We start from the raw sequence: 57,671 nt of genomic DNA on the forward strand, positions 1-57,671 counted from the left end.
GTTGCGGGCCGGGCTTTTTGCCGTCATCGGGCGATGTGGCCCGATGACGGTGTGACTCAGGACTGCGCGGGCTTGTCGGCGGACGAATCCGTGGACGAATCCGTGGCCGGCGAAGTCGGCTCGGCGGACGGTGCATCAGCCGCCGGGGTCGACGTATCGCTGGATGCATCCGGCGTGGCAGCGGGCGTTGCGGAGGCCGCGCTTTCAGTCGGAGTTGCAGGAGGAGTTGCAGCCGGGGTTGCAGCCGTCTCGGCCGGCGCTTGCGGGGCCGATTGCACCGGTGCGGCAACATCCGCCGTCACGGGCGCCGGCACGGCGGCGTCACCGGTAGCGGCGTCACCGGTACCGGCGGCGGCCGCGGCTTCGGCTTTCTTGGCCTTGTTGCGCGCGGCGGCGTTCTTGGATGCGCTGCGCGAGGCCATGCGCTTGGCATGCTTGGCTTCGTTGGCCGTCACGACGCCCGAGGGTTCGCCGTTCAGGTCCACACGCGGCGCGTCCTCGACCATGCTGGCCCAATAGCGGCGGCCATCGCACCAGGTCTTGACCGCTTCCTTGATCTGCGCTTCGTCCAGTTGCAGCGTCTGGGCATGTTGCACCAGGTCCGCCAGCACGCCCAGCTTCAGCGGAAGCTTCGGCGCGGGATTCTTGGGGAAGGCCTTGGGAAACTGGCGTTGCAAGCGCGAAATTGCGACCACGACCGGGTCCACGGGCGATTCGCGCCGGTCGGCGCGTTGCGGCCGCTGGCCCTTGTCGCCGCCCTGGGAACGGGCGTTCTTGTCACCGCCTTGCGGGCGCGGGCCCTTATCGCCTTGCGGACGCGGGCCTTTGCCGCCGCCGGGTGGGCGGGGGCCTTTGCCTGCGCCTTGCGGACGCGATTCTTTCTTGGGGGTCGGCTCTTCAGGCGCCTGCTTGGTGATCAAGGCCCGGATCGCGGCTAACTGTTCTAGTCCCATGTGCTACACAAAAAAAAGGTTGAGGCCGTGAGCATCAGCGCTCGGGCGGCTATCCCGACAGCACGACAAGCAGTGCCAGGAATAAAAGAATGCCGAACGCGGCCAGGGCAAACGGCAGTAGTAGAACATACACGCTGCGTTCTTGCCCTTGTCCGTGGGCCAAACCCGCCGCAATTGACATCCTGACGGGTGAAAAAAACCCCATCGACGTGCCTGAAACGTGTAACAGCGCTGCCGCTGCCGGCACATTCAGACCCGCGTGCAGGGCTAATGATAGCTGGGACGGCATGAACAGGCTGTTCGGCGCGTTGCCGCTGTTGGCCAGAATGCCGAAGGCGCCGGCAAGCAGCGGCGTGATCAGGATGGTCCAGTCCCGCAAGGCGGCGAACAGGCCGTCGGCATAGGCTTGCGAGATGCCGGCGCCGGCCAGCACCTCGGCCATCATGGCAAACAGAAAGACGGACATGACGGCGTGGCGGCCGGTGCGCCAGGCCGCGCGCGCCTGCACGGCCAGCGCGCCCGGCTGGCGCCGCCACACCGCCATGGCCAGCGCGCCGGCAACGAGCCAACTGCCGGCATGCAGAAACGGCATCCAGGCGGGCAGGTCGGCAAACGGCCGAATATCGGCCCAGGCGCCCAGCGCGCGATTCAGCGTAGGGATCAACCGCGTGGCCACCAGGCACGCAATCACCAGGATGTAGGGCAACGCGCGGCGGGCGGCCGCAAGCGCCTGGGTGCGATCGGGCCTGCGATCCAGCACGAAGCGCAGCACGATCAAGGGGCCGTAGGCGGCCAGCAGCGCCGTCTCGGGGCCCAACAGGGCTGTGGCGGCGCAAAGCGATGCCAGGCTGGTGACGATCCAGCCAGCTTCCCTGACGTGCTCGGCGGTGCCGGCTTTAGCGGTGCCGACTTCAAGGCCCGCAATGCGCGCCGTGCGCCAGAACAGCGCCATCCACACGGCCATCAACAAGGCCACCGCCACCATGCTGTACAACGCCAGCTGCGGGGCTGGAACGCGCGCGTAGGCGGACGCCAGCAAGGTGCCGCTGCCCATCGCGCCCCACGGGATCAGCGTCTGGCTCAACAGCGCGAAGATCATGATGTCGCGGGGCTTTAAGCCGAGCGGGCGGATAAGCAGCACGGTGCCCAGCATGCCCACGCCAAAACCCGTAGCGGATTCCGCAAAAGGGCCGATCAGGAAACAGGCAAAGAACAAGCGCCGCCGACGCGCCAGCGGGTCGTTCAGTTCCGGAGGATGAACGGCAAAGCGATCACCGCCGGCCGGGGCCGGCTGCGTGGGCGAGGCCATCTGCCAGAACAACAAGCCGCCCAGGATGTAGGGCGTGATGATCCACCCGATCCACCCGCCGCGTTCCAGGGTCACCGCCAGCTGCGCGCCGGTGAAAGCGCCGGGCGCGGTACTCAGCGCTACCGCAATGGCGGCGAACAGCCCCAGCACCGCCGCCATCGTTGTGTTGACTCGCCCGCTGGCGATGGCAACGATCACGGTCAGCGCGGGCAGGGACCACAGCAGGTAGGTCATGGGAACGTGGGTGGGCGTAGGCGCCTACGGCGCGGCCACTCGGGCCGGTGCGCGCAGCACGATCTGCGTGATTTCGGAAGGGCGGCCCAGGCGGATCGGAAAGCCCGGCCACAGCCCGGTGCCATTACTCACATATAACTGCATGCCGTTCACCTGATATAGGCCGGACACATAGCCCTCGTTGGCCAGTTGCGTCAGCAGGTGCGGTCCCAGGATCTGGCCACCATGCGTATGGCCGGACAGTTGCAGTCCGGCCCCGGCCTGGGCGTTCAGCGCCGCGCCTGGGGGCCGATGGCTCAGCAAAATGACCGGGTCGGTCTTGGGCACGCCCTGCAATGCCCGCGCCACGTCCGGCACGGGCTGGTCGTAGGCGGCCGCCATCTTGTCGGTAACGCCCGCCAGCACCAGGCGCTGCCCATTGGGCGTCAGCGTGACGTGGTCATTGAGCAGCAGGCGCAGGCCCAGCTTTTCGAAGGCGGGCAGCCAGCGCTGGTACTCGGCGTAGTACTCGTGGTTGCCGGGGATGGCGTACACGCCTTGTGGCGCGCGCAGGGCTTGCAGCGGCAGCACATCGGCCGCGCGCGCATCGGTCGTGCCGTCGACCAGATCCCCCGTGATGACGATCAGGTCCGGGTTCAGCGCATTGGTTTTCTTGACCACCGCGTCCATCCACGGCGCTTCCAGAAGGCGGCTGGCGTGCAGGTCGGTCAGTTGCACCAGCCGAAAGCCGTCCAGTTCGGGCGGCAGCTTGGGCAGGGCGATTTCCAGCGTTTTGACATCGGGCACGCGCACGGCCTGCCACACGCCAATGACTGACAGCAGCGCAGCCGCCACCGCCGCACCCTGCGCCCAACCGCGCGCAGCCAGCAGCCCGCGACCCCGCTTGCGCGAGAACACGTAGACCACCACGCCCACCACATCGCGCAGCAATAGCAGCATGGCGAGCAGCAGCAGGGCGCCAAAGGCCCAGCCCAGCGCCATCAGCAAGGTGGCGGGCACCTCGGGCGAGGCCATGGAGCCAAAGAAATTGCGCGTCACCAGATGGTGCTCGGCCACACCCACCAGCAACAGGGACAACACCCCCTTGGCAGGGCGGGATAGCGACAGGGGCAGGACGAAACGCCAGATGACGTAAAGACTGATCAGTCCGGTAAAGACATGGAACACGAAGGGATTCCTACGGAAAGCGACTGGAATAAGGGCCGAAGCCAGCGACATTATGCCGATGCGCCGGGTGCCGTGTTGGGTATGCCCACGGCGCGTAGGGACAAATTTGCGTCGTGGATTTATGTGGCCATCCCCCGTGGCCATCACCCGTTGCCATCTCCCGTCGTAAATTCACAACAGCAAACGTATATGCGAATCAGTCGCATTACACTCCTTTCCCACAACGCAACCCGAAGTGGGAAAGGAAAGCAGCATGCAAGATCAAAGGCCGCTGGGCGGCAGACCCCGCATTCACTCTTCCGATCGTCTTGCGTGGCGGCTGCGCCGCACGTCGGCGCTGGTGTTGATGGCGCTGGCGTCCAGCGGCGCGGCGGCCCAGGCGCAGGACGGCGCCGTGGCCACCTTGCCCAGCGTGCAGGTGGTGGGCGACGGCGACCCGACCACCACGGAAGGGACGGGATCCTACACGCCCCGCGCCACGGCGGCCGGCACGGGCATGGCCTTGACGCTGCGCGAGACACCGCAGTCGGTCACCGTGGTGACACGTCAGCGCATGGAAGACGAAGACATGCGGTCGCTGGCCGACGTCATGGCCAATACACCCGGTATCGCGGTGCAGAACTACGACAGCGAGCGCTATTCGTTCAGCTCGCGCGGGTTCGCCATCAGCAATTACCTGTACGACGGCGTGCCCACGGGCTTTGATAGCGGCTATGCGGCGGGCGAGTCGTCAATGGACACCATCATCTATGACCGCGTGGAAGTCGTGCGCGGCGCCACCGGCCTGCTGACCGGCGCCGGCAATCCGTCGGCGTCCATCAACCTGGTGCGCAAGCACGCCATCAGCCGCGAATTCAAGGCCGACATCAGCGTCAGCGCGGGCTCGTGGGACACCTATCGCGGCACGCTGGACCTTTCCACGCCGCTGAACAAGGACGGCAGCGTGCGCGGTCGCATCGTGTCCGCCTACCAGGACAACCACTCTTATCTGGACGACTACAAAAGCCAGAAGAAAGTGTTCTACGGCGTGGTCGACGCGGACATTACGTCGCGCACCACCTTCAGCGCCGGCTTCAATTACCAGGACAACAGCCCCAAGGGTAGCAGCTGGGGCGGCTTTCCGCTGTGGTACGCCGACGGCGGGCGCACCGACTGGAAGCGGTCGCTGAACACCGGGGCCGACTGGAGCTCCTGGGCCAGCACCACGACGGGCGGCTTCGCCAGCCTGGAGCATCGCTTTGACAATGATTGGCGGGTGCAGGCGGTGGCCTCGCATTCCAAGCACGAAATGGATGGCAAGCTACTCTATCTGTACGGCTGGCCCGACCGCCAGACCGGCCTGGGCGTGAACGGGTCGCCCTCGTGGTACCTGGGCGACCGCAAGCAGAACAGCCTGGACGTCAAGGCCACTGGCCCGTTCACCGCCTTTGGCCGCCGCCACGAAGCCGTGGTGGGCGCCAGCTTCACCCGCCAGTACGCCGACTTTGATTACCGCGCGGGCTTGAACGCCGCGCCGGTGGGCAACTTCTTTGACTGGGACGGCTCGTATCCGGAACCCGACTGGAGCGACACGGCGGTGACCGCCAGCCGCTACACCACCAAGCAGACGGGCTGGTACGGCGCGCTGCGCCTGAACCTGGCCGACCCGCTAAAGCTGATCGTCGGCGGCCGTTACAGCACCTGGAAAACGGATTCCGTGGGCTTTGGCGGTGGTGACCACACCGCGTTCGACAAGAACGCGTTCACGCCGTACGCGGGGCTGCTGTACGACATCAACGACAACTACACCGCCTACGTCAGCTACACCGGCATCTTCAACCCGCAAAGCTACCAGGACCGCAACGGCGGCTGGCTGGACCCGCTGGAAGGCAAATCCTACGAGGCCGGCGTCAAAGGCGAATTCCTGGAAGGCCGCTTGAACGCCAGCGCGGCGGTGTTCCAGGTGGAACAGGACAACGTGGCGCAGACCGACCCGGGTTACCTGGTGCCGGGTTCGATCAACCAGGCTTATCGGGCCGCACAAGGAACGCGCAGCCGGGGCTTTGACCTGGAAGTGTCCGGAGAAGTGACGCCGGGCTGGAACCTGGCGGCGGGCTGGTCGCACTGGACCGCGCGTGATGGCGACGGCGCGGCCATCCAGACCGACCAGCCGCGCACGCTGGTGCGCGTCTTCACCACCTACCAGTTGCCGGGCGACTGGAGCCGGCTGACGGTGGGCGGCGGCGTGAACTGGCAAAGCGGCGTCTACACCATCGCCAGCGGCCCAAATGGCGACGAACGCGTGGGGCAGGGCAGCTACGCCATCACCAACCTGATGGCCCGCTACCGCTTCAACCGCAACCTGTCGGCGCAGCTGAACGTGAACAACCTGTTCGACCGCAAGTACTACAGCCAGGTCGGTTTCTACAGCCAGGGCGCGTGGGGCGCCGGCCGCAGCGCGATGGTGACGATGCGGTACCAGTACTGAGCGCGACCGGTACTGGACGGGAGCAGCGGTAAACGGCAGCAGAAGTAAACGGAAGCAGAAGTAAACGGAAGCAGAAGTAAACGGAAGCCGTACCAAGCGTGACCGGGCCGGGCGCAGCGCGGCGGCTCCGTGGGGAGTCGCCTCCGCACTTGCCTCCGCACTCGCCGCCGCGCTTGCCTTCCCGCTACTCCGTCCTTCCCGCTACTCCGTCCTTCCCGCTACTCCGTCGCCAACAGCGCCACCGGCCCGTCTCGCAGCAGTTGGTCCAGCGCAAGTTCGCCGGCCCCGTTCACGCTGGGACGGCGGCCGGAAAGCACGTCGCGCAAGGCGTCCATGTCCGCGTCCACGTCTGCCGGCAGCGCCACGCGGGTGCCCTCCCAGTAGGCCGCTGCCTGCGCCGGTTTGCCCTGGGCGTAGCCGGCCAGCGCCATGGCGCACAGCCTGGGCGCCACGACCAGCACACAGCGCCCGTCATGGCGGCGCAGGTACGCAATGACGTTCGCGGCGCGCGGGCCGTGCACCGCAAGCGGCGTGTAGTCGCCCAGGCGGAAAACGTCGGGGTGACGCGCCCGCAGCGCCAGCGCGCGCTGGATCAGTGACTGCTTGATGGCGCCACTGCGCCATGCCTGCGCGTCGGTGGCGATGGGCGTGTCAACGTGCCCTGCCAGCACGTCCGGGCGCGCGTCTTCCTGCAAGGTCGCGGTGGCATCCGTTGCATCGCCTTCCAAGGTGCCAGGCGGATTCGATTCGGCCAGCAGCGCCGCCCGCTCCGCGTAGTCCACCGGGCGGCGGTTGTCGGGGTCGACCAGGCTGAAGTCCCACAGGTCCGCGCCCTGGTAAAGATCGGGCACGCCGGGCACCGTGTTGCGCAGCACCGTCTGGGTCAGGCTGTTCACGAGGCCCGCCGGTGCGATTTTCAGCGCCCAGGTGCCGATGTCTCGCAGCAAGGCCTGCCCGTCGCCGGGCTGTTGCAAGGCCTCGATGCATCGTCGGGCGGCGCCCTCGTAGTCGGCGTTCGGGTCCGTCCAACTGGTGTGCAGCTTGGCTTCGCGCAGGGCTTTTTCCTGCCACTGCGCGATGCGGCCAAGAAAGTCCGCAATGGCCTCGGGCTGTTCGCTTAGCCGCTCGGGTGACAACGACAGCGGCCACGCGCCCACCAGGCTTTGCAAAAGCAGGTAGCGGTCGGCGGGGGTGGGCGGCCCGGGTGGCGCCAGCCGGGCAATCCAGCCGTCCGCGGTGCGGCGCCACTCGTCGGGGATTTCAGACAGCACGGCCAGCCGGGCGCGCGTGTCTTCGCCGCGCTTGTGGTCGTGCGTGGCGGTGGCCAGCATGGCATGCGGGTGCGTCCCAGCACGCGCGGCGCACAGTGCATGGAACTCTTCAAGCGGCAGCGTGAACCGGGTGGGGCTGGAGCCCACTTCGTTGCGGGACAACAGCGGGCCGCGTCGGTAGAACAGCGTATCTTCCAAGGCTTTGGCGGCCAGGGGCGGCGTCAGCTGCTGGAACCGGCGCAAGGCCAGCGTGCGCGCCTCGGCCTGCTGGGAATCGGGGGCGTCCGCCGAGTCGGGGCCGGGGGTTGGAGCAGCGGCCGCAGTCGCTGCGGGCGTTGCGGGCGTTACGGACGTTACGGACGTTGCGGGCGTTGCGGACGTTGCAGACGCTGCGGGCGTTGCGGACGCGGACGGCGGCGTGCCACCGCCCAGCCAGTGGTCCAACTGGTCCAGCAAGCGCAGGTCGGCCGACGCGTCGCCCAGCGCCGCGCGCGCCTGGTCCAGCGCGATGCGGCACCAATGCGTATCGGCGGGGCTGCGGCCGCCGTCCTCTGCATAGGTGCGGTACACCGGGAATGCCGCCAGCAGCGCCGTCAGCACTCGGTCGATGGCGGGCTGGGTCCAATCGCGCGTTCGCGCATCCATGTGCGCGATGCGCGCCAGCGCCGTCACCAGCGCGAGCCTTTCGCTGGGGAAGTGGCGTGCCAGCATGCGGCGGCGGGCGTCGCGCAGTTGGGCCGGGGCATCGCGCGCGTCGCGGCTCAGGCTGGCCCAGAACTGTTCCAGCGGCGCCTGTGCCTGGGGGGCATGCAGCAGCGCGCCCACCTGGTCCATGAAGTCGTAGCCCGTGGTGCCGTGGGTAGGCCAATGCGGTTCCAGCGCTTCGTCGTCCGCCAGGATCTTCTCAATGACCAGATAGCCTTCGCCGGGCAGGCCGGCCTGGCTGCGGGCGTCGTCCGCCTCGCGCATGGCGCGGCGCAAGCGGCGCAGATAGGCACCGGGGCTGGCCAGGCCATCGATATGGTCGATGCGCAGGCCGTCCAGCACGCCTTCGCGGTACAAGCGCAAGACCAGCGCATGCACGGCGTTGAACACGGCCTCGTCTTCCACGCGCACGCCCACCAGTTCGCTGATTTCAAAGAAGCGGCGCCAGTTGATGAGGTCGGGTGCGGTGCGCCACCAGGCCAGGCGGTAGTGTTGGCGTTCCAGCAGGGCGTGCAGGCGCGCCTGGCCGGCCGCGCTGCCGGGGTCGCAGGCGGCGCACAAGGTGGCCGGGTCCCCGGTGGCCGAGCCGGGCGTTAGCGGCAACTGCTGGCCGCCGGCTTCGATATAGCTGGTGCCCGATTGCGCATCGTGCACCAGTCGGATGCCACCCGCTGCCAGGGTTTCGCTGTACGGGTCGGGCAGCACGGGCAGCAGCACCTTGCCGCGCAGCAAGGGGTCGGGCGCGTCCCAGTTGATGTCGAAGGTGCCGGCTTGCGCGCTTTGCCGGCCCAGCCGCAATACGTCGGCCCACCAGGCGTTGGACGCATGCGCGGCCATGTGATTGGGCACGATGTCGGCAATCAGGCCCATGCCGTGGGCGCGTGCCGCGTCTGCCAGCTTGCGCAGCGCGCTTTCGCCGCCCAGATCGTCACTGACGCGCTGGTGGTCGATAACGTCATAACCGTGCGTGGAGCCCGCCTTGGCCTGGGTGATGGGCGACAGGTATAGGTGGCTGACCCCCAACGCGGCGTAGTAGGGAAGCTGCCGGCGTGCGTCGTCCAGCGTGAAGTCGGCATGCAATTGCAGGCGCGCCGTGGCGCGGGGAATGCTGGGGGCGATGGGCGGGGCGACGGGCTTCATGAGCGGCCCCGCATGGCGCGCACCGGACGCAGGCGCGCCTGGCTGGCGGGCGCGGTCAGGCAGTCGTCCACCGACAACGGCGCCCGCTGGCGCCAGTTGGGGTGTTCGTCGATGGTGCCGGGCAGGTTGGGCTGATCCAGCTGACCCGTCAGGTCTTCCAGCGTGACCAGCATCAGCGGGCAGGGCGTGGCGGCCACAAAGCCCAGCAGTTCCGCGCTGGGCGTCTGGCGGGGCAAGGGCCGGGTCGAGGCCGTGGGCGAGGACGCCTGCACCGAACGCCACAGCGTGGCGCGTTCTTCCAGGCGGCCGGATCGTTGGGCGCCTTCTTCCTGGCCAGGGCCCAGCAGGTTCAAGCGGGAGCGCCACAGAATATCCTGGGCGTGCCACCAGCCTTCCAAAGTCGGCAAATCGTGAGTCGTGGTCATGGCAACAGCGTGTTTGGGCCATTCCGAAGGGGGCAGGAAGGCCGGGGGGGCGGAAGGGGTGTCGGGCGTGTCGGACGGGTCGGGTGTGTCGGACGGGTCGGAATTGTCGGATGTGTCGGATGTGTCGGAATGGTCGGACGTGTCGGACGTGTCGGGCGTATCGGAACTGTCGGGCGTGGCAGGGGCGCGCATGAACCACAGTACGTCCATGCCCAGCACGCCGTGTTCTTCAAGCAGCGCGTCAAAGCCTTCCGGCACCGTGCCCAGGTTTTCACCCACGATCAGCGCGCGATGCAGCCACGCTTCCAGGGCAGTCAGGCGCAGCAATTCGCGCAGCGGATAGCGCACATAGCCGCCGTCTTGGGGACCGGCGCCATCAGGGATCAGCCACATCCGGGCCATGCCCAGGATGTGGTCGATACGCAGGCCGCCCGCGTGGGCCAGGCAGGCTCGCAGCATGGCCAGAAACGCCGAATAGCCCGACTTCTGCAAGGCCGCGGGCGACAGCGCGGTCAGCCCCCAGCCCTGGCCCAGCGGGTTGTAGATATCCGGCGGCGCGCCCACGCTGGCGCGCTTGACCAGGTCGGCCTGGCGGCTCCATGCGTGGCTGCCCACCGGGCTTGCGCCCACCGCCAGGTCCGCCACGATGCCCACGCGCATGCCCGCATCGCGGCCGGCACGCTGCGCCTGCTTCAGGCTGGCCGAGGCCAGCCACTGGGCAAACGCATGCGCGTCCACCTCTTGGGCATGCTGCGCGGCGAACTGCTGCGCGGCGGATGAGCGCGGGTCGCGCAGATCGGCCGGCCATTGCGTCCACGGCACGGGCGTGCCCGCCTCCAGGCTGTGCGCCGCGTGCAGCGCTTCAAACAGCGCGTGGTCACGCAGGTCTTGCCCGCCCGCGTTGCGGAAGGCGTCGTAGGCGCGGCGCTGTTCATCGCCCGCAGCCGTGGTGAAACGTTCATGCAGACGCCGCAGCAGCTGGTGCCGGAACCCGGCGGCCGCGGGCCAATCGATCAACGGCTGGGCATCCAGCGAGCGCAAGCGCGTGTGGGTCATCCCTGCCAGGGCATCGCGCACGGCGTCGGCGCCCAGCACGGCGGCGGGATCGGCGTACAAGGTGTTCAAGAACAGCCGGCTGGACGGCGAATACGGGCTGCACTGCGCCGCGTCGGCGGCAAACATGGCGTGCACGGGGCTGATCGCCAGCGCGTCCGCGCCCGCATTGCCGGCTGCCTGGGCCAGGTCGCGCAGCGCGCCAAAGTCGCCAAAGCCATGCGTGGCCTGCGTGGGATCGGGGTGGGGCCGGCGCAGGCTGTAGACCTGCACGGCCAGGCCCCAGGCGCGCGCGTTCCGCTCTTGCAGCAGCTCGTCCACGGAAGGCGCGCGGGCGGGCGCAACGGCAAGCGTCGTCACGCCGCCGGCCGTGTGCAGCGTGTAGTAGCCCGGCGTGGACGGGGCGCGCAACATTGGCGCGGTTCCGCCCGCCTGCGTGGGTCGGCCGGCACGTTGGTCCGCGCGCTGGCCTGTGCGTTGGCCTGTGCGTTGGCCTGTGCGCTGGCCTGCGCCTTGGCCGGCAGGCTGGTCCTCGGGCCGGTCAATGTTCTGGTCCGTGGTTTGGCCGGTGATGGCGGGCCCGGCCGGCGGTTCGATGCGATAAGCGCCGGCGCAGTTGCGTGGCAGAAACACGGCTTCACCGGTGACGGCGACCAGCATCGCGGGCAGGTGCGACTGCGATTGCATGTCGGCCAGTCTTTGTCGGCTGTCGCGAATATCCGCCTCGGACCCGGCGGGCAGGTCCATCGCGGCGAGCAGGGCGCGCAGCGTGTCGGGTGATACGCGTTGCGGGCGCTTGTCCGCGTCCGTCCAGTGTTCCGCGATGCCGGCCTCGGCCGCCAACTCCGATAGCCCGGCGGGGGCGTCGGCGCTCATGCGGGTTCCTCCAGCAGCCATACCGTGCTTTCCGAGCACAGGTTGCCCTGGCACAACGCGTCGAACGCACCGGCGCGCGACTCAAACAGCAGCGCCGAAAACAAGGGCGCGGCCGACGCTTGTTGACGCGGCAGGGCCTCCGGCACGGGGCCCAGGTTGACGTACGCGGACAGCAGCGCGCCGTCCGCCAGACGCCACCTGGCATGCACGCTGTGTTCACCGACGGCACGCGCGAACACGGTCTTGGCGCCGTCCAGCCGCGGGGCGATGACGCGCTGGCGCATGTCCAGCAGCGCGCGGTAAAGGTCGCGCCACTGCTGCGCGTCGGGGCTGGCCTCGGGCGTCCAGGGGTTGCTCTGGTCCCAGGTGGTTTCGGCGTTGGGGTCGGGTACGGCCTCGCTGTTTGCGCCCGAAAACTCGGGGAAGGCGGCGAATTCGCGCTGACGACCCTCGCGTACCGCCGTGGCCAAGGCCGGGTCGGTATGGCTGGTGAAGTACAGGAAAGGCGCGCGGCTGCCGGTTTCTTCGCCCATGAACACCAACGGAATCTGCGGGGCCAGCAGTTGCAGCACGACGCCGGCGCGCAGCCGTTCCGTGGTCTCGGCCAGCAGGGTCAGCCGTTCGCCGCGCGCGCGGTTGCCGGTCTGGTCATGATTTTGCAGAAACAGCACAAACGACGTGGGCGACAGGTGCGCGCTGGGCTCGCCACGGGCGGCGCCCTGGCGGTAGGGCGATGGCTGGCCTTGGTAGACCCAGCCTTCGCCCAGGCAGCGCGCCAGGGCCTGGGCAGGGCGGTCTGCGTAGTCGGCGTAATAGCCGCGCGATTCCCCTGTCAACAGGTGGTGCAGCACGTGATGCGCGTCGTCGTTCCATTGGGCGTCGTAGCCATCGGTCAGCAGGCTGGCGCGGTTGTCATCGTTTTCCAGTACCAGATGGATGTGGCGCTGCGCCGGAATCTGCCCGCGCACAAATTGCGCTAGCTCTACCAGCCATTCCGGGTCAGGGATGGCGTGCACCGCATCCAGGCGCAGGCCGTCAAAGCGGTATTCCGTCAGCCAGTACAACGCGTTCTCTTCGAAGTAGCGGCGCACGGGGGGCTGGCGAAAATCGATGGCCGACCCCCACGGGGTGGCCACGTCATCCCGAAAGAACGGGGCCGCGTACTGCGACAGGTAGTTGCCGTCCGGGCCGAAGTGGTTATAGACCACGTCCAGCATCACGCACAGGCCCAGCCCGTGCGCCGTGTCGATCAGGTTTTTCAGATCATCGGGCGTGCCGTAGGCCGTGTCAGGCGCATAGGGCAGCACGCCGTCATAGCCCCAGTTGCGCGGCCCGGGAAAGTCGGCAATCGGCATCAGCTCAATCACCGTAAAGCCCATGTCGGCCAGCTCGGGCAGCTTTTGCGTCAGGCCCGCAAAGCCGCCCGCCAGGCCGGCGTGCGCTTCGTAGATGACCGCTTCGCGCCACGGCCGGCCCATCCATGACGGGTGCCGCCACGGATAGCTGTCCGCGCCCACCACCACGCTGGCGTCGTGCACGTCGCCGTCTTGCAGGCGCGACGCCGGGTCGGGTGCCAGCAGGCCTGCGCCCAGGCGGTATTGATAACGCGTGCCCGCCGTGCAATCGACGTCCACCTGCACAAAGCCATCGGCCTCGGGATGCAAGGGGATGGGATCACGGCCGGGAATAACCAGCGCAAGGTCCGGCGGAGCGGAGGGGGCCCACAGGCGAAAACGCGTGCGGCCATCGGGCAGCGGCAGCGCGCCGTGGGTATACGGTTCGGGCAACACGGTCATGATCCATTTCCGGAGATGCAGGTAGCAGACAGCAGGACAAGGCTGTGCGCCTGTACGGTGATTTCGTTTTCGGTGACGGGCGCTGCGGGCACCTGCGTCGCGGAATCCAGCTCGCGCAGCCAAGCCTGGCCGGGCTCGGGCAGGGCAAACGTGGCGGGTTCGGCGCCCGGGTTCATCAGCAGCAAAGTGATGTCCGCGCTGCCGTCCTCGCGCAGCGCCGCGCGCCGCAGCGCCATCGTGCGTTGTTGCGGGTCATCCCAGGCGCCCTGGTCGATGGGGCCGCCGTGCGTGTCGAACCAGCCGATCGCGCTGACGCCGGGGCACACTTCCTGCGCCGCGTCGCCAAAGCGGGCGGCGCGCAGGCTGGGGTGGTCGCGCCGCAGCGCCACCGCACGCGCGACAAACGTGCTCAGTGCGCGGCCTTCGTCGCTTTGCGCCTGCGTCCAGTCCAGCCACGACACGGGGCCGTCCTGGCAATAGGCGTTGTTGTTGCCGTCCTGGCTGTTGCCGAATTCGTCGCCCGCCAACATCATCGGCGTGCCGTCCGACATGAACAGGGTCGCCAGCAGCGCCCGCTGCACGCGGCCGCGCGTTTCCAGGATGGCGGCGTCGTCGGTCGGGCCTTCGACGCCCCAGTTGTGGCTGTAGTTTTCCGAATGACCGTCGTTGCCGCCTTCGCCGTTGGCTTCGTTGTGGCTGCCGTCGTAGCTGACCACGTCCTGCGTGGTGAAGCCGTCGTGCGACGCGATGAAGTTGACGCTGGCCCAGGGGCGGCGGTGGCGGCGGTCGAACACATCGCGCGAGCCGCACAGCCGCGCCGCCATGTCGCCGCGCATGCCTTCGTCGCCGCGCCAGTAGCGGCGCACCGTGTCGCGGTAGCGGTCGTTCCATTCCGCCATGCCGGGCGGGTGGCTACCCAGTTGGTAGCCGTCCGGGCCGATGTCCCAGGGTTCGGAAATGAGCTTCACGCCGGCCAGCACCGGGTCCTGCAACAAGGCGTCGAAAAAGCCGGAGCCCGGGTCAAAGCCCGTGCCCTCGCGGCCCAGCGTCACGCCCAGGTCGAAGCGAAAGCCGTCCACGCCATACGACTGCGTCCAGTAGCGCAGTGAATCCGTCACCATCTGAAGCACGCGCGGGTGCGACAGGTTGACGGTGTTGCCGCAACCGGTGTCGTTGATGTAGTAGCGCTCTTCGCCCGGCATCAGGCGGTAGTAGCTGGCGTTGTCCAGGCCGCGCCAGGACAGGGTGGGGCCCAGTTCGCTGCCTTCGCAGGTGTGGTTGTAGACCACGTCCAGTATCACTTCCAGCCCGGCGGCGTGCAGGCGGCGCACGGCCTGGCGCAGGTCGTTGGGGCCGCGTTGCAGGTAGGTCGGTTCCGGCGCGAAGAACGACAGCGTGTTGTAGCCCCAGTAGTTGCGCAGCCCGCGTTCCAACAGGAAGCGGTCTTGCAGGAAGGCGTGCACGGGCAGCAGTTCGATGGCCGTGACGCCCAGGCGATGCAGGTGTTCGATAAAGCGCGGGTCCGCCAGCGCGGCGCAGGTGCCGCGCAGCGGCGGGCGCAGGTCTTCGCGCTGCATCGACACGCCGCGCAGGTGCACTTCGTAGATCGTGGTGTCCGTCCACGGCGTGTCGGGCGCCTTGCTGTTGCCCCAGTTAAAGGGCACGTCTTCGGTCACCACCGCCTTGGCCATGGCCGGCGCGCTGTCGCGGCGGTCCATCGACAAATCGCCGCGCGCATGGTTCAGGCGGTACCCGAACAGCGCATCGCTCCAGCTGACCGGGCCGGTCAACTGGCGGGCGTAGGGGTCCAGCAGCAGCTTGTGCGGGTTGAAGCGGTGGCCGTTGCGCGGGTCGTAAGGCCCATGGGCGCGATAGCCGTAGATCAAACCGGGCTGGGCATCGGGCAGGTAGCCGTGCCAGATCTCGTCGGTGCATTCCGGCAGGTCGAAGCGTCGTAGTTCTTTGCGGCCGCGCGCATCGAACACGCACAGTTCGATCCGGGTGGCGTTCGCCGAGAACACGGCGAAATTCACGCCCAAGCCGTCACTGACGGCGCCCAGCGGATACGGCTTGCCGGAGGTAAGGCGGGTGAACTGAGTGGGGTCCATGGATTCAGCCTTCGTGCGTGAAGAACAAGGTGGCAAGAGGAGGTAGCGTCAGCGACAAGGATTGCGCGTGGCCGTGAGCGGGTTGGTCGGCGGACTGCGCCGCGCCCTGGTTGCCTTGGCCCGAGCCGCCGTACCAACCGGCGTCGGTGTTCAGCGTTTCGGCCCAGCGCCCCGCCAGCGGCACGCCGACGCGGTAGCCGTGGCGGGTAACGGGGGTGAAATTGCAGATGGCCAGCATGGTCGATGCGCCGCTGCGGCGCAGGAACGCGGCCACGCTGTTGTCGGCGTCGTCCATGACCAGCCACGCGAAGCCTTCGGGCTGGGCGTCCATTTCGTGCAGCGCGGGCGAATCGCGATACACGCGGTTCAGGTCCGCGACCAGGCGCTGCACGCCTTTGTGGCCCGCGTCGTCCAGCAGGCTCCAGTTGATGGTGGCGTCGTGATTCCATTCGGCCGGCTGCGCCAGCTCGCCGCCCATGAACAGCAGTTTTTTGCCGGGATGCGCCCACATGAAGCCCAGGTAGGCGCGCAGGTTCGCCAGCTTGGTGCCATGGTCGCCCGGCATCTTGTTCAGCAGCGAGCCCTTGCCGTGCACCACTTCGTCATGCGACAGCGGCAGGATGAAGCGTTCGGAATAGGCGTAGGCCATGCCGAAGGTGATGTCGTGATGGTGATACTTGCGATACACGGGGTCTTCCTCCATGTAGCGCAGCGTGTCGTGCATCCACCCCATGTTCCATTTGTAGTGAAAGCCCAGGCCGCCCTCGGACACCGGCGCCGTCACGCCCGGCCATGCGGTGGATTCTTCGGCCACCACGATGGCGTCCGGCGCTTCGTGGCGTACGGTGCTGTTCAGGTCGCGCAGGAACGCCACGGCTTCCAGGTTCTCGCGGCCGCCATACACGTTGGGAATCCACTCGCCGGCCTTGCGGCTGTAGTCGCGATAAAGCATCGAGGCCACCGCGTCCACGCGCAGGCCGTCGATATGGAATTGGCGCAGCCAGTGCACCGCGCTGGCGATCATGAACGCTTTGACTTCGGTGCGGCCCAGGTTGTAGACCAGCGTGTTCCAGTCGGGGTGATAGCCTTCGCGCGGATCGGCGTATTCATACAACGGCGTGCCGTCAAAGCGCGCCAGCCCATGCGCGTCGTTCGGAAAGTGCGCGGGCACCCAGTCCAGGATCACGCCCACGCCCATGGCGTGGCAGCGGTCCACGAAGCGGGCGAATGCCGCCGGCGGGCCAAAGCGCGCCGACGGGGCAAACATGCCCAGCGGCTGGTAGCCCCAGGACCCGCCGAACGGATATTCCATGATGGGCATCAATTCCACATGGGTGAAGCCCATGGCGTGCGCATAGGCCGGCAGCTTGTCGGCCAGCTGGTCCCAGACGCAGCGCTCGTTGTCGGCGGCCACCCAAGAGCCGGCCTGCACTTCGTAAATCGAAATGGGCGCGTCGGGCTGTTGGCGCGCGCCGCGCGATTGCATCCAGTCTTCGTCCGTCCAGACGTGGGGTGTGGGGTCGTCGACCACCGACGCGGTGGCGGGTGCGGCCTGCGCACGCCGTGCCATGGGGTCGGCCTTGAACACGATGGCGCCCGCGCTATCGGTGATGGCGAACTTGTAGCAATCGCCGGCGCATACGCCGGGGATGAACAATTCCCACACGCCGGCGGCGTGGCGCAGGCGCATGGGGTGGCGGCGGCTGTCCCAGCTGTTGAAGTCGCCCACCACCGCGACCCGGCGCGCATTGGGCGCCCAGACCGCGCAACGCAGCCCGGACACGCCGTTCATTTCCACCAGGCGCGCGCCCAGCAAGTCCAGCGCCGCGCGCCAGTCCCCGCTGGACAAGGCGCCCAGGTCCGCGTCCGACAACACCGGCCCGAAGGCATACGGGTCCGCCGTCACCTGTTCCGTGCCGGGCCATTGGATGGCCAATTGATAAGAGGCCGGGTCGCCGGGGCGGGCGCCGGGTGCGGCGCCGGTGTACAGGCCGTGTGCTTGTTCATGCAGTGGCGTCCGGGTGCCATCCGCGCTGATCACCGCCACCGCGTTGGCACCGGGCAGCAGCGCGCGAACGGCGCCGTCATGCGGTCCCAGCACGGCGAAGGGGTCGGCGTGCTGGCCCCCGGCCAGGGCTTGCAGCGTGGCCGCGTCAACCTGGCCGGCGGGGGTGAAGGACGGCGGCAAGCCACCGTTGTCAGGAAGGCTCATCGTGTTTTTTCCTCGGCGCTGATCGCCGCATCTTGCAAGAGTTCTCGTGCCAGTCCGGTCAGGGCGCACAGCGGGATAGAGATCCAGTCCGGCCGGTGCGCGGCTTCGTAGCTAACTTCGTAAGCGGCTTTTTCCAGTTGGGCCAGCTTGAGCAGGGTGTCTTCCTGCGCCCCCGGCAGCGCAATAGCCGTGGACGCCGCTTCCTGGTAGCCCTGCAAGAAGGCCTCGACCGCGCGCGACCCAAAGCGCGCCAGCAGCGTGTCACGCAGATCTTGCGGCACGCCCGGCGTGGCGGGCGAGTCGGCGGCCCCCGCGTTGGCGTCGGTGGGCGCACCGCCCATCGGGTCCGATCGCGCCACCGACGCGGCGGCGTAATCGAACGAGCGCAGCATGCCCGCCACGTCCTTGTACGGCGTGGTGATGTTGCGCCGGGCCTCCAGCGTCTGAATCGGTTCCCCTTCGAAGTCGATCAGGTAGGCGTCGGTCTGCGCCACCAGCACCTGGCCCAGGTGGAAGTCGCCATGCACGCGAATCAGCGGCGCGCCCACCAACGCCTGCGCCATCGTGTCCACCTGCTTGCGCAGCCGGTCGCGATGTTCAAACAGCCACTGCGCGCAAGCGTGCGACGGCGCTTCCAGGCGGTCCATCACCGCGCGCAGGTCCTCGTCGGCGCGGTCCAGTTGCCCGGCGATGCGCGTGGCGTGCGCCTGGGCATCCTCGGCGGTGGCCGTCTGCACCGGAAAGGCCGGGTCGTCCGTGGCTTGCGCCAGCGCGTTGTGCAGCTCGGCCAGACGGCGGCCGATGGTGCCGGCCATCACTGTGTAGCCTTCCAGGCTGGCCTCGAATTCCTCGGGGCTGTTGCCGCCCAGCAGGGCCGCGCCCAGCGTGCGTTTCAGGTAGTCCAGGGTCCACGTCCACGCATCGCCTTCGTTGCTGACGAAGGCGTGCATGACCGCCAGCGTGTGCGGCACCCCTTCGGCGTCCACACGCACCACCTCGCCCAGCAGCGCGGGAATGTTGGCGTAGCCGGCGCGCGTCAGATGGCGCGATACCTCGACTTCCGGCGACACGCCGGGCTTCACATTGCGGATCAGCTTCAGGATGGCCTGGCTGCCCACAATCACCGAGCTATTCGATTGTTCGGCCCGAATCCACTGCAATTCGGGTTCTGTGCCAAAGTCCACGTCGGCCAGGCCGGGTTCAGGCAGGTAGCGGATGACGCCGGGTTTGTCGCCCGGCTTGCCGCCGTCGCGTCCGTCCAGTTCCTGCTTGGCGCGCAGCGCGTCGATCACGCCCAGCACAAAGCCGGGTTGCAGGAAGGCGTCGGCCAGCGTGCCCACTTCCGGGCCGCGCCGCACCCGCGCGATGGGGTATTGCACCTGCGCGGTTTCGTCCCACACCAACACGAACGGGGCTTGCACGCGCAGGCCGTCGTCTATGCCGTCTTCGGGTTCGACTTCGGCCCAGTAGAACTCGCCACCGGCGCTGCGGCCGCCGCCCATGGCCGCGCTGCTGGCGGCAAAGGGCGTGGCGTAGGCCAGGCGCGCGCGAGACGGCGCCTTCGACCCCGGGAACCAGCGCTGGCGCGCCAGGTACTCGGGCAGCACTTCGTTTTCCAGCACATTGCGCGACGAGTCCGTCAGCGCGGCGCCACCGCGCGACTTCAACACCAGCGTCGTCAGCTCGGGCATCTGGGCGGGGCCGCTGGCATGCCATCCCGGCGGCGCGGCGTCCATGCTCAGGTCCATCCAGTAAAAACCGTAGGGCGGCAAGGTCAGCAGATAGGGCAGTTCACCGATGGCCGGAAACGGCGTGCCGCCCAGCATTTCCACCGGCACGCGGCCGTTGAATTCCTGCAAGGGCAGCTCCACCGGCTGCGCCGCGTTCGACAGGTTGGCCACGCACAGGATGGTGGTGTCGTTCCACTGCCGCAAGTAAGCCAGGATCTTGCGATTGCCGGCCTGGATGAAGCGCAGCGTGCCCCGGCCAAACGCATGCGTCTGGCGGCGCTGCGCCAACATGCGGCGCGTCCAGTTCAGCAGCGAATGCGGGTCGCGTTGCTGGGCTTCGACGTTGACCGCCTCGTAGCCGTACAACGGCCCCATCAATACCGGCAGGGGCAGGCGCTCGGGGTCAGCGCGCGAAAACCCGCCGTTGCGGTCCGGCGACCACTGCATCGGCGTGCGCACGCCGTCGCGGTCACCCAGATGCACGTTGTCGCCCATGCCCAGTTCGTCGCCGTAGTACAGCACTGGCGTGCCGGGCATGGACAAGAGCAGGCTGTTCATCAGTTCGACGCGGCGGCGGTCGCGCTCCAGCAAGGGTGCCAGACGGCGGCGGATACCCAGGTTGATGCGCGCGCGCGGATCAGCGGCGTAGACGCTCCACAGGTAATCGCGTTCGCGGCTGGTCACCATTTCCAGCGTTAGCTCGTCGTGGTTGCGCAGGAAAATAGCCCACTGGCAGGTGTCCGGAATATCCGGCGTCTGGCGGATGATGTCGGTAATGGGAAAGCGGTCTTCCTGCGCGATGGCCATGTACATGCGCGGCATCAGCGGAAAGTGGAACGACATATGGCATTCGTCGCCCGCGCCGAAATACTCCTGCGCATCCTCGGGCCACTGGTTCGCTTCGGCCAACAACAGCCGGCCCGGATATTCCTGGTCGATCACCGCGCGGATCTGCTTGAGCACCTGATGCGTTTCGGGCAGGTTTTCGTTGTTGGTGCCTTCGCGTTCCACCAGGTACGGCACGGCGTCCAGCCGCAGCCCGTCCACGCCCATGTCCAGCCAATAGCGCATGACGGACAGCACTTCCTTGAGCACCTGCGGGTTGTCGTAGTTCAGGTCGGGCTGATGGGAATAGAAGCGATGCCAGAAGTAGGCATTAGCTTCGGGGTCCCACGTCCAGTTGGACTTTTCCGTGTCGCAAAAGATGATGCGCGTGCCGGCGTAGGCCTTGTCGTTGTCGGACCACACGTAGAAGTTGCGCGCCGCCGATCCCGGGCGCGAGGTGCGCGCCCGCTGAAACCAGCGGTGCTGGTCCGACGTGTGGTTGACCACCAGTTCGGTAATGACGCGTAGCCCGCGGGCGTGGGCTTCGCGGATCAGCTTGCGCACGTCGGCCACCGTGCCGTAGTCGGGATGCACGCCGCGATAGTCCGCGATGTCGTAGCCATCGTCGCGTCGTGGCGACGGGTAGAACGGCAGCAGCCAGATCGTGTTCACGCCCAGGCTGGCGATGTAATCCAACTTCATGATCAGGCCGGGCACGTCTCCCACCCCGTCGTCGTTCGAGTCGAAGAACGACTTCACATGCAGCTGATAGATAACGGCGTCCTTGTACCAAAGGCCGTCATCCTTGATGGGATTGGTTTCACTGATCATCGTGGGCTCCGGGCGTCAACCATGCAGGGACAGCCGCCAGACGCGATAGGGTTGGTCGGGGGACAGCGTCACGGTGCGCGTCGCGTCGCGCCAGGTCTCGTGGCTGTCCGTCAACAGGTCTTCGACTTCAAGGTGAGCGGGCCTGGCGTCGCCGAACAACCAGAACGGCACCTCCAGATATGCGGTTTGCGGTTGGAAGGGGTCCAGGCTGATGACGGTAAGCACCACGTTGCCCAGACCCGGCGTGGCTTTGACAAAGGCCAGGACGCGGTCGTTGCCACTGCGCAGCGCGGTCAGCCCGCGATGCGTCTGCAGGGCCGGGTTGGCGCGGCGGATCTGGTTCAGCCGCGCAATCTCGGCGCGGATGTTGCCGGGCTGGCGCCAGTCGCGCGGGCGCAGTTCGTACTTTTCGGAATCCAGATATTCCTCTTTGCCCGGCACCGGCGCGGACTCGCACAGCTCGAAGCCGCTGTACACGCCCCACAGGCCCGAGCCCATGGCGGCCAGCGCGGCGCGGATCAAGAATCCCGGCCGCCCCGACGTCTGCAAGAACACCGGGTTGATATCCGGCGTGTTCACAAAAAAGTGCGGGCGGAAAAAATCGGCCGGCGGCGGGTTCGAGATTTCTTCCAGATACGCCTGCAACTCGGCCCGCTCGTTGCGCCACGTGAAGTACGTGTACGACTGCGTGAAGCCCACCTTGGCCAGGCGATACATCATCTTGGGCCGGGTAAAGGCCTCAGACAGGAACAGTACATCGGGGTGCTGCCCGTGCACCTCGGCAATCAGCCATTGCCAGAAGGGCAGCGGCTTGGTGTGCGGGTTGTCCACGCGAAAAATCCGCACGCCCTTGTCCACCCAGAACAGCACCACGTCGCGCAGCGCGCGCCACAGCGCCAGCTTGCGCGCGCGGCGGGGCGGCGAGCCGTAGAACGACACGTTGACGATGTCCTGGTACTTCTTGGGCGGGTTCTCGGCGTAGCGGATGGAACCGTCGGGGCGCCACGAGAACCAATCGGGATGCGACTTCAGCCAGGGATGGTCGGGCGAACACTGGATGGCAAAGTCCAGCGCCATTTCCATGCCGTGCTCGCGCGCGGCGCTGACCAGTCGCAGAAAATCATCCAGCGATCCCAGCTTGGGCTCGATGGCGTCGTGGCCGCCGTCGGCCGACCCGATGGCGTACGGGCTGCCCACGTCGTCCGGCCCGGCGATCAGGCTGTTGTTCGGCCCCTTGCGATTACGCAGGCCGATGGGGTGTATCGGCGGCAGGTACAGCACGTCAAAGCCCATTTCCTGAATGTCGGGCAGGCGCGCGATGACGTCGTCAAACGTGCCATGGCGGCCGGGCTCGCGGGCTTGCGACCGAGGAAACAATTCATACCAGGCGCTGTGGCACGCTTGCGGGCGGTCGACCCAGACGGGATACGGGTCGGGCGTGACGGTTTCAAACGGGCGCGCGTCCAGTTCCCGCATCGCCTGCGCCAGCTCGCCGCCCAGCAGCAGCGCAATGTGCGCGTCGGTGGGTGCGATGTCGGCTTTGGCGCCGGGCAGGGCTTTCAACGCGGCCTTCACCACAGCCACGCTGTTGGCCGGATACGCGTGCTGGCTGGCGCGCTTGTCGGCTTCGCGTAGCAGCAAGACGCCTTCGGACACTTCCAGGTGCACGTCCACTCCGGCCGCGTGCTTGACCTCAAGGTCATGGCGGTAGGTTTCCCAGACGTCGAACCACGCCGCCACCTGAAACTCGTGCGGCCCGATGCGGCGCGGTCGGAAGCTGGCTTGCCAGCGGTCGTTGGACAGCAGCTTGAGCGGCGTGCGCCGCCAGTTGGCTTCATCGGCCGCGCGCCAGCGGACTTCGCCCGCGATGCGGTCGTGGCCGTCCATCAGCAAGTCGGCCTGGACGGTGATGCGTTCGTGCACCGTGCACTTGATGGGGTGCGCGCCGTCGTCAACGGCGGGCGATACGCTTTCGATGGCGATGCGCAGGCCCGCGCCGCCCTCCGTGCGCGGCCCGGGATGGCGCGAGGCTTCGCGCACGGGCGGCATCGGCGTCACGGCCATCAGGGCGCAGCCGCCCGCGGGCAGGGTGTCACCCGCCAGCAGGGGCGCGTCGGTCATGCGTTGGGGCAGGATGTCGCCAGGCGGCAGGCTGGACGCCACGGCGTCCCAATCGATGCGCGCCGGGGCGGCTACGTTCGGGTTCAATGCCAGCACCGCCGTGGCGCCGTCGGGATCATCGCGCAGCACCAGCGTGGCGCGGCCGTCGCGGCCGCCCAGCACACGCGGCGGGCCGGCAGGCGCGTCACGCAGGCTGAGCCACTGGTTGATGTCCTGCAATTGGGGCGACGCGTCGATGTCGGCTTCCGCCGCCATCCACCCGTTGGCGGTAAAGGCGGCGGCCCACGCCAGCCGCGCATCGGCATGCGGCTTGTTCGGGGCGTCGCCGTGCAGCGGCGTCGTGCTGGCCAGCACCGGGGCCACGCGTTGCAGACGCGCGGCTTCTTCGGCCAGCCAGGCGGATTTGTAATCCCACCACGGCAGGGAAGAAAACACGCCGTCGAAACCGGCGTCGCGCAGCGTGTCCACCTGATGCGCCGTGAGCCCCGGCGTCCAGGCCAGGCAATGCGGGGCGGTGGCGTGTTGGCGCAGCGGGTCCAGCACGCCGCGCCAGCGGGTGGCGGGCAGGCGCTGGGGGGCTTCGAATACAAAGCCGGCCACGCCGGCTTGCATCCAGCCCGCTAGCCGCGCCGACCAGGCCTGCGCGAACTCCGGCGGCGGCTCGCCGGCCAGGGCCATGACGCCCCACGTGCTTACAGGCAGGCGGGGGTCGCGCGCCGGGTCGTCGGGCGGCGGCTGATACCAGCCGGGCGGCGCGGTGGTGGGCGTGGCGTCCACCGACACGCGGTCCAGCACCACGTGCAGCATCAAGGTCAGCCCTTGTGCGGCGGTGGCGCGCGACAGGCGGGCGAGCCGTTCGGTAATGGGTTCGGTGCCGTCGCCGGTCGGGCTGGCGTCCGCGTCAATGGGCGCCAAGGTGTGCGCATCGGCCGACCGGACCCAGGGCGGCGGAATCAACACGGCGTTGAATCCGGCGCGCTGGATACGGGCCAGCCGGGCATCCAGCGCGGCGTCGGCCGTTGCCGCCGGGGCGCCGTCCGGCAAACCCTGTGGCGCGTGGCAGATGCGCAACGCGGTGGGCGGGGAGGGGACGGGCTTGGGGGCAGCGGCCATGCGTGTGCGCCTTGTGATCAGATGGGCATCGGCATGGAGCCACGGGCTTGCCGGGTCCGCCGTTGGCGAGTGTCGGCCGACCGGGCCGGCGCGGGTTCCGCAACCGCTTGCTCTTGAACCTGCGAGCGGCCGGTCAGGGATTGCAGCAATTCTTCGTACGCACCCACGGCACGCTGCCAGCTGAAGTCGGTGCTCATGGCATTGCGCTGCATGGCGCGCCACAGCATCGGGTGCTGGCGCAAGTGCATCGCGCGCGCCAGCGCAGCGGCCATGGCGTCGGGGTGGTCGCCGTCGAACAGCAGGCCGTTGGCGAACGCCATCGCCGTCAAGGGCGAATCCGAGCCGGGGTCTTCAATGGTGTCGGCCATGCCGCCCACGCGCGAGCCGATCGGCACGGTGCCGTAACGCATGGCGTACAGCGGCGTCAGGCCGAAGGGTTCGAAACGGCTGCCGTGCAGCAGGACGTCGCCACCGGCGTGCAGGCGATGCGCGCCCGCTTCGTTGTAGCCAATGCGCGTGGCGCAACGTTGGGGGTAGCGGTCGGCCAGCGCCTTCAAGGCGGTTTCCAGGCGACGGTCGCCTTGACCCAGGATGGCCACCTGCATTTCGGGGTGGGCGTCCAGGGCGCGCGGCAAGGCTTCGGCCGCGACGTCGGCCATCTTCTGGTCGGTCAGGCGGCTGCCCATGACGACCAGCGTGGCTTGCGCATCCGGCGTCAGCCCGAATTCGCGTTGCAGCACCGTCTTGCACAGGCGCTTGTTGGCCAGGTCGCTCGCGGTGTAGCGCAACGGGCCCAGATGCGGGTCGCGCGACGGGTCCCACAGGGCGGTGTCGATGCCGTTCGGAATGGCGATCAGGTCGCTCGCGCGTTCACGCAGCAGGCCGTCCAGGCCGCAGCCGAATGCCGGCGTCAGGATTTCACGCGCGTAGGTGTGGCTGACGGTGGTGACGCGGTCCGCATGGGCGATGCCGGCCTTCATGAAGTTCAGCTTGTTCCAGGCAACGGCGGCGTGCTCGCCCCGGTAGGCGGGCGGGATTCCATAGGCGGCGGCATCCTCTAGCGGGAACTGGCCTTGGAAAGCCATGTTGTGGATGGTCAAGACGGTTTTTACGTCCTGGATGCCGGCCTCGCGCATCAGCATCGGTGTCAAGGCTGCGTGCCAATCGTGCGCGTGCACCACATCGGGGCGCGCCAGCCCCGGCAGGCCGCGCGCAATACGCACGGCGGCGTGCGACAAGGCGGCGTAGCGCAGGCCGTTGTCGGGATGCTCCTGCCCGTCCTCATCCACATACAGGCCGGCGCGGTCGTACAGCGCATCGTTCTCAAGCAGCAGGAAAGACAGCTCGGACGTGGGGCACACGCCGGCCAGCAGGCGCGCGTCGCCGCCCGGCAGGTCTTCCAGCCGCGCCACTTCGCGCAAGCCGTCCAACTGCTTGGCCGCGCCTCGGTAGGCGGGCAGCAGGACGGTGGCGGGGATGCCTCGCTGGATCATCGCCCGCGTCATGCCGGTGATTGCATCGCCCAAGCCGCCCGTCTTTGCGAGCGGGAATGCTTCGGCAGCCACTATGAGAATTGTCGTCGCCATGCTTGTTGCTCCGGGGAAAGTCGGAGGGCCGCTGAAAAAGTGGGCCCGGTTCCGTAAGGCCGTCATATGCGCAAGTGGCGTGCCCAAGGGTGGGCCGCATAGGGAAAAGGCGGGCTTACCCTGGGGTGCGAGTCGTTGTTGCTGACGTTTGTAAATTTGGGAGCGGCGCAACAAACGCCGTCTTTACAGTCGCGGGGAACGGCGGTCGGGGACGGAGCCAGCGGCCCAGCCAGGCATGGCGATTGCGGCGCGCGCAGGTTCTGGTTTTTGCTGAACCGATTGAACCGATTGAACCGATTGAAGCAATAGAACCGACTGAACCGACCATAAGGAGCGTCAACTTGAAAACCGTTTCCGATTTTGTCCTCGCCCGCCTGGGCGAATGGGGCGTACAGCGCGTGTTCGGATATCCCGGCGATGGGATTAACGGCCTGATTGGCGCGTTTGGAAGAAACAGCGAACTGGAATTCATCCAGGCGCGCCACGAGGAAGGGGCCGCGTTCATGGCCTGCGCCCATGCCAAGTTCACCGGGCAGGTGGGGGTGTGCATGGCCACCTCGGGCCCCGGCGCCATCCACCTGCTTAACGGCCTGTACGACGCCAAGATGGACCACCAGCCGGTGGTGGCCATCGTTGGCCAGCAAGCCCGCAGTTCGCTGGGTGGCGATTACCAGCAAGAGGTGGATCTGGTCAGCCTTTACAAGGACGTGGCGCACGACTTCGTGCACATGGTGACCTCGCCCGTGCAGGCGCGGCACATGATCGACCGCGCCATGCGTATCGCCATGGAGCGGCGCGGCGTGACCTGCCTGATCTTTCCCAATGATGTGCAAGACCTGGAAGCCGTGGAAACGCCGCCGCGCGAGCACGGCACCGTGCATACCGGCATTGGCCTGACCGCGCACGCCGCCGTGGCGCCCGAGGCGGCGCTGGATAACGCCGCTTCCATCCTGAACAGCGGCGAACGCGTGGCGATGCTGGTGGGCGCCGGCGCGCTGGACGCGGGCGACGAGGTGCGCGCCGTGGCCGAGCGGCTGGGCGCGGGCGTGGCCAAGGCGTTGCTGGGCAAGGCGGTGGTGCCGGACGAGCTGCCGTACGTAACGGGCGCCATCGGCCTGCTGGGCACGCAGCCCAGCTGGGAAATGATGAACGAATGCGACACCCTGTTGATGGTGGGCACGTCGTTTCCCTATGCCGAATTCCTGCCCAAGGAAGGGCAGGCGCGCGCGGTGCAGATCGACCTGGACGGGCGCAAGCTCAGCCTGCGGTATCCGGTGGAAGTGGGGCTGGTGGGCGATGCGCGCCTGACCTTGCAGGCGCTATTGCCCAAGCTGCAACCCAAGACGTCTGACCGGTGGACCAAGAGCATTGAAAAGAAGGTGGCGCGGTGGCGCGAAACGGTGGTGTCGCGCGCCATGGTCCAAGCCAAGGGCGTGAATCCGCAGCGCCCGTTCCTGGAGCTGTCCAGCCGGCTGCCGCCCCGTTGCATCGTCACCTGCGATTCCGGCTCGGCGGCCAACTGGTACGCCCGTGACGTGCACCTGCGCGAAGGCATGATGGGCTCGGTGTCGGGCGGGCTGGCCAGCATGGGTTGCGGCGTGCCTTACGCGGTGGCCGCCAAGCTGGCCCACCCCGGCCGGCCGGTGGTGGCGCTGGTGGGCGACGGCGCGATGCAGATGCTGGGCATCAATGAACTGATTACCATCGCGCACCGCTGGAAGGACTGGTCCGACCCGACGCTGGTGGTGCTGGTGCTGAACAACGGCGACCTGAACCTGGTGACGTGGGAACAGCGCGTCATGGGCGCCGACCCGCGCTTTGGCGATTCGCAATGGCTGCCGCATTTTTCCTATGCGGATTACGGGCGCATGCTGGGGCTGGAGGGCATACGCGTGACGGACCCCGAGGAAGTCGGCCCCGCCTGGGTCCGCGCGCTGTCGGCCGGCCGCCCGACGGTGCTGGAGGTGGTGACCGACCCCGAGGTGCCGCCGATGCCGCCGCACATTTCGGCCAAGCAGTTCAAGGCGTACATGACGGCGCTGCGCAAGGAAGACGCCGCCACGGGCGCCGCCGCGCTGCGCGCCACGATCAAGCAGTGGTGGGCCAGCTGAACGCGGTGTCGCGTATCGGGCATCGGGCAATGGATGTCGTCGCCGTGTCCGGGCAGCTAGGCACGGCGCTTGCGGAGTTGCCTGTCCCTACCACCAGTACGCAGGGCGCAAGCCCCGCAAAGGAGATAGAAGATGGAACAACATCAAACCAATATCGTCGGCGGCCCCAAGAGCAGCCCTGGCGGCCCCGGCCCCGAAGTCATGGCCGCCGGCACGCTGGAAGGCAATGACGTCTACAACTCGGCCGGCGAAGATCTGGGGTCCATCAAGGACATCATGATTGACGTGCCGCGTGGTCGGGTCGCTTACGCGGTGCTGTCGCGCGGTGGCGTGCTGGGCATCGGCGACAAGCTGTTTGCCATTCCCTGGGCGGCCTTGACGCTGGATACCGACCGCAAGTGCTTCGTGCTGGACATCGACGAAGAAACCTTGAAGAACGCCCCGGGCTTTGACAAGGACAACTGGCCCAGCATGGCCGACGAAACGTGGGCGCGCAATCTGCACACGTACTACAAGCAGGACATCTACTGGTAAGGCGCTTGGCCGGGCATTGTGACCCGGCCCTTGTGCATCATGGCACCGGCCGCGGATCTCCCATCCGCGCGCCGGTGACCATTTCAGTAACCCAGTTCACCAGGATTGCCGTGTAGGCACGTTGCGCGGATTTTTCCGTCAGCGCGTGGTCGGCGCCGTCAATGATGCGATGCGTCAGCGAATGCGAGCGCCGGAACGCCGACCGGTAACTCATGATGGTGGAGTGCGGGATGAAAGTGTCGTGTTCGGCTTCGACGATCAGCACGTCGCCGGCAAATTCGGTGCAGGCCTTTAGCGCCCGGTTCGATTCGGGCGCGACATAGCTATTGCGATAGGCGCGCAGCGTTTCCCGGTTCAACTGGTTTTTCGGCAGCAGCCATTCTTCGTCGCGATACAGCGCCGGCACGTGCAGCGCCAGCCAGCGCACGCGGCGCAGGCCGCTGAGCAGCGCCGCCAGATAGCCGCCATAGCTGCTGCCCACCACCGCCACCGACCCCGAATCCAGAGACGGGTGCGATGCCAGCCGGTCGTAAGCCGCCATGACGTCGCGCAGATTATCCTCGCGCGTCACTTGCAGCTGCTGTTCACGCGTGGCGGCGTGGCCGCGCAGGTCGAACGTCAGGCAGACGCAACCCAGCGCGGCGATGCCCTTGGCGCGCGCCAGGTCAAACTGCTGGCTGCCGCCCCAACCGTGGATGAACAACACGCCCGGCACCTTGTCTTCCGGTGTCAAAAACGTGCCGTCCAGTTGCTGCCCGTCGACCGACAAGGCGATGGGATCACTATGCGCCGCCATCGGCTTCCTCCTCCAGCACGCCCGCCCACTTGCTGATGTGGCCCACGGCCGAATCCACGCCGTGATACACCAGGTGCTGCGGGATGGGGCGAGGTTCTTGTTCGCCATAACGCTCGCGGGTGGCGGCGCGCACCGACATCAGCGACGGCGACAACGCAAACGCCTGCATGGCCGCCAGTTCGGCCAGGCTGGCGCCACCCGCGCGCCAGGATTGTTCCAGCACGCCCGCGCGTGGCTGCCCGGACGCGCTTTGCCCAAACGCCACGTCGTAGTTGCGACGCGACGCCAGCAATTGCGGGTAGGCGGTAGACACGGCGGTGTCGTACTGGCAGGCCAGGGCCACGGCTTGGCGCTCGTGTTCGTTCAGGTCCAGCGCGCGCAGGTCGTCGAACCCGCCGCGCGCCACGCGCAGCACCGAGCCGCCGTAGACCTGTATGCCCTGGTTGTCGGGCGTGAGCGACTGCGTGCCCACGTACGAAATTTCCATCTTGCCCACGCGCGCCCAACCCACGCTGTAGGTGGACACGTCTTGCAGGTCTTCTTCCAGCACCAGCCCCAGCCGGCGCATGACAAGCGGCTCTTGCTCGGCCAGCGCCGCGCGCAGTTCGTCGGCGTTGCGCACGACCACCTGGCCGCGCCCCGCCGTGGCATCGACGGGTTTAAGGCGTAGCGGCCCCTGGCGCAACAGCTGCAAGCCCGCGGCTTCGGCATCGGCCACCGTGAACGCGGTGTAGCCGTTCAACACCACGTCGCGCAGAGCGTCGCCCAGCTCGTGCGCCCAGGCTTTGGGGGCACGGGCCTGGGCGGTGACCAGGCCGTGGGTGATGGCCTTGCCCGCCACGAAGGAATGCGGAGCCACGCCGCCGTACAGGTCGGCAGGGCGCGTGATGCCCAGGCGCGCCGCGCGTGTCGCACCGATGATGGTGCGGTCGGGCACGTAGTACGGAGGTGGCTCATCGCGGTGCCGGGTGGGCCGGAAGTGGGGGTCGAAACGCCTGCCCAGCAAGGCCGCCAGGCGGGCGGCCATGGCCTCTTGTGAAGCTATCTCGTGTTCGGACGCAGTGGCGCGGCGCGGGTACGCCACCACCAGATCGGACGCTATCAGGGGCGGATTTTTCTTCATGGTCGGGGGTGCAGCAAGTCTTGTTCCCGGCCGGCCGGCGCATGCTTCTTGCGCCACGCGATGCGCGCCTCAAACAGCGGAAACGCGGCCAGCGCCAGGCACATCGGCGCCAGTGCGTAGCAGGCGCGGTAAGCCAGCGCCGCGCCCAGCACTTCGGAATACGGCAGCCCGGGCGCCAGCACCGCCACGAAGATGGCTTCGGTGGTGCCCAGCCCACCCGGCACCCGGGTCAGCACTGCGGCGAAGCTTGAGCACAGCAGAATGCCCAGCACGACGGGGTAGGGCGCCTTGCCCTGCAACAGCACATAGGCGACGGCGCCCATGAACATCCATGACAGCCCGGCGAACACGCATTGCATGATCGCCATGCGCGCGCGTGGCAGCGTCACGCGCTGGCCCATCCACGTGGCCGACCGGCGCCGCGCGCGGGCGCATGCCCACACGTAGGCGGCCGCGCCCACCAGCATCACGGCGCCCAGCAGGCGCAGCACGCCGCTGCCCACGTCCCACCCTTGCGGCACCGGCAGGGCGCCGCTGACGAACACCGCGCCGGCCACCCAGGCATACCCGATCCAGTTCGATGCAGCCGAAAACACCGCCACGCGCGTGGCTACCGCCTTGCGGCAGCCCAGCCGCGCGTACAGGCGCAGGCGCGCGCCCAGGCCGCCCACCAGCACGCCCAGGCTGAGGTTCAGCGCGTAGCTGACCATGGCCACGCCCAGCACCGTGGGCCAGCCTAGTTTGTGACCGGTGTAGCGCTTGCCCAGCAGGTCCAGCGCGGCGTAGCTCAGATAGCCCAGCACGACCAGGCCGCTGGCCATCAGGATGGCGTCGCGCGGTATGCGGCGCATGGCCTGCCACACTTGCGGCCAGTCCACCGACCGGCCGAAATAAAACAGCAGCGCGGCGACCACCGCCAGGATCAGCCATGGCAGCACTTTCTTGATGCGCGGCCAGCGGTGGCGCAAGGTGCGCATGAATGTCGTTCGATATACCCTCATGCGGTCTCACCTTCGTCGGGGGTGGGCGGCTTGATGGTTTGCAGGCGCGGCTTGTGGGCCGGCAGCGACCCCGCCCACGCCGGAAAACGCCGCAAGAAGTGAAACACCACCACGCCCACCCAGAAGCGGCGCAGCGCCCGGGTGGACTTGGGGCCGCTGGGCACGGGCTTGCAGTCCTGGGCGATCAGGCGGTCCAGGCTTTCGCGCAGCGCGGCGTTCAGCGAGCGGTCGCGCACCACGACGTTGGCTTCCAGGTTCAAGGCCAGGCTAAGCGGGTCCAGGTTGCTAGAGCCCACGGTGGACCAGTCGTCGTCCACGCAGGCCACCTTGCCGTGCAGCGGGCGCTTGCAATATTCGTAGATTTCAACGCCCGCGTTCTTCAGGTAGTCGTACAGCATGGTCGCCGCCAGCCGCGCGACCAGCATGTCGGGTTCGCCTTGCAGCAGCAGGCGCACGCGCACGCCACGGCGCGCGGCCTTGGTCAGGTCGCGCAGCAGGTGGTAGCCGGGAAAGAAGTAGGCGTTGGCAATCAGCACGTCGCGCTTGGCGGCGCGCAGGCCGGCGCGGTAGTAGCGTTCGATGTCGGTGGTGTGGCCGTCGTTGTCGCGCACGACCAGGCGGCCGCCGCCGTCGCCCTCGGGCACCGAGGCCGCGGCCGCGCGGCGCCAGCGGCGGGGCCGCTTGCGGTTCAGCGCCGAGCGGGCGTAATCGGCAATGTCCGCCGCCAGGGGCCCGTCGATGCGCACGGCATAGTCCTGCTTGGCCTCGGGGCCGAAGTCGGCCAGGTGGTCGGCCGAAAAGTTAATGCCCCCGATCATCGCGCACACGCCATCGATCGCCACGATCTTGCGGTGCATGCGACGGAACACGTTGGTGCGGATGCCCAGCAGGCGAGGGCGCGGGTCGAAGATATGCAGGCGTACCCCGGCTTCGGTCATTTCGCCGATAAATTCGGGCGTCAGCACATCGGAGCCATAGCCGTCCACCAGCAGGTCCACGCTGACGCCGCGCTTGGCAGCCGCGATCAGGGTCTGCTGCAATTGCCGCCCCACCTTGTCTTCAAACAAGATGAAGGTTTCGACCAGGACTTCGCGCTGGGCGGCGTCGATGGCCTCGAACGCGGCCGGAAAATAAGCCTCGCCGTTTTCCAGCAAGGTGTAGCGGTTGCCTTCCCGCCATCCCAGTTCACCGGCACTCATAACGCAATCTCCGCGGATAGGGGTACGTGGTCGGACAGGCGCGACCACACGCGCGAGGCCAGCGGCATCGGCCGCCAGTCGCGCACATTTCGAACATAGATGCGGTCAAGCCGCAGCAGCGGCCAACGCGCGGGAAAGGTGCGGGCCGGGCGGCCCAGGCGGCTGGTGAACACTTCCTGCGTGCCGCAGCCGGCCATCTGGCGGTTCGCCTTGCCGCGCCAATCGTTGAAGTCACCGGCGATCAACAGCGGTTCGCCGTCGGGCACGTCGCGCGCCACCAATTCGCACAGGCGGTTCATCTGCTGGCCGCGATGCTTTTCCAGCAGGCCCAGGTGTACGCAGATGGCGTGCACCGGCGCGTCGCCCGGCACGCGCAGCACGCAGTGCAGCAGGCCGCGGCCTTCATGGCCGTCCACGCTGACGTCGTGATTCTCGTAGCGCTCGATGGGGTAGCGCGACAGGATCGCGTTGCCATGGTGGCCGGCCGGGTAGACGGCGTTGCGGCCGTAGGCGTAGTCCGACCACAGCGTGTCGGCCAGGAATTCGTACTGGGACAATGCCGGCCAGGCCTCTTGGTGCCGCTCGGCGTGCACCTGGTGTTCGCCCAGGACTTCCTGCAAGAACACCACATCGGGCGCGGCCAGGCGTAAGGCCTCGCGCAGGTCGTGCAGCATGAAACGCCGGTTGAAACTGGTGAATCCTTTATGGGTATTGACGGTCAGGACCGTCAGGCTCCGGCGGGATTCGTCGGTCGGGGCGGGCATGGACTCTCCGGAGGTGGTAGATCCGCACCCCTGCGCAAGTTTCGTGCCCGAGCCCCTGCGCAGGCGGATTTTCATAGGGCAATCCTGTCCGGCGGGGCTCCGTCCTGGTAGCTTGCCGGACACGGAATTGCCTGCGCCGGTCAAAATTCCCCTGGCCCGCAGGGAGTGAACCGGGGCGGAAAAGCGGGGCCAGAGCCTGCCCGGGCAGGCATAAAAAGCGGATTCAGAATCTGTAAAAACAGGGTTGTGCACCGTTTTGGCCGGCGTCACAATCGACAACCTCAACCTGTATATCCGCCCAGTCGGCGCAAGGAGACCCCGCACTATGACGATTGCCCCTCAGCCCTTGGACGCGCGCGTCGTCACGGCCCTGTCGCGCATCACGACGGCCACGCTGACCACCGTGCTGTTGAAGAAAGGCCTGCGCAACGTATGGGTGCGCGGTGCGCGGCCGCTGGCGCCGGGCGCCACCCGTATCGTGGGACGCGCCTTCACGCTGCGCTTTGTGCCCGCGCGCGAAGACCTGGCGACCCCGGCGTCGTGGGCCTCGCCCATTTCGACGCGCGCCGCCATTGAAGATATGCCCGAAGGTTGCATCGCCGTGGTCGATGCCATGGGGGTCACGGACGCCGGCATTTTTGGCGATATCCTGTGTGCCCGCATGCGCAGGCGCGGCGTGGCGGCCTTGGTGACGGACGGCGTGGTGCGCGACCTGGAAGGCGTTGAAGGCACCGGGCTGCCGGTCTGGTGCGCCGGCGCGGCGGCGCCGCCTTCGGTGGCAGGGCTGACGTTTGTCGGCTGGCAGGAACCGGTGGGCTGCGGCGGCGTGGCGGTGTTTCCCAACGACGTCATCGTGCTGGACCGCGACGGCGCGGTGCTGATCCCGGCCGCGTTGCTGGACGAGGTGGTCGACATAGCCATCGAGCAGGAACGGCTGGAAGGCTGGATCATGCAGCAGGTCGAGGCGGGCGAAAAGTTGCCCGGCCTGTATCCGCCCAATCAAGAAAACCAGGCGAAGTACCAGGCTTGGCGGGAGCAGCAGGGCGGCAAGTAGCCGGGAGCGGAGTACTACGGCGCTTCACTTTTCGCGCAGCGCCCGGCGAGGTTCAAGCTGGCTTAGGTTGAACCTCAGTCCAGGTTGGGGCGACTTCAGCCTGAGCAAAAAAGCCCGGAACGCGGCGGCTCTCGCCGTGCGTTCCGGGCCTGAGCTGACGGTGTGTAAGTCGCGGTGGCGTACTAATTGCTGCCGCGGATGTTGCCCGCGACGCCACCGGCTATGCCGCCGATGGCGGCCCCGGTCCAGGCGCTGCCGCCCGCGATGGCGGCAATACCCGCACCCGCCGCCGCGCCTATCGCCGCGCCGGACATGGTCCCTTGCTGCTTGGACGACATATTCGTGCAGGCCGCCAGCGCGCTGATCGCGACGCACACAAGAATCGATCGGATGACTTTCATGACGGCTCCTTCAAGGCTTGCGCTTGGCGCCAGGAATGACGATCTCAAACCACAGGGTTTCGATCACCGGCCGGTCCAGCCGCGACGGGTTCGCGGCGTACCAGCTGTCCAGCCCCTCGCGCACGGAATCCAGCGTGTGCGTTTGCAGCCCCTTGGCAAAACGGGGCACCAGCGTTTGGTTGTCGGGTGGCGCACGGCGTTCCTGGTACGCGCGTTCCACTTGCAGCAGGTTGGCGATCCCCAATAGGTAGGCCTTCTTGATGTTGGGGTCGGACTCCGACCAGTGCTTGCCGGTGACCATTGGGGCGGGGTCGGCGGATTGCGCCATGCTGGGCGCGGTGCACAGCGTAGACAGCGCGAAGGCTGCCGGACCTAACAGGTGTTTCACTTTCATCGCATCGCTCCTCGCGGGCTTAAAAGATCAAAAACAACCTTTGGACGCCGTCCGCAAGACAGAGCCGCAGCGGGCCTTGAGCGGAAATCGGCAACATCGAATTTATGCCCGAAGCCGGGCGGCGGCAAGCAACGTTTGCCGGCGGGCCGGCGGGGCGGGTGTCGCGCAATTCCATGACGGCGCGTAAAATTCCGCCAAGACGCCGGCGCCCGCCGGCGTTGTGGATTGGACGCATGCGCACCGGATTGCCCCGTCGTTTACCCCATTACCCGCGTTTTGCCACGGCTGCCGATTTCGGGCGGCTGTTGCTGCTGCTGTTGCTGGTGGCGCGGGCGTGGGTGCCGACCGGGTACATGCCCGACGCGCAGGCGCTACGCCAGGGCCGTCTGACCTTGGGCTTTTGCACGGCGGGCGGCAACGCGCTGGCGGCGTTGCAGGCGATGTCGTTACGGCAGGCGTCCACCGGTGGCCATCACGAGATGCACGGCCATCACGATCATCACGGTTCAGGGCAGGGCGATGATCGCGGCGCGGGCCAGGAATGTCCGTTTGGCCTGAGCGCGCATCAAATCCTGAACCTGCCTCCCTTGGCGGCCTTGGCGCCGGTGCTGCTGCACTGGCTGGCACAGCCCCCGCTGAACATGGACGGCCCGCGCCCGCCCATGCCCGCCACGGGCCCCCCGCTGGGTCCCCGGGCACCACCCTCGATAGACGGTTGACCCTGCACGCATGCGCCTAGTGCGCATGACCTTGGCCGCACTTTCGCTTGGTCGTTATCGGCCGGTGTTTATCGGCTCGCCTTTGTCGGCTCCCTTTATCGGCTTCCCTTTATCGGCTGGCCTTTTGCTTGATTTTTGGGGACCGATTTTTGCGGCCCGATCTTTGCGGCTAGTCTTGGCCCCCCGCCTGGGGCGGCCCCGTTTCCTATTCGAGAGTTCCCATGTCCACACAAACCCTGGATACCGCCGCCGCGCCCGCGCGCACGCGAACCGCGGCCCCAAGCGCTTTCCTGGCGCTGATCACGCGCCTGCATTTCTATATTGGCCTGTTCGTCGGCCCCTTCATCCTGGTGGCGGCTGTTACCGGCACGTTGTTCGTGCTGACTCCGCAGATCGAAAACCTGCTGTACGCAGACCAGCTGCGCACCGTCTCCACCGGCCCGGCGCAACCCTTGGCCAAACAGGTTGAAGCGGCGCAGGCCCACCTGGGCGCGGGCGGCCCTCGCTTGTTCGCCGTGCGCCCCGCGCCCACGCCGGGGGAAACCACGCGCGTCATGTTCACGCAGGCCGGCATGGGCGATTCGGAGAGCCGGGCGGTGTTCGTCGACCCCGTCACGTTGGCCATCAAGGGCGACATGATGGTCTACGGCACCAGCGGCACGCTGCCGTTTCGCACCACGTTGGATTATCTGCACCGCAATCTGATGCTGGGCGAACTGGGGCGCAACTACAGCGAACTGGCCGCGTCCTGGATGTGGCTGGCCACGCTGGGCGGGCTGGTGCTGTGGTGGACGGGTCGCCGCCGCACGGCGGCGACCCACGCGCGCAGCCCGCGTCTGCGAGCGCGCCGTTGGCACACCGTGCTGGGCTTGTGGCTGGCGCTGGGGCTGATATTTTTGTCCGCCACGGGCTTGACGTGGTCGAACTGGGCGGGGGCACGCGTAGACCAGCTGCGCGCGCAACTGGGATGGATCACGCCGGCGATTTCGCTGAAGCTGCCGACGGCAGGGCAGGGAGCCGGGACGGGGGCAGAGGCCGCCTCCGGGCAGGCGTCCGGCGCGGATGAGCACGCGCATCATCATGGCGGCATGCAGGTGGCAGGGGCGATGTCGCCTACCGGTGCGTCCACCGATGCGTCCACCGATGCGTCCACCGATGCGTCCACCGATGCGCCCGCGCCGATGAATGCGCCGATGAATGCATCCACGCATGCGCCCATGAATGCCCCCTCAAACGTCGTCACGCAATTCGACCGCGTCCTGCAAACGGCCCGGCAGGGCGGCATCGACAGCACGCAGCTGGAGATTCGTCCACCGCGTGGCGCCGGCCAGGCGTGGATGGTGCGTGAAGTCGACCGGTCCTGGCCCACCCAAGTCGACACCATCGCCATCGACCCCACCACCTACGCCATCACCAGCCGTGCCGATTTCGACACCTTTCCGCTGATCGCCAAGCTGATCCGCTGGGGCGTGGACATGCACATGGGGATCCTGTTCGGCTGGCCCAATCAGCTGTTGATGGGCGCCATCGGCCTGGCGCTATCGACCATGATCGTGCTGGGTTATCGCATGTGGTGGCTGCGCCGGCCGGCAGCGGGCGTGAATGGCCAGACGCTGACGCAGGCCTGGGCCGCGTTGGGCTGGCCGGCGCGGCTGGGCGCGCTGGCGGCCGCCGCCGTGCTGGGCTGGTGCCTGCCGGTAATGGGCGTCAGCCTGCTGGTGTTCCTGGTGATCGACGCGCTACGGTCGTGGCGCTCTCAATTGGCCACGCGGCGCGCGTAACTGGCCAGGACGATGCGCTCGGACTGCGCCAGGTAGTCCTTCAGCGCATCGGCCGCCTTGCCGAAATCTCCCGCTTCGACGCGTTGCAGAATCTGCTCGTTCATGTCGGCATACGGGGCGTGCAGGAATTCCGGGTCTTGCAGCAGGCCGAATACCAAGCGCAATTCGGCCAGCAGCAAGGCGAACATCGCGTTCAGGCGTTCGCTATCGGCCAGTTCTACGATGGCCATGTGAAAGGCCATGTTGGCCGTACCCACGCCCGCCCAATCCTGCCGCTCGCGACACGCCAGCGCGTCGTCCACCGCCTGCCGCATGCGTTGGCGGGCGGGGTGGTGCGGGTAGGCCTGGGCCAGCGCCTGGCATTCAATCATGCGCCGCACCCGGTAGATGTCGATAATGGACGCCATGCTGGGCACCGCCACCGCCACGCCACGGTTGGGCGCATAAGTCAGCAAGCCTTCCTTGGTCAGGTTGCGAAAGGCCTCGCGCAAAGTGTTGCGCGATACGTCCAGCGATTGCGTCAGGGTTGCTTCCGATAGCCGCTGGCCCGGCATGAATTCACCATTGATCAAGCGGCGGCGAATCTGTTCGGTGACCTTGTCGGTCAGGGTCTGGTGCGCGTCGGAGGTGGTCATAGGCGGTTGGGGCAATTACCGATAGCCGCTTGGGCAAGTTTGATCTACCATACTAACCAATTTGTAGAACAATTGTGTAACTATCGTTCCACACTACAAGCGGGGCACCGTGCGGAAATCCGCCTGCCCGGCGTCCGTGGACTAAGGATAAGACATGGCTGGGATCGATTTGAACAGCGACCTGGGCGAAAGCCTGGGCGCATGGCGCATGGGCGACGACGCCGCGATGTTGGCGGTGGTGTCCAGCGCAAACGTGGCGTGCGGTTTTCATGCGGGCGACCCCGCGGGCATTCTGGCCACCCTGAAGTCCGCGCGCGATAACGGCGTGACGGTTGGGGCGCACGTGTCCTATCCCGATCTGTCCGGCTTTGGCCGCCGCAATATGGACGTGGCCAGCGCCGACCTGATCGCCGATGTCATCTACCAGATCGGCGCCTTGAAGGGGCTGGCCGCCGCCGCCGGCACCGACGTGCGCTACGTCAAGCCGCATGGTGCGCTATACAACACCATCGCGCACGATGCGCGCCAGGGTGACGACGTAATTGCCGCCATCCTGGAAATCGACCCCACGTTGGTCCTGGTGGGTCTGGCCGGCTCGCCCCTGCTGACGCGCGCCCGTGAACGCGGGTTGCGCGTGGTGGCCGAAGCCTTTGCCGACCGCGCGTACACGCCCAAGGGCGAGCTGGTGTCGCGCCGCGAAAAGGGCGCTGTGCTGCATGACCCGCAGGCCGTGGCCGCGCGCATGCTGCGCCTGGTGCAAGAGGGCGTCATCGAAGCCATCGACGGCAGCCTGACGCGCGTGCAAGCCGATTCCATTTGCGTGCATGGCGACAGCCCCGGCGCGGTGGACATGGCGCGCGAACTGCGGCGCCAGCTTGAACAGTCGGGTGTCGCCATCCGGTCTTTCATTGACGCTGCCCCGGCACAATCCGCCTAGGAGGCCGTGTGCGTTTTCTGCCTGTAAACACCGACGCGCTACTAGTCGAACTGGACGATCTTGAACAGACGCTGGCACTGTTCGCCGCGCTGCAAAACCAGCCCATCGCCGGCGTCACCGAGATGGTTCCCGCCGCGCGCACGGTGCTGGTCATCTTTCAACCCAGCCTGGTGTCGCGCGATGCGCTGATTGCCGACATCGGCTCCCGCGACACCACGGCTCACGTGGCGCGCGATGGCAAGCTGATCGAAATCCCCGTCCATTACAACGGCGAAGACCTGGACGAAGTCGCGCAGTTGCTGGGCATCACGCCGGACGAAGTCGTGCGCCGTCACACCGGCGGCACGTACAGCGTGGCCTTCACCGGCTTCGCACCCGGCTTCGCGTATCTCAGCGGCGGCGACCCCACGCTGGACGTGCCGCGCCGCAAGACCCCGCGCACCCGCATCCCCGCGGGCGCCGTCGCATTGGCCGGCACATTCAGCGGCGTCTACCCGCAAGCCAGCCCCGGCGGCTGGCAGATCCTGGGCGTGACCCCGGTCCCCATGTGGGATTTATCGCGCGAGACGCCGGCGTTGCTGCAACCCGGATATCGGGTGCGGTTCATTGATGCCGGGGCTTCGACCGGGACTTCGACCGGCACTTCGACCGGCACTTCGACCGGGACTTCGACCGGGACTTCGACCGGCACTTCGACCGGGGCTTCGACCGGCACTTCGACCGGCACTTCGACCGGCACTTCGACCGGGACTTCAGCCGGAACTTCGACCGGAACCTCCCCCCAGGCTTCGACCTCGACTTCCGCCAACGCGGCCACCGCCGATTCCCGCGCCACACCCGCGCTGGAAGTCGTGTCGCCGGGATTACAGGCCGTGTTTGAAGACTTGGGCCGGGCAGGGCAGGCGCGTCAGGGCGTGGCCGCGTCCGGCGCCATGGACCGGGGCGCACTGCGCGCCGCCAACCGCCTCGCGGGCACCGCGCCCGGCGAAGCCGCCATTGAAATCGTCTACGGCGGATTCCAGGTGCGGGCGCACGGCCCCAGCGTGGTGGCCATCACCGGCGCGCTTGGCGACGTCACGCTGCGCAATGCCGCCGGCACCACGTGGACGGCGAACACGTACCAGGCAATTGCGCTGGATGACGGCGACACGCTGACCCTGGGCCAGCCGTCCGCCGGCATTCGTTATTACCTGGCCGCGCGCGGCGGCTTCGACGTGCAACCGGTGCTGGGCAGCTGCTCAACCGACACCTTGGCCCGCGTCGGCCCCGAGGCCTTGGCGGCGGGCGACCGCATCGGCATCCGGCCAGCCGGGCAGGGCGCCATCGTCGGGGCGCCCGAAATTGCCCCGGCGGATCTGCCCACGACCAACGTCGAGGTGGTGCTGGACGTGGTGTTGGGGCCGCGTACGGATTGGTGCAATGCCGAGGCGGTTGCGCTCTTGTCGCGACAGGCCTGGACGGTGACGCCGCAGTCCAACCGCGTCGGCATCCGCTTGAACGGCGACGCGCCGCTGCAACGCGCCAACCACGCCGAATTGCCCAGCGAAGGCACCCGCAAAGGCTCCATCCAGGTGCCCGCCAGCGGCCAGCCCGTTCTGTTCCTGGCCGACCACCCCTTGACCGGCGGCTACCCCGTCATTGGCTCAGTGGCGCCGTGGCATCTGGACCGCGCCGCGCAAATTCCCATCGGCGCTCGCGTGCGCTTCAATCCCATTTCCGACTTCGTTCCGGTTGATGTTCCGGCCGTGTCCGTCAACCCGACCTAACTGAACCTGCCTGCCATGAAGAAAGTCCTGATTGCCAACCGTGGCGAGATCGCCGTCCGCATCATCCGCGCCTGCGCCGACTACGGCGTCAAATCCGTTGCGGTCTACGCCGACGCCGATTTCGACGCGCTGCACGCGCGCATGGCCGACGAGGCGTACGGGCTGGACGGCGACCGTCCCGCCGATTCTTATCTGAACATCGACAAGCTGCTGGACGTCGCGCGGCGCAGTGGCGCCGACGCCGTGCATCCCGGCTACGGCTTCCTGTCCGAAAGCCCCACCTTCGCGCGCGCCGTCATCGACGCCGGCTTGACGTGGATCGGCCCGTCGCCGGAAACCATCGAACGGCTGGGCGACAAGGTCCAGGCCCGCAAGATCGCGTTGGCGGTCGGCGCCCCGCTGGTCGCGGGCACGGCAGACCCGGTCAACGGCGCCGAAGACGTGCTGGCCTTCGCCAACGAACACGGCCTGCCGATTGCCGTCAAAGCGGCGTTTGGCGGGGGAGGCCGGGGCCTGAAAGTCGTGTGGCGCATGGAAGACGTGGCCGACCTGTACGAATCCGCCGTGCGCGAAGCCGTCACCGCGTTCGGTCGCGGCGAATGCTATGTGGAACAGTTCCTGGACCGGCCGCGCCACGTCGAAGCGCAAGTGGTGGCCGACAAGCACGGCAACGTCGTCGTTCTGGGCACACGCGATTGCTCGTTGCAACGGCGCAATCAGAAGCTGGTGGAAGAAGCGCCCGCGCCGTTCCTGACGGACGATCAGCGCCAACGCATCCACGCGTCCGCCCGCGACATCTGCGCCCACGCCGGCTATGTCGGCGCCGGCACCGTCGAATTCCTGCTGAGCGCATCGGGCGCGATTTCGTTCCTGGAGGTCAACACGCGCCTGCAAGTCGAGCACCCGGTCACCGAGGAAACCTGCGGGCTGGATCTGGTTGTTGAGCAATTGCGCATCGCGGACGGTTTGCCGCTGTCGTTCACCACCGCGCCCGAGCCGCGCTGCCACGCCATCGAATTCCGTATCAACGCCGAAGACGTGGGCCGAGGCTTCCTGCCGTCGCCGGGCCGCATCGACCAGTTTGCGCCGCCGTCCGGACCGGGCGTGCGCGTGGACAGCGGCGTGGAGTCGGGTTCGACCATACCGGGCACGTTCGATTCGCTGTTGGCCAAGCTGATCGTCACCGGCGCCACCCGCGAACAGGCCATTGCGCGCGCCCGCCGCGCGCTGGCCGAATTCCGCATTGAAGGCGTGGCCACGGTCCTGCCGTTCCATCGCGCGGTGCTGGCGCATGACGACTTCCTGGGCGACGACACCGGCTTCAAGGTCCACACGCGCTGGATCGAAACCGACTTCGCCAATGACCTGGAGGCGGCAGTGCGCCCGACGCCGCTGGGCACGGTGACACTGCACCGGACCGCCGTCGAAATCGACGGCCGCCGCGTGTCCCTGGGCCTGCCGGCCGAACTGCTCCGAGGCCTGCAATCCGCCGGCGCGGCCGCAACGGCGGACGCAGGGCAGTCTGCCGGCAATGTCGCCAGCGCCGACAGCGTGCCGGCACCCATCGCGGGCACCATCCAAGCCTGGAAGGTGGAAGACGGCGCCACCGTCAAACAAGGCGAACTGATCGCCACGATGGAAGCCATGAAGATGGAAATGCAAGTGCTGGCGCATCGGGACGGCGTGCTCAAACAGGAAGCAGCGCCGGGTAAGTCGGTGGCGGCCGGGGCGACGATCGGGCGGATTAAGTAACAATTACTTGCGGATTTGCCGGCGCGATTCTGTCGCGCCACACCGGCCGCCCGCTTTTGACAGGTCTAATCGCGGTTTAGAAGGCGATTTATCTGAATGAATGGTGCTGTATGTAATAGCAAAAGTTAATTTGTTAAAAATATTACTAAATTTATGTTAAATTTGTTGTCATCCTTCTTCTGGCCCCTAATTTTAGGGGCCATATTTTTGATGTGGTGGCCACGGCATGTCCGGAGTAAAGCTTCGTAGCGAAAGAATCGATCAGTACGACGCATTAGGCGAGCGTGGCCAGCCGGTTTATATGGCCGCGTCGCAAATTCTCTCTACGCTCAAGCGACGGCGGGGGGACCTGGCAGAACATTTTGCGATTCCCCAGGCCAGCGCGGATGGCAGTCTGGTTGATTGGTATGCGCCTAGCGCCGGTCCGGTCGTGCCCTGGACCGCAGCCACCGAAGACGAACAATCCATCGCTTCCACGCAGCTTGCGACCGTCCGTCAGGAGGTCGAAGCGTTGCGCGCCGACTTGACGGCCAACTCCGAATCGCTATTCGGCTCGTTGCTGAAATGGGTCCTTCACCATCCAGATCCCAGCCATGTGTATCTGGTCAACGGCAAACCTGTCATCACATTTTGGGGCTTCTTGAATGCCGGGGCAGACCGTTCGGTAGCTCCTTTGCATTCGTTGCTTTCGCCTGCACCGTACCGAACGGCTTTGCCCCCCGCTGTCGCGGCGCCAGTGGCGCCCGTGAGCGCGCCGCTGACCGCAGCCGCGCCGTGGTGGCGCAGCCGGTGGTGGTGGCTGCTATTGCCGCTGTTGTTGGCGGCGCTGTTGCTCTTCACCCTTCGCGCTTGCGCGCCTTCAGTGCCTGTCCTGGCAGGGCTGCCACTGATCGGCGCAGCGCAGATATCCGCGCCTCCGGTTGACGATCGCTCGGCGTCCCTCGTACAGACGCCGCCGGTCGATGGGACGCGGGCGGACATGCCCCATGCGGAATCGTCCATCGCAGGCCTTGCGCCGACCGCAGCTCTTGTTGGCTCGCAGACAGCTTCCGCCGGCGGCACGAACGGAATACAGGCGGCAGCGGAAGGCACGGCCGCGAACGACGTCCAGGCGCTCAAGCCCGATGTTTCCCATGGAATTGGCGACGGCGGCGTGGCGACGGGAGACGCGCGCGCCCAGACTGCACCGCCTATGGGCGATGCCAGCGCGCCAGTGGCGAGCCGAGGCCCCGATGGCAATCCATTGGTATTGCCTCCCGCACTGGCGGACGGCACCGCGGCTTTTCTGAATGGGGACTGGCGCGTGCGGGCTGGAATTCAGGACCGCAATACCGGCGAGCCCCTCCGCCTGCAATATCAGTTCGAAAAAGGCAAGGGCCATGTCACGCTGGACAGGCGGAATGGCTCGAAATGCCAAGCGCCGGTAAGCGCGGTGGTAGCCAGTGGTGCATTGCTGATCAGCACCGGCGCGCAGGCCTCATGTAACGACGGCTCGACCTATGAAATGCCCGCTATCCGTTGCGAACCGAACGCCTCCCATGTTGCCGCCTGCTCGGGCAACTACGGCTCCGAACAATTCCCGCTGACCATGCGCCAGCCGTAGTCCTGAAGCGACTCATACCGTCATGCTGCCTAAAGTCGACACCTATACCGAAATCCAAACGGTCGATCTCTTTGGAGACACCGGCATCCAGTTTCTCGATCTTGCGGTAACGCTCGACCTGCGCCGCGAGCCGGCGGGTCAGTTTGCCTTGTTGGGCAATGGCCTGCTGGCGCGTCTTTTCGAGGCCAACGACGGCACACTGTGTTTTGAATCCGAAGCCGAGAAAATGGACCGGGGGCACCCCGCTCCGGGTCTGGATGATGTAAGCATGAAAGAAAGCCTGGATATCCTTGACGGGCTTTGGCTGCCGGTGCCATTTTTTCGATACCTCTCGCCGACCCGTTTTGACCAGGGGCCAAACAACTGGAGCCGTTTACGTATCGTCAGGCTCGCCACGCCTGATGAACACGGTCATACCCATCGGCTGACGCTCGCGTTCGATACCCGCATCATGCCCAAACGCGAGGGCGTGGCCTATCTCGCGCCCAACGACGAAGATCTGCGCAACGGGCAGGCATTTCGCTTGGCAGTGCATCTTAGCGAGATGCGCTGGTTCCTGGACCTGATCTGGGTGAAAGAGTGGTTGGCCGAGGTCTTCAAGGACAAATGTGTGGCCGCCAAGCGCGAGCTTGAGGACATTCAGAGCGAGTTGGCCCAAAAGCGCCACATCGCGCATTACCTGAACCTGCTGAGCCTATTGCGGGGACCTGCGCCCACCACCTATCCCAATAGAGAAGCGCAGGTGGCGGTTCCGACGGTGAAGGTAAAACTGCGCAACGCGGTCGGTGCGGGTAAACCCATCGCCGTGGACCTGGTTCTGGACGTTGGAAATTCCCGTACTTGCGGAATTTTGGTCGAAGATCCTGAGCAGAATAATCGCGGATTGCATGGCAACACTCACCTGGTGCTGCGTGACATGAGCGCGCCTGAGCAGATCTACGACCATCCGTTTGAATCGCGCGTGGAATTCGCGAAGATCAATCTGGGCTTGGATCAGTGGTCAATGCAAAGCGGGCGGCACGATGCGTTCGCGTGGGGCAGCATGACGCGAGTGGGGACAGAGGCATCAAAGCTGGCCGCGTTGCGCGAAGGCACGGAAGGGTCCACGGGCCTGTCCAGCCCAAAGCGCTATTTATGGGATTCTCGCCCCTACGATCAAGTTTGGCGTTTGAATACAAGCAGCTTGAAAGGGCAACAGGAGCCCATGGCCACCCTGAAGCCTTTAGCCGACCTGATTGATGACGAAGGGCGGGCGCTGTATGTGACTAAAGGCGTGGAATCCGTTTTTGAGACCAAGTATTCGCGGTCTTCATTAATGACGCTCATGCTCAACGAGGTGTTTACCCAAGCGGTAGCCCAGATCAATAGCATTCTGTATCGCAAAGATAAAGAAAATGCGGCGACCTCGCGCTGGTTGCGAACCGTCATCCTGACGGTGCCGCCCAGCACGCCGCAAGTTGAGCGCACCAAGTTCCGCAATCGTGTACGCGACGCGCTCGGCCTGCTTTGGAAGAGCATGGGCTGGCATGCCGCCGACTATAACGACGACCCGCATGACGATGCCGGCGACGAGAACCGCCTGCATGTTCCCTTGCCCAAGGTGGTGGTGAAGTGGGACGAGGCGACGTGCGCGCAGCTGGTCTACCTGTATACCGAGATCGGCGAGAACTTCGGCGGACATCCGGAGGAGTTCTTCGAGACCATTGCAAGACCCGGAAAACAAGATCATGAATCGATCACCGTCGCCTCTATCGACATCGGCGGGGGCACGACGGACCTTGTTATCAATGAATATGTAATGCAGCGCGACGCGGCGGGCAGCGGCAGCAACGCGCCGATCACGCCCGTACAGCGGTTCCGTGACGGCTTCAAGGTTGCCGGTGACGACATCGTTCTGGACGTCATACGGCATTTCATTTTGCCCTCGTTTGAAGCGGCGCTGAAAGAGAAGGGCGCCCAACATCCGGGCGACCTTGCGGATCGGATTTGTGGCGCTCGCAGCCTTGGCGCTGGCGACATGGTGCTGCGTCAACAACTGACGTTGCAGGCGTTCTATCCGCTGGCACTGGCCCTATTGGCTGAATACGAACGCTTCGATCTGGAACAAGGCAGCCGCAAGCGGACAGCAACATGGGCGCATTGGCTCGGAACAGACAACCGCATCAGCGCGCCGGTACGCGATTTCGTGTCCAAAAACCTCAGCAGTGATCTGGGCGTGCCGACCATTCTTGATCTGGGCGGGATCGAGTTGACGTTCGATCCGGCGGTCCTGCACAAGCATTTCCTGACGGACGGCCTGAACATCTGCAAGACGCTGACCTCGCTCAGCGAAGTCGTTGCGCATTACGACTGCGATGTACTGTTGTTGACCGGGCGCCCGTCGTGCCTGCCCGGCGTGCAGACGCTGATCCGCCAGCTTGCCGCGTTGCCCTCTGGCCGCGTGCTGCCAATGCAGAACTACCGCAGCGGCACCTGGTTCCCGTTTCACAAGGGCGGTCTGATCGGCGATCCCAAGACGACGGCGGCGGTCGGTGCCATGGTGTGCTGGCTTACCGAAAATCGCCGCCTGGCAAATTTCTACTTCAGTCCTTCCAGGATTCGACCCTTGCCCCTGATCCGCTACTTTGGCCGGATCGACGGCAATAACCTGATCAAGCAGGCGGACGTCCTTTATTCGGACATCAAGACTCGCACGCCCGACGGCTTGCCTCCGGAAGATGGCTGCATTGAGCTGCCCCGGGATGGTTCCGGCGATGCAAAACCGTATTTGCTGAACGCGGACACACGCCTGGGGTATCGGCAATTGGCTTGCGAACGTTGGCCCGCCGCGCCGATTTACCTGTTGGGATTTCAGCCGGCCTGGCAGAAGAAATTCCGCGAAAGCCAGGAGCGCGACGCTAGCGTGCCTGACGCCCGGGCTCACGTGTACTTCACCGTGCAGCAGCCTTCGGAGCGCGATCGCCGGCAAGGCCTGATCAGTGATGAATTGGGCATCGAACGGGTAGAGGGAGCGGACGCCGTCCAGATTCAAAAGAGCCATATCCGCTTTGAGATGAATACGCTGCTGCACGCCGGCTTGGGGCAGGACTCGTATTGGCTCGATAGCGGCAGCGTGAAGATCTGACACCATGACACAACAGCAAAACGAACTCGCCCGCCAGTGGAACGCCCTTTTGGAGGGAGCCGGCGCCGCCATCGATTGGGTCGACCAGGTACGTGGCAACTCCAAGCAGTTGAACAGCGAGGCGGATAGCCTGGTCCATCAGTTGCGCCAATTACGCAATAAAAGCCGCGACCTTATGCGCGCGGCGCAGTCGCCCATGACCATCGGATTTTTCGGTGAGTCCCAGGCGGGAAAGTCGTACTTGATATCTGCGCTTGGTGCCGATCAGCGTGGTCAATTCGAAGCCAACTACGGCGGCCAACTGGTCAACTTCATCACGCACATCAATCCCCCCGGAACGGGCAAGGAGGCGACGGGCTTGGTGACGCGCTTTACCCGCAATGCGCAGCCTTCGGAAGATGATGCGTATCCGGTTGAAGTGCGCCTGTTTCGCGAGATTGACCTTGCCAAGATCCTGAGCAATTCCTGGTTCAACGATTTCGACCAGCACCGCGTGGAATATCGGCTCGATGAAGCCCGTATAGAACAGATGCTGGCCCGGTTCCACGGAAAGGACGGCGGGGCGATACAACGCGGCGTCAATGCCGACGACGTGGTGTCGCTATGGGATTACGCACGCGCGTCCTTCGCAAAGCCGCTGCGGCTATTGGAGAATGGGTACTGGCAGCACGCAATGAAGCTGGCGCCGCATCTCTCACCGGACGAGCGCGCTCAATTGTTTTCCGTGTTGTGGGGAGAACTGCCTGAATTCACGCAGATGTATGCGGCCGTCGCGGCCAGCTTGGGCAAACTGAAAAATGCAGAGACGGCCTACTTGCCGCTGTCGGCGCTGGCAACTCGGGAAGGAGACGAGCTGCAGTATGGCCGCGACAGCATCATGTCGGTGGACGTCTTGTTGCGGCAAGGCTCGGAACGGGACAAAAACCTCGCTGTCCGTCCCGTCGTAGATGGAAAGCTGGGCGCCCCGACAGAACTCCTGATATCGCATCTGGCCGTATTGACCGTGGAGCTTATTTTCCCGCTGGTCGAAACGGAGTCCGAGCCACGAGTGTCATCGGTCGACCTATTGGACTTTCCGGGTTACCGCGGGCGATACAAGGCGCGCGAATTATCGGAGATCTCCTCTGAAGGCAACCCTGTCGGCCAAATGCTGCTGCGCGGGAAGGTTGCCTATTTGTTTGAGAACTACACCATCACGCAGGCCATGAACGGCCTCGTGGTTTGCTCGTACAAGCAGGGCGAGGTCAGCGAAACCGCGCAAGTACTTGAGCGCTGGGTGGAATGTACCCAAGGCGAGACTGCGCAATCGCGAAGCGAACGGGCCTGCGGCCTGTTCTGGGCCCTGACCATGTTCGACATGCGCCTCCAGGCGATGCTGACCCACGAAGGGGGTTCCCAGATTGACGAGGGGTGGGCGGGCATGCTGCGCGGCGCAATGGAAGAGCGCTTTGGCAATCTGCCGTTCATGAAGGATTGGTCCGCTGGCGTGCAGTTCAATAACGTCTACCTCGTGCGCAAGCCCGGCATGGACAGCTCCTTTGTCAAAAAGCTGGGCAAGGGAAAAGAGCAGATCGATCCGGAAAAGCGCCAGGCCTTGGAACGACTGGGCGAGAGCTTTTGCGATCACCCGGACATTCGACGCCGTATCGCAGACCCCAGGCTGGCCTGGGACGCGGTCATGACGGAGAACGACGGCGGCATGAACCGGCTGGCGGCGGGGATCAAAGGAATCGCCGATCTGGAATTCAAACTGGGGCGCTTGCGCCAGCAATTGCATGATGAACTTGAGGGCAGGGGCAGCGCCTTGGCGCGGCTGGCCAGCTATCACCAGGACATCGACGGGGACGACGTCGAAAAGAAGCGGAAACTAGGTCAGCAATTGGCGCAGGCGCTCTACGCCAGCCGTCGATGGATCCCGATTCTGATGCAAGCCATGGAACTATCGCAGGAAGACCTGCGTGAACTCTATTTGAACGGTTTGCACGCGCAAGCGCCCAAGCCGACGGCGCAAGATTCGCAGGCGTGTGACGACGCGGCAGAAGTCAACCCATTTGCATTCGAAGATACCGCCGAGCACAACCCATTTGCGAAGCCAGACACCGTTACGCAAGCGGAGTCGGTGGCCAACTCTTCTATCAAATTGACGCTGAGGACGGCCGATCATTTGTACGCCGAGGCGGTCTTTCAACGCTGGGTGGCGCACCTGCGTGATCTGCCCGAGCGAAAACGCCTGCTTGACGCCATGGGCGTCAAACGTGAAGTGGCGCAGATCTTGGTGGATGAATTGATTACCACCGCCAACCGCGTCAATTTGCAAGCAATGATCGAAGGGCGCCTGACCGCGCGTCAGGACAGCAGCTCCAAGCGCGAGCACTTGGTGATGCGGCAAGTGCTGCGCGCGCAGCTGGGTCTTAACGACTTTGTTGCCTGGTTGGGATTTTTGAATGTCGAGTTCGAGAAAAGACCTGTCAGCATCGTCAACAAGCACAAGCTCTTCGCCCGCACTACGAGCCTAGACTCAGCCGGCCTGCCGGACTTGCACGAAGTACCGCTCGATACCAACGCGGATTACGTTGGTTATTGGTTAACCGGTCTGCAAGACGTTGTGATGCATAACGCAGGCCATACGGCGGGTAGCGAAATCAATCTTGAACAGAACCAGGCGTTGGCACGCATTCTTGCCAACGTCCGACAGGCGTAGTGCAATTCCATGACAATTATTCTTCTGAAGGCGGTATCGCCCGGGCGCGCTGAACTGCATGTCACTCCTTGGGAGCAGGGCGCCGACCATGTCGAACTGTCGGTACGACGCAGCGAAGGGGCGGCGCACCTTGACGTCGTCAATCGGCAATGGGTCGGCGACGAGCAGTGGATCCGCTTGCAAGGTGCAAGCCTGCGTGCGCAGACGCTGGTCATGCCAGTGGGACCCGAATTCGTCGACCCGTTGCTGGCGGGCACCCAAGGGCCGCGTTGCCGCGGGTTCCTGCGTGTGGCAGGTGGGGCGGCCGTTCAGTACGCATTTCGAATTGAACCGGATGTATTGCCTGGCGCCGCCGCCGGGGCGGCGCCCACCGTGGGCAGCAGCAGCCAGCTGGCCGCTCCCGCTGTTCAGGAACCCGTCGAACCGCAAGCCGCCATCGAGCAGGAGCCGAAGCCGGAGCCAGCCCCGGAAATCAATTCCAGGCATGCGTCCGGGCAGGGACGTCGCACATTGGCGCTTGCACTGGGTCTGGCCGCATTGCTGGTGGCTGCAGGTATCGCCGCCTACTATTTCCTTTGGAAGGACAGGTCCGTTGACGCCGATCCGCAACCGTCATCGGCATCCGCTCCTGCGGCCTTGCCGCCTGCGGGTTGTACCGTTGCGTCGCTGGCCGATGCAAGCGCGGACAAGATGGGTTTTGTGCAGGCGTGCGTGCGCGACGTCAAGGATTCCGAAGCGTTGCTTAAGGTAATTCGGGCAGCGCGCGATTCGGGACAGTGCGAGATTGCGCAACGGCTGTATGCGAATCGCGCGAACGCTGGCGATATCACCATCGCGCTGGCGTACGCCGCCGAATATGACCCGGCATCATCCAAGAACACTTGTTTCAAGGCCGAAGCGGCCACTGCGCGTTATTGGTATGAAGCCGTATTGGAGCGCGATCCGAAACAAGCCGGGGCGCTCGCCAGCCTGCAGTCCTTGCCCAACTGATACGTGTTCCGTATGACGAGTCGCCAGATGCCTATGTTGCCCACCCCTGTTAAACAACTATTCGCTGCCTTGTCGCTCGGATGCGCACTACTGGGCGCCACGTCCGTCGCGATGGCGGCCGCACCCTTGCTACAAGAAGGGAAAAAGACGTTGTATCAGCGCGTCCTTACGACGCCGGGCTGTCAATTGCGTGCAAGCCCTGGGGCGGCATCGGGCAATTTACAGCCTGCGTTCACCCGTTTCTATGTCTACGCCGTGCAGGACGTTGCCAACGTCAAATGGCTCAACGTTGGGCCGGACTCGTACGGCAAGACCGCTGGGTGGGTTGAAAAGTCGTGCACCGTGGATTGGAACATGCAGCTGTCATTGGCCTTCACCAATCCGGCAGGGCGTGAGCGTACGCTGTTTTTCAAAGATCGAAACGGCCTGGACGCTGTCCTGAACGCGATTGACCCTGTCGACAAGATTGCACCGGCAAGGCACCAGTTGAAGCTCAACGGCAAGGCGGACGGCATCGTGGCGCAGGAGCCAGAGCTGTTCGTGGATATGCAAAAGAACTTCTATCTTTTGCCAATTCTGAGCGGCGAAGAGGTTATGACGGAGCAGGGCTTCCGCACCCGGGTCCTGAATGTTGCCTCGGTCAGCATGGCCGCGCCCGCCGCCGCCTCGGTTGCAGGGGAGGCTTCGACTGCCGAGCAGCGAGTGAATCAAATCAAGGAGTTTTCCGCGGCGGTGGTCTTTGTCGTGGATTCCAGCATTTCGATGAACCCCTACATTGATCGGACGCGGGAAGCCGTAAAGCGAGTCTACGCACAGATCGATCATGAAAAGCTGGGCGATCGCGTCAAATTTGGCTTGGTGGCCTTTCGATCGAACGTGAAGGCCGTCCCGGGGCTTGAGTACGTCAGCAAGATCTATGCGGACCCCAACAAGGTCCAAAGCGGTGCGGACTTTCTGAACAAGGTATCAGGGCTGACACAAGCCAAGGTTTCCAGCAGCCTGTTTGATGAAGACGCGTACGCGGGCGTCATGGACGCCATCAACAGCGTAGATTGGCGAAATTTTGGTGCGCGATATGTCGTCCTGATAACGGACGCCGGAGCGATCGAAGCCGACAACAAGCTGTCCTCCACCGGCCTGGATGCCAGTCAGGTTCGACTTGAAGCCTCCAAGCCAGGCGTGGCGATCTACACGTTGCACCTGAAAACGCCGGCAGGCGTAAAGAACCATACGCACGCAGAGGCGCAATACCGCAACCTGTCTACATATGGCGGCACGAACGTCTCGCTCTATTACCCCGTGAACGCTGGCGATGTGGACGAGTTCGGCAAGAAGGTAGACATGCTGGCCAGCGCCATCACGATGCAGGTCAAGTCAGCCTATATGGGTGAAGACGCAGTGGGCAGCGCCGCCAACGCCAGCGATCCGGGTCGTAAGCCGGTGAACGCAGACGAGAAAATGAAAGACGAGGCAGAGCTCGTCGGCAACGCGATGAAATTGGCTTATCTTGGCGAGAAAATCGGGGCCCGCGTTCCTCCGGTATTCCAGGCGTGGATCAGCGACCGCGATCTGATTAAACAAAACGTCCCAACGACCGACGTTCGGGTCTTGCTGACGAAAGGCCAGTTAAGCGACTTGAACGACGTCATGCGTAAGATTGTGGACGCCGCCAATCAAGGTCTGATATCGCCCGCGGATATGTTCAATCAGTTGCGGGCGGTTGCGGCCACCATGGGTGCCGACCCCAATCAGCTCAAGCAGTCGGATAGGAAACTATCCGAAATGGGCTTCGTCGCGGAATACCTCGAAGGCCTGCCGTACCAAAGTGAAGTGCTTAACCTGGATGAGGAAACCTGGAAGAGCATGGATGGTCTGGCGCAAGAGAAGTTCATCCGCAACTTGAACGTCAAGTTAAAGCACTATCAGTTGTACAACGCGGATGTGGATCGCTGGGTGGCGTTGGCCAAAGACAGCGACCAACGGGATCATGTGTATCCCGTGCCATTGGAAATGATGCCTTGAGCCTGTTGTGATGCTTCACATCGAGGATCTGCGGCTGATTCGAGGTATTGGTCCGAACGCGTATCGAGTCGACCTGCCCGCCTTACGCTTGAATGCGGGAGACGTTCTTGCCGTCGTTGGAAACAGCGGTTGCGGAAAGAGCACCTTGCTTGAGGGCATTGGCCTGCTGCTGTCGCCCGCGCATATCGGCCGATATGTGTTGGGCGCGGACATCGATGTCACGCCGCTGCTGCAACGAAGACACGATCGGGAACTGGCCGCTGTGCGATCGGTGCGATTGGGCTTTGTCCTCCAATCGGGTGGCCTGCTGCCTTATCTGACCGCCTTCGAGAACATTATGTTGCCCCGCCGTTTGTTGGGTTTGCCGGGGATGGACGATGAACTTGGCTTCGCGATCGATACATTGAGCCTGGCGCATCTGCTCGAGAAGAAGCCCGCCGCCTTGTCCATTGGAGAGCGACAGCGGGTAGCAGTCGTCCGCGCGCTAGCGCATCGTCCGCAACTATTGCTGGCCGATGAGCCCACCTCCGCGCTGGATCCCGACAATGCCCGCCGCCTTTTCGGTCTGCTTATCGAGCTCGCGCGCAGTGCGGGGATGGCAACCGTCATCGTCTCGCACGACCGGAGCCTGGTGCGCGAGTTCGGCTTGCCCAGCATGCGGCCCGTACTCGAGCCTGGCAGAAGCGAATTCGTGCTGGACGAGGAGCGGCAATGAAGCTTCGCCACATTGCCGGCCTGTCTTGCGCCGACCTGAAGCACGACTGGCTGGTTTCGCTATGCATGGTGACGTCCCTGGTGGCGGTTATTGCTCCGCTGCTGCTGTTGTTCGGGCTAAAGCACGGCGTCGTAAGCGCGCTGCAAGCCCAACTCCTGAGCGACCCCCGCAATCTGGAGGTACGCATGTTGAGCAGCGGAAGCTATGACGACGCATGGCTGGAAACGTTGGCACGGCGGCCCGAGGCCGGCTTTGTCGTTGGCCTTACCAGGTCACTGAATACGCAAGCGGATTTATATGTCAGCGGCTCGCAGTTCGTGGATGGAGCGGAAATTGTGCCCACCGGGCAAGGCGACCCGATACTGGCCGGTATGGACGTCTCGGGGCTGGAGGGCAGGGCGGTGGTGCTAAGTGCCCAGGCGGCGAAAAAGCTCCAGGTCGGACCCGGCGACGCCGTTCGCATGAAGGTCGCGCGCCGGCTGGACGGGCAGGACCAGCACGGAATTCTTGTCGTGACCGTGTACGCGGTGCTGGCAGCCGAAGCCTATCCCCGGCCCGCGGGGTTCGTGCGATTGGCGTTGCTTCAGGACATGGAGTGGTACCGGGACGGCTATGCCGTTCCGGGGCTGGCCAAAGACGAAGCGGACGGGCAGCCAATTACCGGCGCCAAACGTCGTTATGCAAAGGCGCGCGTGTACGCGCGGGACATTGATTCTGTCCAGGCCTTGGAGGCGGTGCTTAATGGTCAACGCATAGAAACGGCAAGCCGCCTGGCGGACATACGCAACGTGAAGGCGATCGATCACTTGCTGTCCACCGTGTTCGGCGTGATCGCCGGCACCTCGATATTCGGTTGTCTGATGTCGCTGGTTGGCGCGTTCCTGGCCAATGTCCGTCGTAAACGCCGTGAAATTGCGACGTTGCGGCTGATCGGCATGAACGGCGCGGCGATCACCACATACATCGCTATTCAGGCGTTGGCGTTGACCGCCATCGCATTTCTGATAGGCATCGGCGTCTATGCCGCCGTCAGCCGGGTTTTTAACCAGTTGCTGGGTTCAAGCGTGGACACCGGTGGCTTTGCCGCGCAAGTAACCCCGGCCCATGTCATGGCGGCATTTTCCTTGACGCTTGCGGTCGCGATCCTGGCCTCCCTTTGGGGCGCGATGAGCGCGCGGCGCATTCAACCCGCGGAGAGTTTGCGTGAAATCTAATTGGATTGTCTTCGTTGCACTGTTTGCGTTTTCGTTTGCGGGGACGGCGCAGTCCGCATCCCAGTGGGAAGAGCGCTACTACAACCCGAAGCCGCAGGAAGGCGACATTGTCCTACCGCTGCCGTGCGATGGCGCAATCGTATTTCGCAAGGTCATCGTGCCGGCAGCCGGGCCATTGGACGACCTGCCTATTTCCGTGGGGCAGGAAACCGAGACATTTGCCTTCGTGGAGCAACGCCGGTTGGCGCACATCGCCGGCAGCTTCACTGATACGAAAGCGAAGAACGCTGCGCGCTATTACCTGATCGCCAAATACGAGTTGAGCACGCAGCAATACGGCGCGTTGCTGACGCTTGTCGGCGGGACTGACAAGGCCTGTGCCGCGCCCGCGAGAGCCGGAATGATCCCCGTGACCCATATCAGTTGGTTCGATGCGGTGCACGCGGCCCACTTGTACAACCTCTGGCTGCGCACCGAGAAAAAGGACGCGTTGCCCAAAGAGGACCACATTAGTGGATTCGTTCGCTTACCTACCGAAGTCGAGTGGGAATTCGCGGCTCGGGGTGGCGTGAACGTGGACCCCGCCGCTTATGTCGAAACCCGCTATCCGATGCCGGACGGCCTGGGCGGTTATGAATGGTATGCGGGCGCGCAATCGTCCAATGGAAAGCTCCAGCAGATCGGATTGTTGAAGCCCAATCCTCTCGGCCTACACGACATGCTGGGCAATGCCGCGGAAATGACCCAGGACCCGTTCCGGCTGAACAAGCTGGACCGGCAGCACGGCGGCACAGGCGCATTCGTTGTTCGCGGCGGTGACTTCCGCAAGGCTGAAGAGGGCATCCGCTCCGCCGCACGGCGCGAGGGGCGCTATTACAGCGAAGAAGGCGAGCAGAAAGACAACACATTAGGCGTGCGTTGGGTTATCGCCGCGCCGGAACTGACGTCCAGAGAAAGGATTCAGCAGCTTGAGGACGGGTGGAAGTCCCTGGGTAGCGGCAATGTTTCCGCCGACGCTACGGGCAAAGGGAAAAGCGCCGTGCAGGAGCTTGGAGACCTTGCCGGCAAAGTCGAGGACCGCAAACTCAAAGAGCAGCTTAAGGATCTTGAAGGAAAGCTGAGGGCCAGCAACCTCAAACAGGAAGAGGCCCGCGATCAGGCAATCCGCGCAAGCTTGAATCTGGGCGCGTTTCTATGTACCAAATTGCGGGACGACGGCCGCTATGTCAATTACGTCCAGAAGACGTACGACGATCTTTGCCAAGCGTCGCCTGACGCGGCGGAGTGCACAACCTACAAAGCCAACATCGACAAGCGGCGTTATGAGCTTGCGCAGACAAATCAGTACTACGCAAGCAGTTTGGTTGACGCCGCGACGCTGTATGGCAAGGAAAACATCGCCAAGCAAGTGCCAGTGGTGAAAAAGATGCTTGAGCAAAACGAGAAGCTTAAAGGTCTGGAGCCGTTCCTGAACGTGTACTGGACGCATCAGCAGGTTTATTTGAAGTCTTGGAAAGTGGACAAGGAAAACTGGTTGCCGACTTGCATCGCAGCCATCAAAAACTAAGAAAAGGAGAAGTTCATGCGGGCATTTGGGAAGGGTTTGCGTCGCGCATCTATCGCGTGGTTGGTCGTTGCCACGCTGGCAATCAGCGGTTGTGCAAGCACGGGGAGCTCTATGTTGAGCGGTGCGCAGTTGGATCCCCGGCTGACGGAAGGTAACGACGCCGAGTTTTTTAGTCGCTCGGGCTTTGGCGCGTGCGCGGGCGCGGCGGCAGTCGGTGTGACGGCGTGCCTGCTCGCCGCGCCTGCCAACAAGAAGGCAATGTGCGCGGTGATCGCGGGCATCGGCGCTTGCGGTATTGCCATGGGCACGAACTACTACTTGGATTACCGCCGCAGTCAGTACAAATCCACAGGCGCAATGCTTGACGCCATCACGCAAGATGTGGAAAAGGACACCGCCAAGCTTCAGCAGCGGTCTCAGACGCTTCAGGCCGTGATTGAAACGGACACGCAAAAGATTGAACAGTTGCGGCTTGACGTCGCACAGGGGACGATCGACCAAACGGTCGCGCGCAAGAAATTGCGTGATATCGACGCCGACATTGCGCGCATCAAGCAAGAACAGGAGAACATCGATAACAAGATTGGCAGTTATCGAGAAGCCTCGGTATCCACGAAAGCGGGGTCACAGGTGGATATCAAAAAGCTCGATGCCCAGATTGAAAAGCTGCAAGTCGAGGCGGACAAGCTGCGCGGCGCCATGGGTACCTTGACGACGCAGCGTGATTCGCTTGACTGGGGCAAAACGGTATGAACCTGCGTTTGCTTTTCCCATTGATGCTAATGGGGCTCGCCGGCTGCGCGGCCTTGCCGCCCGGCGCCTGCGATCCCAATGACCGTGACGTGA

At 65.5% G+C, this 57,671-nt stretch carries 38 protein-coding genes (1 of these 38 running past the window's edge); 19 read left to right on the forward strand and 19 right to left on the reverse strand.

From position 1 onward, the window contains the following. Window positions 1-56: 56 nt before the first annotated feature. From AC6LJY_RS09995 to AC6LJY_RS10005, 3 genes are read right to left on the reverse strand one after another with little or no spacing between them, the layout of a single operon-like run. Window positions 57-953, reverse strand: coding sequence for a ProQ/FinO family protein (locus AC6LJY_RS09995; RefSeq protein ID WP_498135838.1), 897 nt, complete (start codon window positions 951-953; stop codon window positions 57-59). A 49-nt stretch (window positions 954-1,002) separates the two neighbouring features. Next, window positions 1,003-2,496, reverse strand: a complete 1,494-nt coding sequence (locus tag AC6LJY_RS10000) for a hypothetical protein (RefSeq protein WP_498135839.1) — start codon at window positions 2,494-2,496, stop codon at window positions 1,003-1,005. Between the two features lie 24 nt (window positions 2,497-2,520). Then, window positions 2,521-3,663, reverse strand: a complete 1,143-nt coding sequence (locus AC6LJY_RS10005; protein WP_498135840.1) for a metallophosphoesterase — start codon at window positions 3,661-3,663, stop codon at window positions 2,521-2,523. Window positions 3,664-3,916: 253 nt separating this feature from the next. Here AC6LJY_RS10005 and fhuE point away from each other — a divergent pair, with 253 nt between their 5' ends. Further along, window positions 3,917-6,130: a ferric-rhodotorulic acid/ferric-coprogen receptor FhuE gene (fhuE, locus tag AC6LJY_RS10010; RefSeq protein WP_498135841.1), complete on the forward strand. Its 2,214-nt coding sequence runs from the start codon at window positions 3,917-3,919 to the stop codon at window positions 6,128-6,130. A 218-nt stretch (window positions 6,131-6,348) separates the two neighbouring features. Here fhuE and treY read toward each other — a convergent pair whose 3' ends face one another. Genes treY through glgA form a run of 8 tightly spaced genes read right to left on the reverse strand, consistent with a single transcriptional unit; the run spans window position 6,349 to window position 25,922 of the window. Next, the gene (treY, locus tag AC6LJY_RS10015) at window positions 6,349-9,246 is read right to left on the reverse strand and encodes a malto-oligosyltrehalose synthase (RefSeq protein ID WP_498135842.1); all 2,898 of its coding nucleotides are present in this window, start codon (window positions 9,244-9,246) and stop codon (window positions 6,349-6,351) included. Next, window positions 9,243-11,600, reverse strand: coding sequence for a 4-alpha-glucanotransferase (malQ, locus tag AC6LJY_RS10020; protein WP_498135843.1), 2,358 nt, complete (start codon window positions 11,598-11,600; stop codon window positions 9,243-9,245). Before malQ ends, treY begins: the two co-directional genes overlap by 4 nt. Next, window positions 11,597-13,396: a malto-oligosyltrehalose trehalohydrolase gene (gene treZ / locus AC6LJY_RS10025; protein WP_498135844.1), complete on the reverse strand. Its 1,800-nt coding sequence runs from the start codon at window positions 13,394-13,396 to the stop codon at window positions 11,597-11,599. Before treZ ends, malQ begins: the two co-directional genes overlap by 4 nt. Further along, window positions 13,393-15,504, reverse strand: a complete 2,112-nt coding sequence (glgX, locus tag AC6LJY_RS10030) for a glycogen debranching protein GlgX (RefSeq protein ID WP_314360437.1) — start codon at window positions 15,502-15,504, stop codon at window positions 13,393-13,395. Before glgX ends, treZ begins: the two co-directional genes overlap by 4 nt. A 4-nt stretch (window positions 15,505-15,508) precedes the next feature. Continuing rightward, complete coding sequence (glgB, locus tag AC6LJY_RS10035; RefSeq protein WP_498135845.1) at window positions 15,509-17,716, reverse strand: 1,4-alpha-glucan branching protein GlgB; 2,208 nt, start codon at window positions 17,714-17,716, stop codon at window positions 15,509-15,511. Further along, entirely contained in the window at window positions 17,713-21,102 is a 3,390-nt protein-coding gene (gene treS, locus AC6LJY_RS10040) for a maltose alpha-D-glucosyltransferase (protein WP_498135846.1), read from the reverse strand. Before treS ends, glgB begins: the two co-directional genes overlap by 4 nt. Window positions 21,103-21,117: 15 nt before the next feature. Beyond that, complete coding sequence (locus AC6LJY_RS10045) at window positions 21,118-24,336, reverse strand: alpha-1,4-glucan--maltose-1-phosphate maltosyltransferase (protein ID WP_498135847.1); 3,219 nt, start codon at window positions 24,334-24,336, stop codon at window positions 21,118-21,120. A gap of 17 nt (window positions 24,337-24,353) precedes the next feature. Beyond that, the gene (glgA, locus tag AC6LJY_RS10050; RefSeq protein ID WP_498135848.1) at window positions 24,354-25,922 is read right to left on the reverse strand and encodes a glycogen synthase GlgA; all 1,569 of its coding nucleotides are present in this window, start codon (window positions 25,920-25,922) and stop codon (window positions 24,354-24,356) included. Between the two features lie 341 nt (window positions 25,923-26,263). Here glgA and AC6LJY_RS10055 point away from each other — a divergent pair, with 341 nt between their 5' ends. Beyond that, window positions 26,264-28,033: a thiamine pyrophosphate-requiring protein gene (locus tag AC6LJY_RS10055; RefSeq protein ID WP_498135849.1), complete on the forward strand. Its 1,770-nt coding sequence runs from the start codon at window positions 26,264-26,266 to the stop codon at window positions 28,031-28,033. A 132-nt stretch (window positions 28,034-28,165) separates the two neighbouring features. After that, window positions 28,166-28,567, forward strand: a complete 402-nt coding sequence (locus tag AC6LJY_RS10060; protein WP_046805720.1) for a PRC-barrel domain-containing protein — start codon at window positions 28,166-28,168, stop codon at window positions 28,565-28,567. A 37-nt stretch (window positions 28,568-28,604) separates the two neighbouring features. Here the strand turns inward: AC6LJY_RS10060 and AC6LJY_RS10065 are convergent, their stop codons facing one another. From AC6LJY_RS10065 to AC6LJY_RS10085, 5 genes are read right to left on the reverse strand one after another with little or no spacing between them, the layout of a single operon-like run. Next, window positions 28,605-29,363, reverse strand: a complete 759-nt coding sequence (locus AC6LJY_RS10065; RefSeq protein ID WP_046805719.1) for an alpha/beta hydrolase family protein — start codon at window positions 29,361-29,363, stop codon at window positions 28,605-28,607. Beyond that, on the reverse strand, window positions 29,350-30,486 hold the full coding sequence (locus AC6LJY_RS10070; RefSeq protein ID WP_104145453.1) for a DUF3182 family protein: 1,137 nt from the start codon (window positions 30,484-30,486) through the stop codon (window positions 29,350-29,352). The genes AC6LJY_RS10065 and AC6LJY_RS10070 overlap by 14 nt, the downstream gene beginning before the upstream one ends. Beyond that, a complete protein-coding gene (locus tag AC6LJY_RS10075) occupies window positions 30,483-31,487 on the reverse strand; it encodes a lysylphosphatidylglycerol synthase domain-containing protein (RefSeq protein WP_104145454.1) in 1,005 nt (334 codons plus the stop codon). The genes AC6LJY_RS10070 and AC6LJY_RS10075 overlap by 4 nt, the downstream gene beginning before the upstream one ends. Continuing rightward, window positions 31,484-32,686: a cardiolipin synthase ClsB gene (gene clsB / locus AC6LJY_RS10080; protein WP_104145455.1), complete on the reverse strand. Its 1,203-nt coding sequence runs from the start codon at window positions 32,684-32,686 to the stop codon at window positions 31,484-31,486. Before clsB ends, AC6LJY_RS10075 begins: the two co-directional genes overlap by 4 nt. Continuing rightward, the gene (locus AC6LJY_RS10085) at window positions 32,683-33,450 is read right to left on the reverse strand and encodes an endonuclease/exonuclease/phosphatase family protein (RefSeq protein WP_485858881.1); all 768 of its coding nucleotides are present in this window, start codon (window positions 33,448-33,450) and stop codon (window positions 32,683-32,685) included. Before AC6LJY_RS10085 ends, clsB begins: the two co-directional genes overlap by 4 nt. Window positions 33,451-33,775: 325 nt before the next feature. Between AC6LJY_RS10085 and AC6LJY_RS10090 the strand changes: the two genes are divergently transcribed. Continuing rightward, entirely contained in the window at window positions 33,776-34,504 is a 729-nt protein-coding gene (locus AC6LJY_RS10090; RefSeq protein ID WP_314361986.1) for an RraA family protein, read from the forward strand. A gap of 182 nt (window positions 34,505-34,686) precedes the next feature. On the opposite strand, the gene AC6LJY_RS10095 is transcribed toward AC6LJY_RS10090, so the two are convergent. Together AC6LJY_RS10095 and AC6LJY_RS10100 are read right to left on the reverse strand one after the other, a co-directional pair. Continuing rightward, window positions 34,687-34,905 (reverse strand): YMGG-like glycine zipper-containing protein, encoded by a 219-nt coding sequence (locus AC6LJY_RS10095; protein ID WP_046805713.1) that lies wholly within the window; start codon window positions 34,903-34,905, stop codon window positions 34,687-34,689. 10 nt (window positions 34,906-34,915) lie between these two features. Further along, window positions 34,916-35,299 (reverse strand): hypothetical protein, encoded by a 384-nt coding sequence (locus tag AC6LJY_RS10100; protein WP_082134535.1) that lies wholly within the window; start codon window positions 35,297-35,299, stop codon window positions 34,916-34,918. Between the two features lie 233 nt (window positions 35,300-35,532). Between AC6LJY_RS10100 and AC6LJY_RS10105 the strand changes: the two genes are divergently transcribed. Further along, window positions 35,533-36,018 carry a DUF2946 family protein gene (locus AC6LJY_RS10105; RefSeq protein WP_314361987.1) on the forward strand — a complete coding sequence of 162 codons (486 nt, stop codon included), beginning with the start codon at window positions 35,533-35,535 and terminating at the stop codon, window positions 36,016-36,018. A 221-nt stretch (window positions 36,019-36,239) separates the two neighbouring features. Continuing rightward, window positions 36,240-37,799, forward strand: a complete 1,560-nt coding sequence (locus tag AC6LJY_RS10110) for a PepSY-associated TM helix domain-containing protein (protein WP_498135850.1) — start codon at window positions 36,240-36,242, stop codon at window positions 37,797-37,799. Here the strand turns inward: AC6LJY_RS10110 and AC6LJY_RS10115 are convergent. Continuing rightward, window positions 37,775-38,434 (reverse strand): GntR family transcriptional regulator, encoded by a 660-nt coding sequence (locus AC6LJY_RS10115; RefSeq protein ID WP_046805711.1) that lies wholly within the window; start codon window positions 38,432-38,434, stop codon window positions 37,775-37,777. The two genes, AC6LJY_RS10110 and AC6LJY_RS10115, sit on opposite strands and share 25 nt — an antisense overlap. 154 nt (window positions 38,435-38,588) lie before the next feature. Between AC6LJY_RS10115 and AC6LJY_RS10120 the strand changes: the two genes are divergently transcribed. The 13 genes from AC6LJY_RS10120 to AC6LJY_RS10180 form a co-directional block, all read left to right on the forward strand. Then, window positions 38,589-39,371 carry a LamB/YcsF family protein gene (locus tag AC6LJY_RS10120; protein ID WP_120155660.1) on the forward strand — a complete coding sequence of 261 codons (783 nt, stop codon included), beginning with the start codon at window positions 38,589-38,591 and terminating at the stop codon, window positions 39,369-39,371. Between the two features lie 8 nt (window positions 39,372-39,379). Beyond that, window positions 39,380-41,137: a 5-oxoprolinase subunit B/C family protein gene (locus AC6LJY_RS10125; protein WP_498135851.1), complete on the forward strand. Its 1,758-nt coding sequence runs from the start codon at window positions 39,380-39,382 to the stop codon at window positions 41,135-41,137. A 15-nt stretch (window positions 41,138-41,152) separates the two neighbouring features. Then, window positions 41,153-42,889 carry an acetyl/propionyl/methylcrotonyl-CoA carboxylase subunit alpha gene (locus AC6LJY_RS10130; protein ID WP_498135852.1) on the forward strand — a complete coding sequence of 579 codons (1,737 nt, stop codon included), beginning with the start codon at window positions 41,153-41,155 and terminating at the stop codon, window positions 42,887-42,889. 226 nt (window positions 42,890-43,115) lie between these two features. After that, entirely contained in the window at window positions 43,116-44,492 is a 1,377-nt protein-coding gene (locus tag AC6LJY_RS10135; RefSeq protein ID WP_314361991.1) for an SrfA family protein, read from the forward strand. A gap of 22 nt (window positions 44,493-44,514) precedes the next feature. Beyond that, window positions 44,515-47,616, forward strand: a complete 3,102-nt coding sequence (locus AC6LJY_RS10140; RefSeq protein WP_143215284.1) for a virulence factor SrfB — start codon at window positions 44,515-44,517, stop codon at window positions 47,614-47,616. A gap of 4 nt (window positions 47,617-47,620) precedes the next feature. Next, window positions 47,621-50,317, forward strand: a complete 2,697-nt coding sequence (locus AC6LJY_RS10145; RefSeq protein ID WP_314361992.1) for a virulence factor SrfC family protein — start codon at window positions 47,621-47,623, stop codon at window positions 50,315-50,317. Window positions 50,318-50,326: 9 nt separating this feature from the next. Then, a complete protein-coding gene (locus tag AC6LJY_RS10150; RefSeq protein WP_498135853.1) occupies window positions 50,327-51,307 on the forward strand; it encodes a hypothetical protein in 981 nt (326 codons plus the stop codon). Window positions 51,308-51,334: 27 nt separating this feature from the next. Next, a complete protein-coding gene (locus AC6LJY_RS10155) occupies window positions 51,335-53,329 on the forward strand; it encodes a VWA domain-containing protein (protein WP_314361994.1) in 1,995 nt (664 codons plus the stop codon). Between the two features lie 10 nt (window positions 53,330-53,339). Beyond that, a complete protein-coding gene (locus tag AC6LJY_RS10160) occupies window positions 53,340-54,044 on the forward strand; it encodes an ABC transporter ATP-binding protein (protein WP_314361995.1) in 705 nt (234 codons plus the stop codon). Further along, window positions 54,041-55,258 (forward strand): FtsX-like permease family protein, encoded by a 1,218-nt coding sequence (locus tag AC6LJY_RS10165; protein ID WP_314361996.1) that lies wholly within the window; start codon window positions 54,041-54,043, stop codon window positions 55,256-55,258. The genes AC6LJY_RS10160 and AC6LJY_RS10165 overlap by 4 nt, the downstream gene beginning before the upstream one ends. Next, complete coding sequence (locus AC6LJY_RS10170; RefSeq protein WP_223264999.1) at window positions 55,248-56,825, forward strand: formylglycine-generating enzyme family protein; 1,578 nt, start codon at window positions 55,248-55,250, stop codon at window positions 56,823-56,825. Before AC6LJY_RS10165 ends, AC6LJY_RS10170 begins: the two co-directional genes overlap by 11 nt. A 15-nt stretch (window positions 56,826-56,840) precedes the next feature. After that, complete coding sequence (locus tag AC6LJY_RS10175) at window positions 56,841-57,578, forward strand: hypothetical protein (RefSeq protein WP_046805701.1); 738 nt, start codon at window positions 56,841-56,843, stop codon at window positions 57,576-57,578. Further along, a protein-coding gene (locus AC6LJY_RS10180) for a hypothetical protein (RefSeq protein ID WP_314361998.1) crosses the window boundary here: on the forward strand, window positions 57,575-57,671 show its 5' end (the start). It continues 413 nt past the right edge of the window; only the first 97 of its 510 coding nucleotides appear in the window; the start codon lies at window positions 57,575-57,577; its stop codon lies beyond the right edge, outside the window. Before AC6LJY_RS10175 ends, AC6LJY_RS10180 begins: the two co-directional genes overlap by 4 nt.

The organism is Achromobacter sp. RT286_PF, assembly GCF_059760425.1.

What these genes read in the sequence shown, in the direction of transcription:
- AC6LJY_RS09995 (WP_498135838.1), bottom strand. Translation starts at nt 953, where the DNA reads ATGGGACTAGAACAGTTAGCCGCGATCCGGGCCTTGATCACCAAGCAG.
- glgB (WP_498135845.1), bottom strand. Translation starts at nt 17,716, where the DNA reads ATGAGCCTTCCTGACAACGGTGGCTTGCCGCCGTCCTTCACCCCCGCC.
- AC6LJY_RS10060 (WP_046805720.1), top strand. Translation starts at nt 28,166, where the DNA reads ATGGAACAACATCAAACCAATATCGTCGGCGGCCCCAAGAGCAGCCCT.
- treZ (WP_498135844.1), bottom strand. Translation starts at nt 13,396, where the DNA reads ATGACCGTGTTGCCCGAACCGTATACCCACGGCGCGCTGCCGCTGCCC.
- AC6LJY_RS10090 (WP_314361986.1), top strand. Translation starts at nt 33,776, where the DNA reads ATGACGATTGCCCCTCAGCCCTTGGACGCGCGCGTCGTCACGGCCCTG.
- AC6LJY_RS10175 (WP_046805701.1), top strand. Translation starts at nt 56,841, where the DNA reads ATGCGGGCATTTGGGAAGGGTTTGCGTCGCGCATCTATCGCGTGGTTG.
- AC6LJY_RS10065 (WP_046805719.1), bottom strand. Translation starts at nt 29,363, where the DNA reads ATGGCGGCGCATAGTGATCCCATCGCCTTGTCGGTCGACGGGCAGCAA.
- AC6LJY_RS10070 (WP_104145453.1), bottom strand. Translation starts at nt 30,486, where the DNA reads ATGAAGAAAAATCCGCCCCTGATAGCGTCCGATCTGGTGGTGGCGTAC.
- AC6LJY_RS10160 (WP_314361995.1), top strand. Translation starts at nt 53,340, where the DNA reads ATGCTTCACATCGAGGATCTGCGGCTGATTCGAGGTATTGGTCCGAAC.
- clsB (WP_104145455.1), bottom strand. Translation starts at nt 32,686, where the DNA reads ATGAGTGCCGGTGAACTGGGATGGCGGGAAGGCAACCGCTACACCTTG.
- AC6LJY_RS10140 (WP_143215284.1), top strand. Translation starts at nt 44,515, where the DNA reads ATGCTGCCTAAAGTCGACACCTATACCGAAATCCAAACGGTCGATCTC.
- fhuE (WP_498135841.1), top strand. Translation starts at nt 3,917, where the DNA reads ATGCAAGATCAAAGGCCGCTGGGCGGCAGACCCCGCATTCACTCTTCC.
- AC6LJY_RS10085 (WP_485858881.1), bottom strand. Translation starts at nt 33,450, where the DNA reads ATGCCCGCCCCGACCGACGAATCCCGCCGGAGCCTGACGGTCCTGACC.
- AC6LJY_RS10115 (WP_046805711.1), bottom strand. Translation starts at nt 38,434, where the DNA reads ATGACCACCTCCGACGCGCACCAGACCCTGACCGACAAGGTCACCGAA.
- AC6LJY_RS10100 (WP_082134535.1), bottom strand. Translation starts at nt 35,299, where the DNA reads ATGAAAGTGAAACACCTGTTAGGTCCGGCAGCCTTCGCGCTGTCTACG.
- treY (WP_498135842.1), bottom strand. Translation starts at nt 9,246, where the DNA reads ATGAAGCCCGTCGCCCCGCCCATCGCCCCCAGCATTCCCCGCGCCACG.
- AC6LJY_RS10165 (WP_314361996.1), top strand. Translation starts at nt 54,041, where the DNA reads ATGAAGCTTCGCCACATTGCCGGCCTGTCTTGCGCCGACCTGAAGCAC.
- AC6LJY_RS10095 (WP_046805713.1), bottom strand. Translation starts at nt 34,905, where the DNA reads ATGAAAGTCATCCGATCGATTCTTGTGTGCGTCGCGATCAGCGCGCTG.
- AC6LJY_RS10045 (WP_498135847.1), bottom strand. Translation starts at nt 24,336, where the DNA reads ATGGCCGCTGCCCCCAAGCCCGTCCCCTCCCCGCCCACCGCGTTGCGC.
- AC6LJY_RS10135 (WP_314361991.1), top strand. Translation starts at nt 43,116, where the DNA reads ATGTCCGGAGTAAAGCTTCGTAGCGAAAGAATCGATCAGTACGACGCA.
- AC6LJY_RS10120 (WP_120155660.1), top strand. Translation starts at nt 38,589, where the DNA reads ATGGCTGGGATCGATTTGAACAGCGACCTGGGCGAAAGCCTGGGCGCA.
- glgX (WP_314360437.1), bottom strand. Translation starts at nt 15,504, where the DNA reads ATGGACCCCACTCAGTTCACCCGCCTTACCTCCGGCAAGCCGTATCCG.
- treS (WP_498135846.1), bottom strand. Translation starts at nt 21,102, where the DNA reads ATGATCAGTGAAACCAATCCCATCAAGGATGACGGCCTTTGGTACAAG.
- AC6LJY_RS10105 (WP_314361987.1), top strand. Translation starts at nt 35,533, where the DNA reads ATGCGCACCGGATTGCCCCGTCGTTTACCCCATTACCCGCGTTTTGCC.
- AC6LJY_RS10155 (WP_314361994.1), top strand. Translation starts at nt 51,335, where the DNA reads ATGCCTATGTTGCCCACCCCTGTTAAACAACTATTCGCTGCCTTGTCG.
- AC6LJY_RS10145 (WP_314361992.1), top strand. Translation starts at nt 47,621, where the DNA reads ATGACACAACAGCAAAACGAACTCGCCCGCCAGTGGAACGCCCTTTTG.
- AC6LJY_RS10130 (WP_498135852.1), top strand. Translation starts at nt 41,153, where the DNA reads ATGAAGAAAGTCCTGATTGCCAACCGTGGCGAGATCGCCGTCCGCATC.
- glgA (WP_498135848.1), bottom strand. Translation starts at nt 25,922, where the DNA reads ATGGCGACGACAATTCTCATAGTGGCTGCCGAAGCATTCCCGCTCGCA.
- AC6LJY_RS10110 (WP_498135850.1), top strand. Translation starts at nt 36,240, where the DNA reads ATGTCCACACAAACCCTGGATACCGCCGCCGCGCCCGCGCGCACGCGA.
- AC6LJY_RS10075 (WP_104145454.1), bottom strand. Translation starts at nt 31,487, where the DNA reads ATGAGGGTATATCGAACGACATTCATGCGCACCTTGCGCCACCGCTGG.
- malQ (WP_498135843.1), bottom strand. Translation starts at nt 11,600, where the DNA reads ATGAGCGCCGACGCCCCCGCCGGGCTATCGGAGTTGGCGGCCGAGGCC.
- AC6LJY_RS10150 (WP_498135853.1), top strand. Translation starts at nt 50,327, where the DNA reads ATGACAATTATTCTTCTGAAGGCGGTATCGCCCGGGCGCGCTGAACTG.
- AC6LJY_RS10000 (WP_498135839.1), bottom strand. Translation starts at nt 2,496, where the DNA reads ATGACCTACCTGCTGTGGTCCCTGCCCGCGCTGACCGTGATCGTTGCC.